The sequence below is a fragment of the Psychrobacter sp. genome (assembly GCF_030454045.1).
In the GTDB taxonomy this organism is placed as follows: Bacteria; Pseudomonadota; Gammaproteobacteria; order Pseudomonadales; family Moraxellaceae; genus Psychrobacter.
In genome coordinates, this window is sequence record NZ_JAKDJE010000001.1 from 57,672 (window position 1) to 99,284 (window position 41,613).

The window sequence follows — 41,613 nt, forward strand, 5'->3', positions numbered from 1 at the left end:
ATCAATCCGGTGCCTTGGTATTATCTGACAGCACATTGAATGCAGCTGCTTGCCAGTAGCTAGCCGCGCTGTCCTCGGCAATCAATGGCAACACCTCTTGGCGTAAACGTCCACGCAACCGCTCGGTCTTAAACCAGCTGTCCTCTGGCTGACCGTTTGAAATCACATGCAATCCTGCATGCAGTGGCGTAGGGGCATGACCGCGATTATTAACAATGACTGCTTGCCGAGTGTCACCGACGATCAGATTAAAGCCTGCATAATTGTGCAAATCAATCTGTCGTGCAAACGCCATCGGACTGAGCGTACTGGTCAAAAAATGCGTGATCAACTCACCGCGCGAACGTTCATTGGCACTTGCCTGCACACCGTCCCGAAAGTTCAATACTGCCGCCCAGCGACCATTTTGCTGATAAATAGTGTCATCCTCGCCTGCCGTATCTGTTAGCGATTGCTGATGAATACCCAGCCATGTACCGCCGCTTTGACGGTCACGCCCTGCATAAATCGGCTGATCAGACCATTGATGCAGCTTCTCTGTCGGACGCTGCAAAAACTCATCGCGATTGGACAGGAGCACTAACGGCAGCTCGTCAAACAACTGCCAAGCAATGGCGACAATACACATAATATTCCTTTGATAAACGTTTATGGGGCGCAAGATTTTTGGTAAAAATAAACATCATCGCTTAAAACTGATTTGCTCAGCAAATATCATTTATCGATCACCACTCAATATCTTATTGGCAGGGTAACTGATTTGCGAGGTTGAGCGTATCGCCTGTGACTGTTTACTCGGCACGTTGAACTCCCACGCTACCATGCCTTGATTGTCATTCCAATTACGCTCAGTGACAGGCGGCGTGTGGGTGACGGCGACTTTGAGACTGTCATCACGGCTGATAGGCTCGCTCCCCAACACTTGCAGGCGCACAGGGCGGTTATGCTGATTGGTAAATTCATAGGCTTGGGTGGTTGTTAGAGTTTGGGTGCGGTTGAGCACGCCTTTTTCCTCTTGCTTGTCTTCATTGATTAGCGCTTTGACCATCATGCTAGGATCACGACCAAAACCAATCCCCTGCTCTTTTAGCATTTGATAGTTATAGCGCGATTGTCCAACATAGTTGTCATCACGGTACAGCTGTAATGAGCCATCTACCCACTCTGGCGTCAAGAACGGTGCTGATGCGTACCAATAGGCAGCTGTCTCAACGCTCGGGGTACTACGAACCCATAGCTTGCTACTGCCAGACTGCTCGCCAATGACGGTACGCACTCGTCTACCACCACTGGGTATACTCACTCGCTGCGGCAAGCGATATTCAATAATACCGTTTTTATTTTGGCTACTGACCGTAAAGTTCGGCAGTGGTGCCATATTTGGTGCTCTAGAATCGTCGCTATAACCTTCTCTGGCAGATACTACGACAGGCGTGTTATCCGACATAGGTATTGCATACTCAACATTTTGGTTTTCTTCATAGAGTGATAGACGCGGCACATGAGGCAGTCGTCCTGTCGCGCGCTGGTTGGGATTGGCTGTACTGAGAGTGACAGGAACGTTGGTCCAATTCTCGCCGGTTTGTTGGGCGATAATCGCAGAAGCGGTGATATTTAGCTCCTCGCTATTGGTGTTGAGACGCGCCTGATACGTAGGCTCCCAGCCTGCGCCTTGCACTTGATAATGCAGTTTAATGCTACTTGGCGCGCGACTGGCAGTGCGTACACTCACCTGTGTCACATTACTCGCCGTTGACGTGACACTGCCTGCCATGAGCTGATTCAGTGCGTCTTGGGCGCGTGCTTGGCGCTGCTGAATATCCAAAATCTTTTGGTTAAGACTTACCGCTTGAGTCTCTATATCGCGTGTGTTGTTGGCGATAGTCCCTTCGGTATTGAGTTGCGTAACTGTGGTCAAATTTTGCAAATAGGCTTTTGCTAAGCGCGCCGCTTCTAATTCCGCATTAATACTAGCTAAAGTATTTTGCTGTGTTTGTACCTCGGCATCGCCTTGATATTGGCACTGGATTGCTTGCTCTCCTGTTAACTCTTCAATGCTGATTTCACCAATATTGACATTACCCACCGCCTGCACGCTGAGACTGTCTTTATCCATATAAGGTGATAGGCACGAAAATACCACGGTTTGCTCACCGCTACCAGTAATGGGCAATGAGCGTGTCACACTCGCCAGCCCTTGATAGACAGTCACTTGCTCGATACTACTCGTTGCCGCTTGGGCGACGGGTAAGCCTAATACCGTACTGCCACCAAGCACAAGTGGCAAAACCATAAGGCGCGATCGTTGCGAGCGCCGTGATGAGGTGCGAGCAGGAGCCGTTAGGCCAGACCACTGTGTTCGGTATGCGTTCATATATCTTTCCTTGGGGGTGTGATTAATCATGGCGTCAGCGTAATCTGTTCATGAGATACGTATGTGAAATAATGTCTATTCTATAGGCATTACCGTAGCCGTTTTGCCAGTCTTTGGCAATAAATGCTTTTGTTCGTTGTGCTATTTTGATAATAACGGCTCTTTTTTTGCTACCAGTCTGTCAATTGCACCAATTTTTTATCTCCTTCCCCGTTATGGTGCGCTCTATTAACAATCGTGCACTAAATTAACGAAAATAACAGACAATATTTATTTATTGCTCAAATATTATACGATTATTGGCATTTTTGACTTGGCACGGAACTTGAACGCTTAATAACTGTTCAGGAGCCATACTTTATCTTTTGTGTCTATTTAGGAGATGTCCATGTTTTCGTTACCCACTTTAGCCAATCCTCAGTTTGTTGACGCTCACCTACACGGCAAAATCAGATCACGCTTCTCGTTACTAGCAATTGCCGTCATTGGCAGCCTGAGTCTTACTGCTTGTCAAAAGCCTGCCGAAACTGCGACATCGACAGAGACAACGACTGAAACCACAACAGAGACAACGACCACTCCTGCCGCTGATGGCGACACGATCAAAGTAGGCATCTTGCACTCGCTATCTGGCACCATGGCCATCTCTGAAACCTCGCTAAAAGATACCGCACTCATGACCATTGACGAAATTAATGCCAATGGCGGCTTGCTTGGTAAGCAATTAGAGCCTGTGGTGGTGGACCCTGCCTCTGACTGGCCCTTGTTTGCCGAAAAAGCGCGTCAGCTGCTTACTCAAGACAAAGTCGATGTGATTTTTGGTGGTTGGACCTCGGTCTCGCGCAAATCTGTCTTGCCCGTGGTTGAAGAGCTGAACGGCTTGATGTTTTATCCCGTTCAGTATGAAGGACAAGAGCAATCAGAAAACATCTTTTATACTGGCGCGGCGCCCAACCAGCAGGCCATTCCAGCGGTAGAGTATTTGATGAGCGAAGAAGGCGGCGGTGCAGAGCGCTTTGTATTATTGGGTACCGATTACGTCTATCCACGAACCACCAACCAGATTCTAAAGGCATTTTTGAAATCAAAAGGCGTGGCTGATGAAGACATCATGGAAGAGTACACGCCATTTGGTTTTAGCAACTATCAAACCATCGTCTCGAATATTAAGAAATTCTCAACAGGCAAAAAGACGGCAGTGATCTCTACCATCAATGGCGACTCAAACGTGCCATTCTATCGTGAGCTTGCCAACCAAGGCATCAAAGCCTCGGATATTCCCGTCATGGCATTCTCAGTTGGCGAAGAAGAGCTGCGCGGTATCGATACCAGCTTGCTACAAGGGCACTTGGCAGCATGGAATTACTTTATGTCGATCAAAAACCCCGTCAATAGCGATTTTACCAAACGCTATAAGCAGTACGCCTTGGACAAAAACCTGCCGAATGCCGACAAGGTTGTGACCAACGATCCTATGGAAGCCACTTATGTGGGTATCAATATGTGGAAACAAGCAGTGGAAGATGCTGGCACCACCGATGTTGATAAAGTCCGTATTAGTATGGCGGGACAAACCTTTGATGCGCCTTCTGGCTACACCCTCAAGATGGATGAAGAAAACCATCACTTATGGAAGCCTGTCATGATTGGTCAAATTCGCGCCGATGGTCAGTTTGATACGATTTTTAAAACGCCAGAGGTCATCCGAGCGCAGCCATGGAGCGAGTATATTCCGAAATAAATGGCTCCCTCAATAAATAGGTGCTGAAAAGCGCATGGTGGTAGCAAGTATGAATAGTAGACAAATAGACTATATCAATGAACGAGCCACCGCCTACCCGCTATCTTGAAGTTCAGCACTTATTCTCAAAATTTTAAGTACCTCCAAACCTTATCACGGCTTCTATGACTTACTGCGTTAAGTAATAGAGGACAAGGATTTATTGTCTGTAAAAACAGGGAGCCGCACATGCAGCACCATACTTTACGCCCATTGTTGGGGCAGATATTATCCAAAAACAATAATGATCAGCAGACATTAGCAAAGACATACGCGTCTAGTATCTCAATGGTTGTGCCGCGACGGCTGCTGGTATTAATCACCTTACTGTTAGCGGCCTTCACCACCATCGTTCATGCAGATGACGATGCTCAATCGGCAAATATCGCCACTGTGACCTCAGAGTCGATGACCGATGGTAGTGACACGCTGCGCACCAATAATGAGCAGTCATTGACTACCCCGACACAGCCTACGAAGGTAGTATCAGGCGATGCTATTCAACAATTTGTGGCGGGCGATTTTAGTCAGCGCCAAGCCATGCTAAGTGCTTGGCCAGGATCGGTTGAGAGTTTGGACAATCTGGTCGAGTTGATTGCCAATGATGAGCTGTATCAAGGAAACCGTGGGCAAACGTATTTGCTCAATGCAGAGGATCAACTCTTCACATATCCCGACAAAACCGAAACGTCCGATTGGCCAAGCGATTTGTCCCAAGTCACCTTGACCAATACCTTACGCTCGGCGCTTATCTTTGGACAGGCCAAGGTAAAGCTCGAATCTGACAAGCCAGCACAGCGCTTGCAGGCTGTGGAGATTTTGGCAGATAACATTGACCAAGTCGATCCAGCCATTATCACAGCCGCTGCCGCAAATGAGGACAATGCCAACGTTCAAAAAGCACTAACGGCTCTACAGGCTCGTATTGATTTCAAAAATGGCGATTTACCCACTCAGATTGAGGCTGTGAACCTACTCGCTGATAGCGATAATCCGCAGGTATTGGTTGATCTTGAATCCGCCCTTGCATCTGACAACTTGGATCCGACGCTTGAGGCGGCGCTCAGTGATGCCAGAGATAGCGTGGCACGCCGTATTGAGATAAGCACATGGACAGGTCATATTTTCACTGGCATGAGTACCGCCAGCATTTTATTGCTCGCAGCACTTGGCCTTGCGATTACTTTTGGCTTGCTTGGCGTGATTAATATGGCGCATGGTGAGCTGATTATGATTGGCGCGTATACCACTTATGTGGTGCAAAACTTATTTCAAGCTTATCTGCCAGATATGGTTGGCTGGTATTTGCTTGCGGCGGTTCCCGCTGCATTTTTGGTCAGTGCTGTTATCGGTATGATTATTGAGCGCATTGTCATTCGTCCGCTATATGGTCGTGAGCTGGAGACGCTATTGGCAACCTTTGGCGTCAGTCTAATCTTAATGCAATTGGTACGGATGATTTTTGGCGCGCAAAACGTTGAAGTCAGCAATGTGGCGTGGCTCAGCGGTGCCTATCAAGTGTCATCAAGTTTGGTACTGCCTTATAACCGTATTGCCATCATCGTATTTACCGTCATTGTCGTGGCGCTACTGGTGTACTTGCTCAACAAAACCCGCTTTGGTTTGTTTATACGCGCCGTCACTCAAAACCGTCAAATGGCACGTGCCGTTGGTATCCCTTCTGCGCGCATCGATATGATGGCATTTGGTTTGGGCTCTGGACTGGCTGGTATGGCTGGTTGTGCGCTTGCTCAAGTGGGCAACGTGGGTCCTGATTTGGGTCAGACGTATATTATCGATACCTTTTTGGTCGTCGTCGTTGGCGGTGTCGGACAAGTATGGGGCGCGGTTTTGGCCGCCTTGGGACTGGGTGTCAGTGGCACGGTGCTTGAGATTGGCATTGGCGCGGTATTAGCCAAGATTGTGTTGTTGGTTCTTGTGATTCTGTTCATTCAGAAGCGGCCACAAGGTTTATTTGCCCTCAAAGGCCGCTTTGTCGAATAAGGAGACTCTTATGATACTGACCAAATTACTGTCTGATACAAGGCGTAGCGCCATTTTAATCGGTTTGTGCTTTGCCGTGCTATTGATACTCCCTTGGCTACACTTAATGCCAGAGACGTCACCTTTTCACCTGTCCGCCTACTGGATCACCCTAATTGGCAAAATCATGGCACTGGCAATGGTGGCCTTGGCACTAGATCTGGTCTGGGGCTACGCTGGTATTTTGAGCTTGGGGCATGGTTTATATTTTGCGCTGGGTGGTTATGCATTTGGCATGTACTTGACACGCGAAACTGCTGGCGATGGCTTGCCTGATTTTATGCGTTTTTTGAGCTGGACTGAGATGCCATGGTATTGGGCCGGCACGCAGCATTTTTGGTGGGCGATGGCATTGGTGGTTTTGGTGCCAGGTGTGATTGCCTTTATCTTTGGTTTTTTTGCTTTCCGCTCAAAGATCAAAGGTGTTTATTTTTCTATCATCACTCAGGCCATGGTCTATGCCGCCGCCCTGCTATTCTTCCGTAACGAAACAGGATTTGGTGGCAATAATGGCTTCACGGGCTTTACCACGCTTCTAGGCTACGACATTACTGCCGCCTCAACCCGTTCTATGCTGTGTTTTGTTACCGCCTTGGCATTACTCCTCTCTTACATGGGTCTGCGTTATTTAATGAACCAGCCTTATGGACGCGTATTGGGTGCGATTCGCGATAGCGAAAACCGCTTGCAGTATTTAGGCTATCGCACGCTGTGGTACAAGCTCTCCGCTTGGGTATTGTCCGCCGTCATTGCTGGTATCGCAGGTGCGCTCTATGTGCCGCAAGTCGGTATTATCAATCCAAGTGAGATGAACCCTGTGAACTCAATTGAGATGGCCGTTTGGGTAGCCACTGGTGGTCGAGGCAGCTTGGTGGGTGCGATTTTGGGAACAGGTGTGGTGAATGCAGTAAAAACCTATTTCACGGTTGCCTATCCTGAGTTTTGGCTATTGATATTGGGCGGGCTGTTCGTTGTAGTCACCTTATTTTTGCCCAATGGCATCATGGGCTTGTTCGATCGCTTCAAGAAGGAGAAACAGTAATGCTAACTGATAAATCAACACCATCTGAGCAGTCGATCCATGAGTATGGGCGTACTCATGGTGGTACGGGTCGCAGCCACCCAAAGCCAGCAGGCGTCGATTTTAGCCATGGCATTGCGCTATATCTAGAAGAGGTGAGCGTTTGGTTTGACTCGTTTCGCGCACTCAACAATCTGTCGCTCTATATTGAGGAAGGTGAGCTGCGCTGTATCATCGGCCCCAATGGCGCGGGTAAAACCACGCTGATGGATGTCATCACTGGTAAAACTCGACCTACCGAAGGCAGTGTGTTTTTTGGTCAAACGCATAATCTTGCCAGCCTATCTACCGAAGAAATCGCTGAAGCGGGTATCGGGCGTAAGTTTCAAAAACCCACCGTGTTCGAAAATTTTACGGTAATGGATAATTTGCTACTTGCTGCGCCAAAAGACAAGCGCGTGGTCAAAAGCTTGTTCAACAAACTCGATGCCAATACGCGCGATACACTCGATGCGACCCTTGAGCAAATCCGCTTGACGGACAAAATCAATAAGCCAGCAGGCTTACTCTCTCATGGTCAAAAACAATGGCTAGAGATTGGTATGCTGTTGATGCAAAGCCCCAAGCTCATTTTGCTCGATGAGCCTGTGGCAGGTATGACCGATGCCGAAACTGAGCATACTGCCGAGCTGTGCCTGCGCCTCAAACAGAACCATACCTTAGTGGTGGTCGAGCATGACATGACTTTTATCGATGCTATCAGTGAAAAAGTCACGGTATTGGCTCAAGGGGCGATATTGGCCGAAGGCACCTTGGCGGAAGTGCAAGCCAATGAAGCGGTGATTGAGTCCTATTTAGGTCGATAGTTGGACAATGATTCAATACATCATTAGCCCATAAACCGCGAAGCTATGCAAATGCCAAGCTATGCAAATGCGAAACCCTGAAAATATTAAAAATCATTGAAAGATTAGGAGACCGTCATGTTACAAGTCAATGGTATCAATCAATATTACGGCGGCAGTCATATTTTACGAGATGTCTCGTTTACAGCGCCTGTAGGCGCGTGCAGTGTGGTACTTGGACGTAATGGCGTGGGCAAAACCACGTTACTCAAATGCCTGATGGGGATATTACCGATCAAATCAGGACAAATTTTGCTCAATGACCAAGACATCAGCAAACTCTCACCTGAGCAGCGCGTGCGAGCAGGTTTGGCTTATGTGCCGCAAGGTCGCGATATCTTTTCAACACTGACGGTAGAAGAAAATATCTTGATCGGTATGGCAAAGTTTTCACGCAGTAAGGCCAAGCAAGTACCCAAGCATTTATATGATATTTTTCCAGTGCTTGACGAGATGAAACATCGTCGCGGTGGTGATCTGTCTGGCGGTCAGCAGCAGCAGCTTGCCATTGCTCGTGCGCTCGCCTCCGAGCCGTCAGTACTGATTTTGGATGAGCCGACCGAAGGTATTCAGCCATCTATTATCAAAGATATCGGCCGTGTGCTTCGCGACTTGGCTGACAAAGGGGACATGGCCATTGTACTGGTCGAGCAGTTCTATGAATTTGCTGAAGAGCTGGCTGACAACTACACCGTATTATCACGCGGTAAGGTCGTGTCTCAAGGTGCAGGCGATACGATGGTTGAAAACAAAGTACAGGATCTAGTCGCCATCTAGCTGCATTTACTTAACCGCATTTATTTATGAGCACTTGGTAGTGACCACTTAAAAACGATAGAGATCACATTTTTATCTTAAATTGTTAGCTACCAAGATTATATATCATCACGAAAATTCACCCTCATTCAAGTCAATTTTTTACCTTACTTTTTATCTTTTTTGACTCTCAGCCTAGACATTCTGCACTACCTCAAAAACTTAAATTGCCAATAACCTATGATTGGGTTGGAGCAATTATGTATGCTGGGCGCATGAAATTTGCTATTATAGTCAGCACTTTATTATCAATATTATGACACCCTTATGATGATTCACCCTCAGTACGATCCTGTCGCCTTGGCACTTGGGCCAGTCGAAGTCCATTGGTATGGGCTGATGTATTTACTGGCATTTGCTGCCGCTTACGGTCTGGCATGGTATCGCAGCACCAAGCGTGAGGGCTGGACGACAGACATGGTCTCTGATCTCGTGTTCTTTGGCGCACTGGGCGTCATCTTGGGTGGTCGTGTCGGTTACGTGTTGTTTTATCAATTTGGTGAGTTGCTACAAAATCCTGCCTACCTCTTCAAGGTTTGGGAAGGCGGCATGTCATTCCATGGTGGCCTGATTGGTGTCATGCTAGGGATGCTGTACTTTGCTCGCAAATATAAAAAGACCCCGTTTCAAGTACTCGATTTTATCGTGCCTTGCGTCCCGACAGGCTTGTTGTTTGGTCGCATTGGTAATTATATCAATGGCGAGCTATGGGGCCGTGTCTCTGATGGTGGCTACAATTGGCTCACCTATTTCCCCCAAGCGGCTGGCTTTGATATGCAGCAGCTACAAGCCAATCCTGCGCTACAAGAGGTGATGACTGAGGTCAATGGTCAGTATTTATTGCCTCGTCACCCATCACAACTGTATGAAGCCTTTGCCGAAGGTCTGCTGCTATTTTTATTCCTTTGGTGGTACTCATCAAAACCTCGTCCGCATATGGCAGTGACTGGTGTCTTTATGCTCGGCTATGGCTTGAGCCGCTTCATCATTGAGTTCTTCCGTCAGCCAGACGTTGACCAAGGGTTTATTTTGTTAGGCTGGGTGACCAAAGGGCAAATATTGAGCACGCCGATGATTATTATCGGTCTATTCTTGATCGGTTACGCCTATAAGCGTGGCATCTACGATTGGGGTAAGCATGCCGCTTACTAAGGTGTCAAGCAATGATTGAACCCATAGAACATTATGCTGTGTTAACACGATACATGCCTTTTATTAAGCTAATTTCTATGTTGGAAGAAGGCTTCTTTATTCCTAAAGCGAATCTTTTCAGCGACAAATGGGAAGGCGGTTTACACTTATTTAATGGTAAAGAAGATCCGTTTTTAACCAAAGAAGAACTTAAAACTGCCAAAGATTGGATTTACGTAAGTTGCTGGTATGCAGATGAACCAGAGACACACGCCATGTGGAACTCTTACGGAAACTCAGATAACGCTGTAGCAATACAGACAACACAATATGATTTCAAAGCCGCTTATCATGGCTCAAAAATAGATCCAATGTGTTCTTATGTTGGTAAAGTTAAATATCATATGCCAGCGAGCGCCCCAGAGCTTTATGATAATCAAAGTATTCGACCTTGGCTTGGAAACAATAATAATGATTCGAAAGATCCAAAAACTACGTATCCTCGTTTCTATTTATTTCACAAGCATCATGCTTTTTCTTTTGAAAAAGAAGCAAGATTTTTATTGATTGACAATGATGCTACAGTGGCAAAAAGCAATGACAAGCTTGGCATTCATCTTTCGGCTAAGCATAGTAGAGAAATGATTAAGAAAATTATATTACATCCTAACTGTTCGGACTGGTTCGAAAATACCATTCGTAAGCTTGTTAAAGACACATACAAACTAGATATTCCAATCTGTAAATCATCGTTAGTTGGTCATAAAAATTAATCTAGTTGAACGTTAAAACCTTTTAAATATTATTGAAGTTAAAAAATATGATGAATAGTAACAACGAGCAAGCGTATCTTGATTTGCTGCGCCACGTCTTAGACAACGGCACTGCAAAAGGTGATCGTACTGGTACAGGTACGCTGAGTCATTTTGGCGCGCAGCTGCGTTTTGACTTATCGGCAGGTTTTCCATTATTGACGACCAAAAAAGTCCACTTTAAGTCCATTGCTTATGAGCTACTATGGTTTTTGAGTGGCAGCACCCATGTTCAATATTTGCAGGACCATGGCGTGCGTATCTGGAATGAGTGGGCGACAGCGGAGCAAACCGCACGTTTCAATCGTCCTGAAGGTGAGCTGGGCCCTGTCTACGGTCATCAATGGCGTAACTATGGTGCAAGTAAAGACGCGGACGGCAGCTACAACGATGATGGTGTCGATCAAATCGCACAGGTCGTTGAGCAAATCAAAACCAACCCCAACTCGCGCCGCTTGATTGTTTCTGGCTGGAATCCAGGGGAGGCGGAGCAAGTGGCACTACCCCCGTGTCATACACTGTTTCAGTTTTTTGTGGCGGATGGTAAGCTCTCCTGCCAGCTGTATCAACGTTCGGCTGATCTTTTCCTAGGTGTGCCCTTTAACATTGCCAGTTATGCGTTATTGACGCATATGGTCGCGCAGGTTTGCGGCCTAGAAGTTGGTGAATTTGTTTGGACAGGTGGTGATTGCCACATTTACCAAAACCACCGCGAGCAGGCTGAGCTACAACTGACACGTTCGCTATATACACCGCCAACATTGACCCTGAACCCAGAGGTGAAAGATATTTTTGCCTTTGAATACGACGATATTAGTGTCAATAACTATGAGTCTCATCCGACCATCAAAGCCAAAGTTGCCGTTTAAAATACGTCTTGTGCACGATAATAAATAAGACGGTGATTTAAAAATATAGATGTTTAAAAATATAGATGTTTAAAAATATAATAGAAAGGACCCATTATGAGCTATGCCCACACTGAAGTTGCCCAAATCGCCGCCATAAGTAGCAATCGCTGTATCGGTAAAAACAACGAGCTGCCGTGGCATATCTCACAAGACCTGCAGCACTTTAAACAATTGACCACACGTGACCCGCAAAACAGCGCCTCGAGTAGCGATATGCAAGGCATCGTCATCATGGGTCGCAAGACATTTGAATCGATGGGTAGCAAGCCATTACCAAAACGTGTGAACTTCATTGTCTCCACTCAGATGGACTATGCAGAACAGCAAGGACTGGTCGGACATGAATACGCGCATGTGGTGCATAATTTAGATGATGCCCTCACTCATGCCGCAAGTTTGGCACATGGGCTACATCTGGAGACGATCTGGGTGATTGGCGGTGAGCGTATATTCAATGATGCCATGATGTATACCGACCGCATTGAGCTGACCCATGTAGACACCGACATTACCGATGGTGATGCTTTTTATTCTGAGCTACCAGATCGCTTCAAAGTAGCAGAAGAATCTGAGCAAATGCACGATGAAAAAAGTGATTTGAGCTTCAAATTTACGACCTATAAAGTAGAGAAGACTGACTAATAGTAACTGACTAATAGTATTTGATTGACTCAAAAAAGGGCTGCCGCAAATAAATTAAATTATCTGCGGCAGCCCTTTTTTTGGACATTACCAAGTTAATGGTAGAAACAATAGATCAAGCTACTCATGTAATACTTTATAAACCGTCTTCGCCAGTACGGGTCCAATGCCTTGAACGCCTGCCAGTTCCTGCTGTGACGCGCCAAGCAATTGCTGCATACCGCCAAAGTGATTGAGCAAATCACGGCGGCGCTTTTCACCCAGACCTGGAATCACCTCAAGTACCGATGAGGAGCGGCGCTTGTCGCGTTTTTTACGATGGGCGGTGATCGCAAAACGATGCGCCTCATCGCGAATATGCATCAGTAAATGTAATGCTTTGCTATCCATGGGCAAATCTAATGGCTCATGATCCAAAAAGTGCAAGACTTCGAGTCCCGCCTTACGCCCTTCTCCTTTGGCAACACCAATAAGCAAGGTATCACCAAGAATACCCAATTCAACCAGCACTTCTTTTGCCATACTCAGCTGACCTTTACCACCATCAATCAGTAGTAAATCAGGCAACGGCTGCTTTTTATACCGCCTTGTCAGTACTTGCTTCATGGCTGCATAGTCATCGCCGCCTTGGATATCATGAATCGCATATTGACGGTAGTCACGCCTGCGCGCACCGCCTTGATCAAATACGACGCAGCTACCAATGGTCGCCTCGCCCATGGTATGAGAGATATCGAAACATTCAATGCGATCGACCGTTCTGTCTGTCACATCTGATAATACATCTTTTAGTGCGCCAAAGCGTGCGTGCAGCTCTAAATAATCACTAAGCTTAGTCTTTAGGGCATTGCTGGTATTGAGTGTTGCTAAGTCCAGCCACTCTGAGCGATGCTCACGCACATTGGTTTTGATGACTACTTTGCTGCCAAAATGCGTTGCTAGTGCTTCGCTTACTGCTACCTGATCAGGAATCTCATGGCTTAATATAATCTCTGCTGGCAGATCGTCCGTCACCTGAAAATAAAACGAGGTAATAAAAGCTGATAGGTTATCTGCTAGCGGCTCGCTACTGTCCACATCAGGGAAATAGTTTTTACCGCCTAACACGCGACCACCGCGCACGGTCAGCACGTTGACGCAAGTCATGCCCGCCTGACTGGCAATGGCTATCACATCTGCCTCACCTTGCACCGTGTAGACAGCTTGCCTTGCCTGCACTTCACGTAGCATCGACAATTGATCACGGTACAATACCGCCTTTTCAAAATCCAACGCTTCGGCAGCGCCTTCCATTTTCTCGATCAGCGTACTATGAATATCACTAGAGTCGCCCTTCAAAAAGCGAATGGTATTATTCACATCTTCCGCATACTCTTCTGGCGATACCAATCCGACACAGGGCGCACGGCAACGCTTAATCTGATACTCCAGACAAGGGCGCTGGCGCTGTTTAAAAAAGGTGTTGGTACATTGGCGCATTTGAAACATTTTTTGCATCAACACCAGCGTTTCTTTTGCTGCATGGGCGGATGGAAAGGGGCCAAAGAAACGACCTTTTTGATGATTGCCTTTACCGCGTCCATACGCCAAACGTGGATAAGGCTTATCCGCTGAGATAAACACGTATAGATACGACTTATCATCACGTAGCAAGACGTTATAAGGCGGGCGATACTCTTTAATTAAGTTCTGCTCGAGCAACAACGCCTCGGTCTCACTACGCGTGATAATGGTCTCAATATTATGAATCCGTGCCACCAGCGCCCGCGTTTTTGGATGATCGATCGTCTTGGCAAAGTAACTATTCACACGGCTCTTTAGCGACTTAGCTTTACCAACGTATAAAATATCGCCGTTTTTGCCCAGCATCTTATATACCCCTGGCAAATTAGGCAAGTTCTTGATCAGATGCTTAAGACGGGCTTTTTTGTCATCGACAGGACTCGATTCTGAGACAGTAACCATAGAATGTATTGCTCTTAAAAATCTTAGTAATACTGCTAGTTATGGGGCAGGAATCGTGGTTTTGCAAGCTGATTATTGCTTCGATAGCACGCACAAAAAAGCCAGCTTTATGCTGACTTCGTTTGTTCGGTTATATGCTAATTATCAATGGTCTAATGACGAAAGTTTGCCATTAATGCTGGAATACCTGGCAACATACCGACGATAGCCATCACGCCAGTCAGTACCACGAACATAATACCTGGTATGATCCATCGGCTCATTTTAGTCAAACTAGCACTGCGCTCTTTTGAGCCAATCAAGCCCAAATTATCAAGCAATAGCGTGAGTGACCAACCAAAAGCTGGATTCACCAAGGCAGAAGCAAACACCACAATAGCAGCAGACTGCGTGGTTTTACCTTCGCGCGTCATCTCCATGCCCGCCTCTAAGAGTGGGATAAACACCCCAACGATCAATGCGACACACATCACTGGTTGCCAAATGGCCAAATCCATTGGATAGCCCCAGACACCTGCGATAATACAGAACAAGGCGGTCAATAAAGCACCAGCAGGAATCGGACGTTTCGCAATCGCCGCAGGAACAATATAAGTACCCCAAGAGGACGCAAAGTTGGCACCGCCTAGCACAGAGCCAACTACCTGACGAAATGAAGCGCTGGTCATCGTATCATCGATGTCCATAAGTACTTTTTCAGTACGCTTAGGGTAGCTGATTTTTTGGAATACCTGATGACCCAAGAAATCTGGTGACCACATTGCCACGGCCAAAATAGCAAACGGCAATACCACAATGAAGCTTTCAATCGTCGGTAGCCCTAACATCCAACCTGTGTTCTCACCCCACCAGTACATTGGATTCATATGCGGTAGACCTGGTGCTGTTTTGAACGCAAAAGGTGCGCCCAATGCAAAAGCAAGACCGCCGCCTAATACGCAACTGAGCGGAACCGCAAGCCAGCGTTTTTGCCAATGCTCAAGCAATGCATATAGCAGGATAGTCGCCAGAATAATAAAGAAAGCAATGTGCGACATACCAATCCCTTCTGCCCAAGCAAAAAGGTTCTTAACCTGTGAGGTGGTTCCGATAAACCCTAAGTAAATCAACAGGCCACCGCATACGCCTTTACTTGTTAAATTGGCCAGTAAGCTTCCTCCTTTACTAATAGCGAGCAGCAGACCAAAAGCCCCAATCAGTAAGCCAAAAGCCATCGGATGACCACCTGCCGCAACGACAATGGGAATCAATGGAATAAGTGGCCCATGAGTACCAGCGAGGTTGGCTGTCGGTAGCAAAAAGCCTGAAAATAAGATAATAAAGAACGATACGATCAACAGCTCATAACGAACGTTTTCTAAAACAAACGCATCACCGAGGCCCAGTGGTCCTGCAAAGGTTGCCGCAATCGCACCCACCATGACCACTTTACCAATCGTCGCTGCCATCGCAGGGATAGTATCTTCATACTCAAAACGATAATCACGAAATGGTAAATTGGGACGCCAGCGTTTTGGCTGCATGATTTGCAATTCGTGGTTAAGATAGGCATCTCGACTGTCGAAGCTTGAGCTTGGCTTATGCAAATCTATATAACTGCCTTGCAATTCGCTGTCTTGATTGGCTGGGTTTGGTCGCGGCGTATTAGGCCCTGAAGATGAGGCCTGAATGTTACTCATCACATTTCCTTGTGTTGATTAGGTTTTGATTGAATACTTTTTTGGTTTGGCGTTAGCTAAATGACCAATCGGTCATGATAAGCAGAAAACCATTGTATGTTAAGGCATAAGGAAATGCGAATTTAAGATGAATTAAAAAGACTACATGTATCGTTATAAAAAATAAATGAAAGTTTTCATTGGATACAATAATAAACTTAATAGGAAACTATTGGGAATAAACAGCGCTAATCTGGACACAAAATTAAATTGAAGGCCAATTTTCTTAAGAATAAGTGACATCTGAACATTTTTTATCATATAACTAAATACTAAAGATACTTATACTAAATATTGCTTTGCGATAACTATAAAGACTATCTTAATTACGCTTTAAAACTAGCGGGCGCAGTCATTTTTAACTATGATAAATGTCTTTGTCGTTTATCATCTAATAGCAAGCACTAAAAAACAGCGCTACCCATATCACTGAAAAATCAATAAAAGCAACAGGATAGATTTATGAGTGTACTACCCAGCAATTTTGAGACTTTGAAGCGTCGAGCCAAGCAAAGTATCATGCCGCTACTGACCCCGCATCTTTTAAAGCTGCGACTCAATACTTACGCGCCCTATATCGGTGCAGGCATCAAAATCGATCACATCAGCCTCGATCAGGGATTGTGTGTGGTCAGCATGGGACTGACCACTCTCAATAAAAATATCGTCGGTACACAATTTGGTGGTAGCTTATATTCCATGGTAGATCCCTTCTATATGCTCATGTTGATGCATCAGCTGGGTAGCAACTATGTGGTCTGGGACAAAAGCTCAAATATTGATTTTATCGCACCGGGTAATAGTAAAGTCACCGCACGAATGAAAATACCTAGCACTGAGGTGATTACCATTCAAGAGTTGGCAAAAGACGGTGAACCGGTGTTTCGGGAATACAAAGTCGATATCGTCGATGACCAGCAAAAGCTCATCGCCACTGTCACCAAAACGCTATATATCAGACTACGCAAATACAGTAAATCTAAAGAGCAAACCAGCCGAATTGAAATGCTTGATAGCTAATAACGGGCAAATATAGTTATGCCTATACATGGTCAAACTAGAGTATAAGTAGTGAGTATCCAGATATCAGAGAACATATTTTAGTCAAGCGCACTTAAATTGATAAGCGCGCACATACAAAAACCCCAATCCAGCATTCGCATAGATTGGGGTTTTGTCTTTTTTGGTATGGCCCGCTTATTTATAAATAAACCTATGAATAAGGGCTTGTATCTACTATCACCTTGTTTTGAGTCGATTCTAAAACAACACGATCAACTCAAAACGGCAAACTTGTGCTTAAATACCAGGTGCAGTATCAACGGCATCAGGCACACCAGCGTCAGTCTTTTTCTGAGCTGGACGTGGCGCAAGTTTTTCGCGGATACGTGCTGATTTACCAGAACGCTCACGTAAGTAGTACAGTTTCGCACGGCGAACAGCACCGCGGCGTTTCACTTCAATGCTATCGATCAGTGGTGAGTGCAGCTGGAATGCACGCTCAACACCAACGCCGCTTGAGATTTTACGTACGGTAAACGCTGAGTTTAGACCACGGTTACGCTTAGCAATTACAACGCCTTCAAAAGCCTGTAAACGCTCACGCTCACCTTCACGTACTTTTACTTGTACCACAACGGTATCGCCGGGGGCAAAGTTTGGGTGTTCACGCAATTGAGCGTTTTCGATGACCTGAACCAATGGGTGCTTGTTGCTCATGAGAGTTATCTCCTCACATTAGATAATAGAGGCTTGACGCATATCACCTGTTTGTAATAATTAATTGTATCTCTTTATAATAAGACACAACGTAAATGGGTTATAACCAACGGCCACAATATGATGACTCGTTTTATTATTGCTCAAAATTCTGTTTGTTAACTGTTTATCAGGCTTAATGACAATAAAGCTTGATTTTAACACTCTACTTTTTATCTGCTTTTGCTAGTGCTTTAAGCCACTTTGCCTGCTCTGCCGTTGGAATAAACGCTTGCCATAAGTCTGGACGACGCGCTTGCGTACGACTGACTTGCTGAGCAAAACGCCACTTGGCGATATTGGCATGGTGTCCTGACAGTAACACTTCAGGAACCGCCATACCCGCAAACTCATGCGGCTTGGTATAGTGTGGACAATCAAGCAAGCCATCGACAAACGAGTCTTGCTCTGCTGACTTGTCATCCCCCATGATATCGGGCAGACGACGTATCACACTATCCATCAGCACCATCGCTGGTAGCTCACCACCAGTCAACACATAATCGCCCAATGATACTTCCATATCGACGTACTGTGACAGCAGACGCTCATCAATACCTTCATAACGACCGCATAATAAAATCATGCCATCGTAATCCGTCATACCGACGACGCTACTCTCACTAAGCGTTTGCCCTTGCGGTGACATATAAATCACCGGACAGTGCTCACTATCGACACGGCAGCCATACTGACTGGCACGCAAGCGTGCATCCTCAATGGCTTTCGATAATGGCTCAGCCATCATCACCATCCCAGGACCGCCACCATAGGGGCGCTCGTCAATACGGCGATAGTTATCAGTGGTATAATCACGTGGATTAATGCATTCAATCGTTACTTGCTCTTGAGTCACTGCCCGTCCCGTGATTCCAAACTCACGAATCGTGGCAAACATCTCAGGAAAAATACTAATAACGGCAAAATACATCTGATGTCTACTTGCATTGAGACTAAAACAATCGGTGTGACTATTAATAAATTCTGACTAAAAAGCCAGAAGCGATATCACCAAAGGCAATATTAATAATCACTTGGCCATGCCACAAGTACGGTTTTTTCAGTCGTATCGACTTCTATCACCGTTTGCTTATGCCATGGAATTAAGCGCTCTTCATTGTCCAAACTGTCTGAATTTGCTGCCACGCGCATGATGTCGTGGGCACCAGTTTCAAACATTTCAGTGATATTGCCTAGATACTCGTTCTGCTCGTTTGTCACGCGCATACCGACCAAATCCGACCAATAATATTCGTCTTCAGCTGTTTCAGGCAAAACGTTTTGTTCAACCCAAACGGTCACACCGTTCATGGTTTCAGCAACATTGCGATCAGGAATTTGCTCAAATTGAGCCACAAGTCCTGTGCCTTGCTCACGCCACGCTTTTACAGTCAAAGGTTTCATACCAGTGGCAGTTTTCATCCACCACGGCTTCATATCAAATATTGCTGTACGATCATCCGTATCACTAAATACCCAAAGCCAACCTTTGATGCCATAAGGCTTCTTGAGTTGACCAATTTTCATGAGATCACTAGCGTTTGGAGTGGATGACATAGCAGCTAACCTAACAATGATTAAAACAGCAATTACAAAAGCAATTGTGTCAAAAGCGATAAACAGTTAATGGCGCACCCTGGTTAGACCAGTTACGCTATGTGTTCTAAAGTCTACTGAATCAGCTTGTAATAAGACTACGAGCGGCTCAATAACAACGGAAACTTAAGCAGTTGCTTCAGTTTGTGCTGCAGACTTGTTGTAAGCTTTTGCTAATGAAGCAACGCGATCTGAAGGTTGTGCACCTTTTGCGATCCACGCATTGTACGCTTCCATGTTTAGGCGTACTGCTTCTTCAGACTCTTTAGCGAGTGGGTTAAAAAAGCCGATGTTTTCAATATAGCGACCGTCACGCGCGCGGCGTTGATCAGCAACAACTACTTGATAAAATGGGCGTTTCTTGGCACCGCCCCGTGCTAAACGAATAACAACCATGTGAATTCTCTCTTTCGCAGGTATACCAAAAAGGGCATAATTATATCACAGTCTTTATTTGTTGAAAACATAAACTGTGCTTATTTAATTATTTATTAACAATAGCTTAAATACCCGTCTATGTAAAACATAATCTAGTATAACCTTGCGTTTTATACAATTATTAAGGACGATCTATTTTAATCAGTTAGTAAAATATACCGCGCTTTAGATTTGTTATTATTAAAATATTGGAGAGGCACATAACAAACTGCTTAAATGAATAGCGTCACAGTAAGATTCATCGATTATGCTATTCTATGGTGTGTTGAAGTAGACTGGCACACCCTACTCTCAGCCGCCATGTTTAGAAATACCCCGCTCTTTCTCCAAAATACAATTGCGGCTTAACTCAAAACCAAATTTAATCAGACATTTTCTTAATCTGCTGGATTTATATGATTACTCCAAACCCAAAGCCCCGTCGCAAAGGTTGGCTGCCACGTTCTTATTCCAATACTTGGCTGACAACCTTGATGGTTGCCTTTATCGTTCTGATCAGCGTCAGTTTGTCGATTTTGTTTTTTTGGCGCAGTCTGTATCTGCCAGAACTCAAAAACCATGCGCGTTATTTGACAAGTGAGCTGCGATTAATCAATAGTGTAAATAAAGACTGGCAATATCGTCCTGATATCCGCCAATGGGTGTATCAACATTCTCATGTCGTGGTGGTGAACAACCCCAGTGACTTTCCAGAGGTGGCTGACAAAGCATTTGTGAGCTTCTTTACTGATGTACTTCAGTATGAGATTGGTGCACAGCTGGGTCGACCTGTCGAAGTTTATTTCAAGTTCAAACCAACACCGCAGCTTTGGGTACAAGACAGCCGCGATGACAGTTTCTGGATTCGTGAGCCAGTAGTTTATTACTCGCAGTACAGCCCAACATTGCTCATATTGTTTTTGATTGGATTGCCTATCTTATCGCTGCTAACGATTATTTTGTTAGCTAGGCAATTGAACCGCCCTTTACGTTATCTACAACGTGCAGCGACTAACTATATTCGTCTGGGTCATGCGACCACACTGCCAACGCAAAAAGGCCCTACCGAGATACGTCAAGTAAATATGGCTTTCAACCGTCTATTTACAACATTAAATCAAGCCCAAAAAGAGCGAACCATCATGCTCGCTGGTATCTCACATGACCTGAGGACACCATTAACTCGTATGCGTTTGACTGCTGAGATGCTACCAGATGATTTTTTTCGTGAAGGGCTAATTTACGACATTGAGGATATGGATGCGATTTTGGAGCAGTTCATCTCATTTATGAAAGACGGCTCCGATGAGCCAGTTAGCTTGACCAATTTGGACACGATATTTAATGAGATCATGGTGCAGTTCGCACCCATGAAGTTCGTTTATCAATCAGAGTGTCACAAGGTCATTCCTGTACGCCCCTTATCCATCAAGCGTCTCATCATCAACCTGATCAATAACGCCAATCGTTATGGCAAACCGCCGATTTATCTATCAGCCACGGTGATACCAACATTTATAGAAACGGTTGAAGAAGAAGATAGCGATGTCGTCAGTGAGAACGTTGTCAATAAAGAAGCACAAGAGCAACTGATGATTTGTGTGCGTGACTGCGGTGACGGTGTGGCAGAGGATCAATTGGAGCGTATCATGCAGCCGTTTGAGCGTGGCGAGACTGCCCGTACTACCCAAGGTAGTGGCCTAGGACTGGCAATCGTAGACCGCATTGCACGACTACATCATGGTACCGTTGAAGCCATCAATCACCCCGATGGTGGGCTGCAAGTATGTGTCCGCCTCCCCCTACTCTCCAAGGTGGCTGGAGACCACATTGTAGCAGCCGATACAGGTGACAACGCTGCAGTCGAAAAGGTTACACAAGATAAAGAAGAGCCATAGATCTATGGCTCAAACAAACGTCGCGGCAATCAATCTTTGCTACCGATAATCGGGGGAATATATTCAGCACTGTTTGTGAATGCCAATGGCTGAGTGATTTCTTCTTTAGCAGCCTTCAATGTCTCGGTCGTTGATGGTTGCTTTAGAAATAAGTAATAGCCCAGTGTAACTGCATTTAATAGCACTAAGCCACCAAATAAATACGGCATTCCCCTTTCTCCTATATTATTAAACCCACTCAGAGCCAGCCACTATAGATACATCACCTGAATAGCGTAGCTACCATCAAGTGACATTAACTATTACGCTTTGAGTATCATAACTCGTCATGGCTAGTTAGCATCAAAATCACGCTCACTTTTTTCTTGCGTCAATTCATCGGCAGCCAAAATCTGTGTCAGCGGCTTGATAGGCCATGTCATCACAAACCTAGCGCCTCCTAGTGAATGACTCTCATCTACTTTCATACTTCCATTGAACCAAAAGGCAATACGCGAAACAATCGACAACCCTAGACCATAGCCACCTGAGGCTCGTGTTCGGCTATCATCTAAGCGTGAGAACGGTATAAACACTTTTTCACGATCCGCCTCAGGGATACCATGCCCGTCATCCTCCACGCTCACAAATGCATTCTTTTTCTTAACGCCCGCACTAATGATAATCGTGGTTTCAGCATAACGTAGGGCATTGCCTGCCAAGTTCTGAATCACGCGGTGCAAATAGCGACGATCGGCAATTGCGGTCACCTTTGCATTTGGCAAGTTGGTGACTATCTTAATCGGCTTACCTAACGCATTGGTTTCACGTTCGATTTGCTCAAGCAGCTCTCTGAGATTCACAGGCTCCAAGTCGAGCTTCGGTGAGCCTTCTTCTAGCTTGGCATAGGTCAAAATCTCATCAATCAACCCATTTAGCGACTCAATATCTTCATCAATATAGTCACGCTGCATAAAACGTGAGTCTTCATCATCAGTATCAGCCAACATGTCTACGGCAAATCGAATACGTGCCACTGGTGTACGAAGCTCATGAGATACAGCGCGCGTAAGCTCTCGCTGCGACTCAATCAAACGCTTGATATGTGAGGTCATGGCATTAAAAGTCGCTGACAAACGGGCAATTTCGTCTTGTCCAATGACCTGTACTTGGATATCAAGGTTGCCTTTACTCACCTCATTAACACCCACCTGAATCAGCTGTAGCTTACGCTCAAGCGGGAAAATAAGCGCATAAACGCCCAAACTGATTAAGAACATACTAATAAGGATCATGCTAATAATCAAATTCAGCGGAAACCAGTTGAACAGCGGCACAGGCCCTATCAAAATGGCCATATCATTAATCTCAGAAGGCACTACCACTCTGATAGAGGAGTTACTCGTACTGCTATTGGTATCCTGCAAAGAGATGACGACTTCATCACGGCGTAAACGTGACATCTGATCTGTATCTAAATCAAGCGTATTGACTGGTACAAACGCCAACGGAAAAGAAAACTTCTCCTCAAGTTCAGCCAAGCGTGCTCGTTTATCAGACAAGGTGACTTCATAAGACAAGTCATCCAGCAAGAAGACAGCAATTGCTCTGACTTGCTGCTCCGTGACTTCCGATATTCGCGCTGTTAAGACATTTTCATTGTCTGGTAGTCGGTAATAGACATCTGCATACACAGGCTGTTCGACATAACGCACAACGGTATTGTCATTTTCAAAACGTCTCAGCTCGCTTGCGGTAAAATCTATGTCATCGATGGGTATGATTTTAAAATTTGCCCCGAACAAACTACTTGCATCAGACAGCCAATATTCACGCTCTTCTTCACTATCTTGGTGAGAGATACCCTCACTCACTAGATGAAAAGCGCCCATTGCCATGTTTTCACGATAGGACTGTACACGCTCCTTATTGATAGTACCCATCAATAACTGCGCAAACAGTGCCACACACAAACAAACGATGAGTAGTCCAGCATAGATACGAACGAAAATACTGTGTTTTAAAGAAGAAACTAATGACATACGTGCCGTGACCAACTTAATGAATAGAAGCTGCTGATATCTTATAGCCTATGAGCACTGCTATATTACTAATATCAAGCTCTGTAGAATAGAATGATTAAACGCCAAATAATATACTCAAGTTCATATACCACTATATGCCAAAAAAACGTACACATAGTTTATGTATTTAATCAGCGTCTATAATAATTGCTTAATTAAACCACATAACACCGCATTTAAGTTTAAAAATTAAAATTTAGCCACAAAAAAACCAGCATAATGGCTGGTTTTTTTTGTGAAGTGATTCTCAATATTTCGTGATTATATGAATCAGTTCGACCTAGTTACCCTCTTTCACAAACAGGTAGCCTTTACTACGTACTGTTTTGATACGTTTTGGGTTCTCTGGATCATCACCGATTTTCGGACGAATACGTGAGATACGCACATCAATTGAGCGATCTTGTCCATCATATTCAATACCGCGTAGACGCTCAAAAATATCTTCACGAGACAAAATACGACCAGCGTTAGACGCAAGCAACCACAATAAATCGTACTCAGCACTGGTGAAGTCAACCAATTCATCGCCTAGATGGACTGAACGACCGCCATTATCAATAACCAGTTCGCCAAACTCTAGACGCTGTGGCACATCTTCTGATGGTGCATTTTCTGAACGGCGTAATAGTGCACGAATACGAGCAAGTAATACACGAGGCTGAGCGGGCTTAGTGACATAGTCATCTGCACCCATCTCAAGACCCAGTACTTGATCCATATCTTCAGTACGCGCGGTCAACATTAAAATTGGGTTTTGATAGTGTGGACGCACTTCACGGCAAACCGTTAATCCATCGCTACCAGGAAGCATGACATCAAGTACGACCATATCTGGCTGCTCATTGACGATGCGGCGAATAGCACGGTTACCATCAGTTTCAATTGCCACTTCTAAACCATTCTTTACCAAGTAATCTTGAGTCAGCATGGCCAGGCGCTCATCATCTTCAACAATCAAGATTCGGGGGGTGTTGTCTTCTTCAGTCGTTGTCATTGTTATATCCTCTAATACATCTAGTTTAAAAGCAGTAAAAGTAAGAGCGGTAAAATTAATAGCACCATAAAGTGGCACAATTGATGTTCGTATAGCTGTTACCAACTTAGCAGCACAGTATACTATTAAACCTATCGCTTCCCATACTATAGCTGATGGCCGTTAACAAAACCTATAAACTATACCTAATAAAACTTTAGTTTACGTCCAAGAATAAAGCGATTTAGCCTCTACTGGCTAACCGTTTTATTCTGATTTTCCAATCACTGCCTAAATACATATAAATTGTCAAAATGAGTGATACATTACGCTTACATGCGCTCAATCATCACTCCCTATTTACAATGTTTCATTGTCTAATATAACGACATATTACAATGGTCGCCAGTCACTTTTGGACAAATTCTCATATTATTTTATGTGACAATGGATGAGTGGTTATATTTTAAAGAAGACATGAATGAATGATGGATTCATCTATTTAAATTTAGTGAATTTAGCTTAAAAAAGACTGACAATAAAAAACCCATAAGCACAAAAAAACAGTCCATAAAGGACTGTCTTATTGTTGCTTGAGGATCCAAGCTAAAAATATCTAACCACAACTCTGCTTTACGCGCGGTTTTTGTACTTGCGAATAGTTTGTAATTGTCCAACCGACTCTGCAAGCGACGCTAAAGCTGCATTGGTTTGTAGTGTATCAGACTGATTGACCAGCATTTGCTCTGCTTTTTTGCGTGCTTCAACGATTTTACTTTCGTCAAGATTGTGCGCACGCATAGCGGTATCAGCCAATACAGTTACCATTTTTGGTTGTACTTCTAGTACACCACCTGAAACATAAATGACTTCTTCTTCACCGTTTGCTTTTTGCACTCGCATTGCACCCGGTTTTAGCAAAGTAATCAGCGGTGTGTGACCTGGCAATACACCAATCTCGCCTTCGGTACCAGTAGCTATTAACATGCTAATTTCGCCTGAATACAACTCTTCACGAGCACTTACGACGCGACATTGTAACGTTGCCATACTTAACTCCTTACCATCAAAGCGCAATCAAAAAACAGTAAACACTGCGATGCGTTACTAAAGAGTAGATATAAAATTTATATTATACCTACTCATTAACTCATGCTCATACAACTTACGCTGCAGAAGACTTCATTTTTTCAGCTTTGGCAACAACTTCATCGATGCTACCAGCCATATAGAATGCTTGTTCTGGCAGGTCATCATACTCACCTGCGATGATTGCTTTAAAGCTAGCAATGGTATCGCGTAGTGGTACGTATTTACCAGGTGCACCCGTAAAGACTTCAGCGACGTGGAATGGCTGAGACAAGAAGCGCTGAATCTTACGAGCGCGATAAACAACCAATTTATCTTCTTCTGATAGCTCATCCATACCCAAGATAGCAATGATGTCTTTAAGCTCTTTATAACGCTGCAATACTTCCTGAACACCACGAGCAACGTTGTAATGCTCTTCACCGATCACTTGTGGGTCTAGCTGACGCGACGTCGAATCGAGTGGATCAACCGCAGGGTAGATACCCTGTGATGCGATATCACGGCTTAGTACGACCGTTGCATCCAAGTGAGCAAACGTTGTAGCAGGTGATGGATCGGTCAAATCATCCGCAGGTACGTATACCGCCTGAACTGAAGTAATCGAACCTGACTGTGTTGACGTAATACGTTCTTGTAGTAAGCCCATCTCTTCAGCGAGTGTTGGCTGATAACCAACCGCTGACGGCATACGGCCAAGTAGTGCTGATACTTCTGTACCCGCTAGTGTATAGCGGTAGATGTTATCAACAAACAACAGTACATCACGACCTTTACCAGTAACAGGATCTTTGGTATCACGGAAGTACTCAGCCATGGTCAAACCAGACAGTGCAACGCGTAAACGGTTACCTGGTGGCTCATTCATCTGGCCATATACCATTGCTACTTTAGACTTACTAAAGTCTTCAGTGTTTACAACGCCAGCTTCCTGCATTTCATGATAGAAATCGTTACCCTCACGAGTACGCTCACCAACACCAGCAAATACTGATAAACCTTCATGTTTTAGAGCGATGTTGTTGATCAACTCCATCATGTTAACGGTTTTACCAACACCAGCACCACCGAACAGACCAACTTTACCACCTTTAGCAAACGGGCAAAGTAGATCAATAACTTTGATACCCGTCTCTAGTAGCTCAGTGCTGTTTGATTGTTCAGCATAACTTGGTGCTTCACGGTGGATAGACCATTTATCGTCAGCAGTAACAGGACCTTCTTCATCGATAGGACGACCAAGAACATCCATGATGCGACCTAGCGTACCAGTACCAACAGGCACAGAAATCGGTGCACCAGTATTAGTAACAGGTAGGTTACGCTTTAAACCTTCGGTTGAACCCATTGCAATAGTACGTACGATACCATCACCTAGTTGTTGCTGTACTTCTAGGGTGGTTTCGGTACCATCTACTTGTAAGGCATCAAAAATTTGAGGAACTTCATTACGGTTGAACTCAACGTCAAGAACCGCGCCAATAATCTGTACAATACGACCGCTACTCATTGCGTTCTCCTTGAACTTCTATATATAGGTGTAGTCAATTATGAAACAGCAGCAGCACCGCCAACGATTTCCGAGATTTCTCGGGTAATCGCCGCTTGACGCAGCTTGTTATAAACCAACTGTAAATCGTTAATAAGGTCACCAGCATTATCTGTTGCCGCTTTCATCGCGACCATACGTGAAGACTGCTCAGAGGCAATGTTTTCCATTACCGCTTGATAAACAATCGACTCGATATAGCGACCAAGCAATTCATCAATCAACGTCTTGATGTCAGGCTCGTAGATATAATCCCAGCTAAGTTCTGTCTGTAGACCACTGTCTTCATCATCAAATGACTGCTCTGGTAGAGGCACCAACTGATTAACCGTTGGCTTCTGAGTCATCGCATTGACGAATCGGTTGTAGGCGACATAAATACGGTCAAGTTTACCGTTACTGTAGTCCTCAAGCATGGCTTGAACCGGTGCATTTAATTGCTCAAACGTTGGTTTGTCACCATAATCGGTCACAGCCGATGTAACATTACCACCAAAGTTTTTGAAGAAGCTGACACCTTTGGCACCGATGACTGCAAACTCAGCTTGTACTGACTGATCTTGATAATCTTGGATACTTTTAGTTAAAGCTTTGAATAAGTTAATATTCAAACCACCCGCTAGGCCACGGTCAGAGGTGATGACAATATAGCCAACCTTATTGACTGGACGCGATACCATATACGGATGTTTGTAGTCTGATGAGGCATGCACCAAATGTGAAATAACCCGGCGCATACTATCAGCATACGGGCGACCCACTTCCATGCGCTCTTGAGCACGGCGCATCTTACTCGCTGCTACCATTTGCATGGCACGAGTAATTTTTTGGGTGCTTTTAATACTGGTGACTTTGGCACGTATCTCTTTTAAGCTTGCCATAATGATTCCAATATAAGAGGGTTAAAAAGCATTGGCGCATGCAACAATCATTTGATATACAACATCACTTTTATAGAATAATATTTTATATCTTGTGGCATTACGCGATCTAATACCGATCATGGTTAAGACAGTGGCGCCAATATCTAGTCAGACAACGCACCACTTTTCAAACGACAGTCATAACCACTTCGGCTTAACCCATTAAATTAATAACTGTGATTTTGTTTAAAGGTCTCTAACGCTGACTTTAAACGACCTGCGATATCATCATTGTAGTTCGCAGTGTCATCAATCTCACGCATCAATTCACTTTGTTCATCATGCATATAACGCAAGTAGGCTTCTTCAAAAGAACCAATCTTTTCGACTGGTACGTCAGCTAAAAAGCCTTCGTTTGATGCATAGATAACCGCTGCTTGCTCAGAGATTGACATTGGCTGATACTGCTTTTGCTTCATCAATTCAGTCACACGCTCACCATGATCAAGCTGTTCGCGAGTTGCGTCATCAAGATCTGAGGCAAACTGAGCAAATGCTGCTAGTTCACGATACTGAGCTAGAGCAGTACGAATACCACCAGATAGCTTTTTGATGATCTTAGTCTGAGCAGAACCACCGACGCGAGATACCGAGATACCAGCGTTGACTGCTGGACGGATACCTGAAGCGAATAAGCTAGACTCTAGGAATATCTGACCATCAGTGATCGAAATGACGTTGGTTGGTACGAATGCAGATACGTCACCTGCTTGTGTTTCGATGATTGGTAGTGCGGTCAAAGAACCGGTTTTACCTTTCACTTCACCGTTAGTGAACTTTTCTACGTAATCCGCGTTTACGCGTGATGCACGCTCAAGTAAACGTGAGTGTAAATAGAATACATCACCAGGATAGGCTTCACGACCTGGCGGACGACGTAGCAATAGTGAAATCTGACGATAAGCAACGGCTTGCTTTGATAAATCATCAAATACAATCAGTGCATCTTCACCGCGGTCACGGAAGTACTCACCCATCGTACAGCCTGAGTATGGTGCAAGGTACTGTAGTGCTGCTGGCTCTGATGCCGAAGCGACTACAACGGTGGTATATTCTAGCGCACCGGTTTGCTCAAGCTTACGTACGACGTTGGCAATAGTAGAGCGTTTCTGACCGACTGCGACGTACACACACTTAATACCAGATGATTTCTGAGCGATGATCGCATCGATAGCCATTGCTGTTTTACCAGTCTGACGGTCACCAATGATAAGCTCACGCTGACCACGACCGATTGGGATCATAGTATCAACGGCTTTATAACCAGTCATGACTGGTTGATCTACTGACTGACGATCGATAACACCAGGGGCGATCTTTTCAACTTTGTCAGTCATCTTGGCATCGATAGGACCTTTGCCATCAATAGGATTACCCAAAGCGTCAACAACACGGCCTAGCAGCTCAGGACCTACGGGTACTTCAAGAATGCGACCAGTACAATAGGCTTTTTGACCTTCTTGTAATTTTAGGAAGTCACCTAGTACTACTGCACCAACAGAATCACGCTCTAAGTTAAGCGCCATTCCGTAGACTTCACCTTCAAACTCAATCATTTCGCCGTACATGGCATCTTCAAGACCATGAATCTGCACGATACCGTCAGATACTTTGACAATCGTGCCTTCATTCTTTGCAGTTGCACCCGCATCAAGGTCTTGAATACGCTGCTTAATCAGGTTACTGATTTCCGCTGGATTCAATTGTTGCATTGCCTTGTTTCCTTTAATTTATGATAACCCGCCCACTGACTCAAATGCTCTTACTGTCACGCAGACACTATATGACTGCGTCGATAAATGGCATTAGGCAGTTAGCTGTGTTTTTAACTGTTGTAACTTGCCGCGCATCGAATCATCAATGATTTTGTCACCGACTTTGATTGTAGCGCCTGCCAATAAACTTGGATCCACTGATTCATGAATGACTATGCTTGCATTTAGTGATGTAGCAAGACGCGTTTGCAGCATTTGACGCTGTTCATCAGTCAATGGGTAGGCAGAAGTCACATATGCGTCAAGCTGCTTTAAGCTTATTGCCTTGTGACGGCGATAATGCTCATAAACTTCAGGAAGCAGCGCCAGACGCTCTTGTTGCGCCAACTGCTTAACAAAATTATTGAGCTGGGGTGATACTTTAGGGTAGCTAATACTGTTGCCGTAGCGAGAATCTTTGCTCTCGCCCAGTAGCTGTTTAAAAGCAGAGTCGCTATCACCGGCTACTTGTGAGTCATAAAGATCGACCAAAGCAGCTGACTTATGCTCAGCAGAAACAGCTGGATTGTCCAGCCAAGTACTGAACGACTTGTCATTGACAACAGTGCTAGCGACAAGTAAGAAATCTTCCCACTCGTGTACAGCGCCGTTTTCGTTGGCATAGTCAAACGCGGCTTTAGCGTACGGTCGTGCTAAGGTTGATAAGTCAGCCATTATATCCTCACAATTACAGCTTCGCCGCCAGTTGGTCTAACATACTGGCATGTTTTTGCACATCGACTTTGTCTTGCAAAATCTTCTCTGCACCAAGTACAGCCAGTTCAGCAACTTGGGCACGTAATGATTCACGCGCTTGATTGATTTCTTGGTCGATAGACGCTTGCGCTTGTTGACGAATGCGCTCACCTTCCGCTTGGGCTTGTGATTTTGCATCTTCGACGAGCTGATTGGCACTCTTGTTTGCTTGCTCGATTAGGGCAGCGGCCTTGGTCTTTGCAAGATCAAGTTCCTGCTGGACATTTTGCTCCGCGGTTGCCAAATCTGCTTTTGCTTTTTCTGCGGCATTCAAACCTTCAGCGATTTTGCGCTGACGCTCATTGATGGCACCGATAAGTGGTGGCCACACGAATTTCATGCAAAAAACCACAAATATTGCAAAAGCAATGGCTTGACCGACGAGGGTAAAATTGATATTCACGTGATCACCTCTTTGTTAATGAAAAATCAGTTTCATTGATCATGTTTGGCAGTCAAATCCTGACTATATTTGATAGAAAATCCTCGAGCACCAAACATGTACAACTGAGCTTTCGGATTAACCTGCTAGAGGGTTAGCGAACAACAATAGCATAGCAATACCAACACCGATCATCGGAATAGCATCCAAAAGACCTGCTACGATGAACATACGAGTTTGCAACTGTGAGCCAAGCTCTGGTTGACGAGCAACGCCTTCTAAGAATTTACCACCTAGAATAGCAAAACCAATACCTGTGCCAAGTGCGCCAAGACCGATAAGTAGTGCTACTGCGATAACTGTGTAACCACCTAATACTGGATCCATTGATGTATCCTCATTTACCTATTGAATGTCTAATTAATGTTCAGTTGATGATGCAAGCGACATATAAACTATCGTCAGCATCATGAATACGAACGCTTGAAGTGTAATAACTAAGATGTGGAAGATAGCCCACGGTACCGATAACGCCCATTGAATCCAAAACGGCATTAGAGCAATCAGTATGAAAATCAATTCCCCAGCATACATGTTACCGAACAGACGCAAACCAAGTGATACAGGTTTGGCTATCAGAGTAACTGCTTCTAGGATGAAGTTGATGGGGATCAAAATCGCTTGTACGATTGGGTTTTTGGCACTAAATGGGTGTAGTGTTAACTCACCAATAAAGCCGCCCAACCCTTTTTCTTTAATGCTATAAAAAATAATCAACGCAAAGACAGAGAATGACATGCCAAGCGTGATATTAGGATCAGTTGTTGGAACAATCTTGAAGAAAACATGATGGGGATCATGACCCATAGCAGCGCCAACTTGGCCAGCTAAACCTGGAATAAAATCAACAGGGATCAAATCCATCAAGTTCATCAAGAAGATCCAAACAAAAATAGTCAACGCCAATGGCGCGATCAATTTTGAGGTACCACTATAAGAATCACGAACGTTGTTATCAACAAACTCAACGATCATCTCAACCGCAGCTTGCGTCTTGCTTGGCACGTCTGAGGTGACTTTTTTGGCAACCATCCAAAAGATGGTACAAAATAAAATACCCAGACCCACTGACCATAGCATAGAATCAAGATGGATAGCGTTAAAGCCCATTTGCGCTGCTTCTTCAGCAGTATGAGCGACTTTCCAGCCCTCGCCCGGCAGATAACCGTACGTCCAATTCGTTAAGTGGTGAGAGATATATTCTGATGATGTTTGCTCGGATGCCATAATGTAAGCTTCTTATTAATCAACGATTTAATCAACTACCAAAAATATGGTTGTCATCTGATGGGGCCTAATATCTCTATTTGTCCTGCAATTCAGCAAACAAATAAGTCATACTAAAGCGCCCATGTAACCAACAACATCCAACCCATAGTTCTATTACTCATGCCGTATTTGACAGCGTTACATAAATTTTAGCTATCAAAAAAGGGCTTATGATAACTCAGTAATAGCCCTTGCATGTATACGCAAAATTATTATATATGTGCTTGTTTATTAGCCGTTTCTTCACGACTAACGCTTAGTGTAGCGCTTATAAACAAAATATTTAGCTGCCTATATTAATGCAGCGTAGTATTCGTGTAAAGTCAATTATGATTTTATTATCCAATGTATGAATAAGTTAGCTGACAATAACGGCCACTAATATAGTTAGTCGTCCATAACTAAACTTTAAAAATTTAATCATCAATGATATTAGTAGCTAAATTGACTCTACCCTATCATTGTGTCGTTGCATACTGCGCCTCATATAAAGGCTCATACTTCGATTTTTATAATCAATGGTGCTGTCATGAGACAGTTCTGTACTTTGAATTTCTGAACTAGTCATAAAGAAGTTGGACGGCAGGGTGACTTGCCAGTACTATGAATAAATTATCTATATAGCGATTATTTATTAGTACTAGCGTATATGCCACAACATCCAACTGTGACTAATTTGCATTACCATAAAACCGATAAACAGCGCAGGCGCAGATAGGGGTTGTACGGTAATAAAAATTAGTGCGAAGCCAAACACGGTTAATAGCCATTTGGCCATCTGACCTCGATATAGCTGGGTAACGATATGTTGGCGCGCGCGATATCCAGTGTGCCAAAAGATAAAAAAAGCAAAGACAACTTGAGTCGTGAAACTGAGCAGCGCACCAATAGCGGCACTCTTTGCTACAGTAAGCTGACTACCTAACCACATTGTGTCTATAACCCAAGCAGCAATAATAAGGACAAATAGTATCCATGCTTGCCGTTTGATATAGATGCCAATCTTATCTTTTTGCGTGCGTTTGGCAGGCTTGGTCATCGATATTCCTATAGCCTTTCAGCATTGGGATAATATAGCATACTTGCGACACTTTTATCCGTGAATGACTTACTCTACAGGCATTACCTTTAAACCAAAATAAAACGCCACTTATTATAAGGAGACATCTACTATTAAGCAAGTAAAATATGACTTTTATCAGTCACCTAACGCATTTTTTCATACCAGCAAGATATCTGGTGCTCTATAAGCCCCTAAAAATTTAATCGTCTTGCTCTTTGTAAGCTTTCTCTCCAAAGAGCAAGACAGTACGTTGAGCGATTTATGAGATACACTGATAAATCTGTTGAGCCATACTTTTCCAACCGCTGATAAAATCATCACTACTGCTCATGTCTTCAGCTTGCACGGTGGTTTTGATTGGCTGCAATTTAGCCAATAGACCTTTGGCTGGCTGACTTGGACTGACTAAACACATCTGTTTGTTCGGACGTTGCTCATTAAGCCAGCGTAATTGACTCGCCTTTGGCGCCAGATGATGATCAGGACTCAGACTACCGATGAGGGTTAAATTCAAGCTGTCTTCAATATATTGGTAGGCATCGTGGTATGCCCAATAAGGCTTCATGTGATTGGTTTGGACAGATTTTTGCTGAAACGCTGCGACTTCGTTGTCCAGTTTTTGAGCGAATTTTTTTGCATTAGCCTGGTAGAGGTCTTTATATTGTGGATTGGCATGACTATGAATCACAGCAAGCGCACGCGTAATGGCTTTGGCGTTTTCAGGATCGGACCATATATGCGGATCCAATGTCCCTTCAATATCTTTGCCTTTTACATCACGTAATGGATGACGATTAAATGCGTCAAAGTCAAATAAAGCAATGGCATTTGGGGCGTCTTTTAGATTGGAGGCTAAGTTGTTTTCTAGTTTATCCCCAAACCACACCACAAATTTACTGTCCTGAATGGCCTTGATATCGCTAGGACTGACGCTGCCATGGTGACCCACTTCTCCAGCTTGCAGCAATCTGTTGGCTGAAGGCGCGCCTTCGGTCACAGCTTCACTTAACAAAAACAGCGGATAGTTGCTGACACTGACCGTGGCGGCCTGTGCACTGATTGAGTATGAGCCCAAAAAGACCAGTCCTGTAATCAGTAGGCGCTGTAAAATACTGAATGAGCGTTGGGAGTAAGAAAAAATAGCATTCATGGCAAGCTCTTTAATTAATGGTGAATTCATCGTGTGATAAGGGGCAAAAATAGGATCTATGGTCTCTTAACTCATGTTTCTTGGTTCATGTCTCTTCTCTTAGAGGTTGATCAGAGAATATCTATACAAAACGGCGAGCATGTAGCTCGCTTGAGACAATTGATTTGATTCCATATTTATGATTTTAGCTTTATTATGTTATACTATAACAATAAAAAACGCTATCATAAAAAATGTCATGCGATTACCATGTTATTTTTGGGAGCTTGTACCATGTCTATTACTTCATCAAACTGCGACCATTTGCATGATGTGCAAGATCTGACTCCGCATGACGTTATCGAGCGTTTAGCCGCAGCAAAAGAACATTGTCGTCTTAGCGGGGCACGCTTTACCCCCTTGCGCCAGCAGATATATCAACTGGTTTTAGAGTCTGATCAGCCAGTCGGCGCTTATGACCTAATCACGCAATTACAGCAAATGCGTCTATCTGATATAGGGGATAGCGAGTCGCTAAAAGCCTTTGATGTGCCAGACAAACCATCAACCAAAAAACGAGCGCCAAAAAATGTTGCGCCGCCAACGGTTTATCGCAGCTTAGAGTTTTTATTGAGTGAAGGATTAATTCATCAACTGACCTCTATCAATGCGTATGTTCCCTGCTGTCATCCTAGGGCGCAGCATACAGCAGCATTTTTGATCTGTGATCAGTGCCAGCGAGTGCAAGAATGTAGCAGCTTACCGGTGCAAGAGATGATGAGTTTCGCTGAGCAAGATGTCGGTTTTACGGTTGAGCGCAGCGTTATTGAGCTTAGTGGTCGCTGCCAAGTGTGCCAGTGAGCCTTATTTATCTTATGACTGTTTGAAAAATACATCGCTGTCATTGATTGTTTATTCTTATCATTTATCCACCTATTCGTTGTCATCCTATGAGCCTCTCCCCCGCATCCCGCAGTCAGTCACCTACTGACAAACTTTTGAGCTTAAATGATGTCAGCTACCATATCGGACATCAGCGCCTGCTCTCTCATATCGATATCGATATTGATATTAATGAGACTGTCAGTCTTATCGGTCCCAATGGTGCTGGCAAATCAACGTTGGTCAAGCTTATATTGGGCTTGATTGAGGCAACTGAAGGCCGCATCACCGCACACCAGCCCTTGCAGCTTGGCTATGTGCCGCAGCGCTTTGCGGTTCCACCTATCTTACCGCTGCGAGTTTGCGACTTGTTGGGGCAAGCAAATAAGAAACGTCTTACCACTGATCAGCGACAGTTTATTTTTGACAATTTGTCTTTAACGCATCTATTATCGCGCCAAATGCTGCATTTATCGGGGGGCGAGACGCAGCGAGTGTTATTGGCAAGAGCTTTATTAGATAAGCCAAATTTACTTATTTTAGATGAGCCTATGCAAGGACTTGATCCTGATACTGAGGTTTGGCTGTATCAGTTTATTGATGAATTGCCGGATTTTTTGCGCTGTGCCATGCTAGTGGTATCACATGATCTACATTGGGTAATGAAAGGCAGTCGACGGGTTATTTGCTTAAACAAACACATTTGCTGTGAAGGGCAACCCAGTGAGCTTGCTATCAGTACTGAGTTTCAAAAGCTGTTTGGTCATCACTATGAACAACCGTATGTTCATCAGCCGCATGCCTGCGAGCATCATGCACCAAGCGAGCTATAAGCACCATCATCAAACAATCAAGTTGAAACGCATCAGCGCTCGCATTATCAACCAATAAACAGAGCGTTAGCTTCTCCTACAAAAATTTATGGACACTTCTTATGATAGGTTGGTTAGCCATCATTGCACCTGCTTGGATAGCTGGCAGTATTTTAGCGCTATTGTCAGCCCCTTTGGGTTGCTTAGTCTTATGGCGTCGCATGGCCTTTTTTGCTGATGCTTTGGCGCACGGCACCCTACTGGGTGTCGCTTTGGCTGTATGGTGGCAACTGCCCATGGGTATTGGCGTTGCGTTGGTCAGTGCCATGGTTGTATTGGGACTGGTGGTCATAGATGATGAGCGCTTACCAGTTGATGCGGTATTGGCGGTCGTTTCGGTGTCTCTGCTGTGTTTGGGTTTACTGGCGTTGACCCAATTAACCGATCAGCAAGCCAACGTGCTCGGGTTTTTATTTGGTAACTTGCTTGATCTCGATTGGGCAGATTTGCCATTACTTGCTGGTAGCGTAATGGCAGGACTGGGTCTGCTTTTGTATATTTGGCCTGCTCAAATAAAGCTTGCCACTCATGAAGCATTGGCACGTATTCAAGGTATTAACCCAACCCGCCAACGATTGTTTTTTATGGGTGTGCTGGCAGGGTTTTGTGCCATCGCCCTACAAGCTGTTGGTAGTTTACTGATCAGTGGACTACTGGTATTACCTGCATTGACAGCGCGGCTGTGGTCATCTTCTCCAAAACAAATGGTGATTATTGCATTTGTTATTGCTCAGCTTGGGGTAACGCTTGGTGTATGGGGCAGCATTTGGCTGGACATCCAAACGGGTCTCTCTATTGTATTGATTTTGGCCATATTATTTTTTACAGCCTTGGTATTATCCAAGTTATCCAAGACAAAATCTCGTTCCACAGACCAGTAGCAGCGTGCTGAGGGTGAAGTCGTGAACCTACTTGGGCTGCACTTTTTTCAACTTTATTTCACCCATATTACTAGGGCGTGTCTTCAATTCATCTTACAATGAACGATAGTACACGCCAGATAGAGCATTGACTTAAAATTACGAGCTAACTTCTCATAGCGAGTAGCGATACTACGAAAGTGCTTAAGCCTTGCAAACATATTTTCAACAAGATGACGCAGCTTGTACAAATAGCTATCAAACTCTGGATTAGGCGCTTTAGCATTGCTTCTTTTAGGGATTATAGGGATCATGTCATGCATGTAAGCTTTATCCCTAATCGCTTGGGAATCATAGCCCTTATCAGCGATAAAGTAATCAGCTTGTCCAATCATGTCAATCAATTCACCTGCAACTTGACTGTCGTGGACGTCACCCCCAGTGATTTTAAAATTGAGCGGATATCCATCGGCATCACAGGATAGGTGTATCTTTGTAGTTGCGCCGCCACGGCTTCGTCCAATTGCTCTATCTTCACCACGCCGAGCTCCACTTGCATGCTGGTGACAGCGAACATAGCTTCCGTCTGTGAATACCCATTCCGTATCAATTTCTTTGCGTAAGCTAAAAAAAAATCCGCCCATAAGCCAGTTTTCGACCAGCGGTTGAAACGACTATAGGCTGTTTTCCAAGAACACAACTCTTTAGGTATGTCACGCCAAGGCGCACCTGTGCGTAGTTTCCACAGTATGGCTTCCATGACCTCTCGACTGTTTTGAGTGTGATAGCAGCCATGCTGTGTCATTGTTGATTGCAATTGATCCCAAAGCGTATCTGTTAGTGCTGTTCTTGCCATAACTTGTATTTCTCGCATCGTCTCAATAGATGCGGTATTGTAACTATTATTTATGCCTTATCCAATTGAAGACATGCCCTAGAGCTTTTATTCGCTTTATGTTATAAACTTTCTTTACTGTTGTTCATACAAGTTCACTACATAAATTGTCATGAATAGATGTTCATGACAGTGATAATAGACCAATACATCACTCAACATCGTAGATCATTTATCCATACTCGTTCTCACAATGACCATTGTTTTGATTCGATAAGGGACTGAGCCAATGCCGAACTATCCTGTCAGCAAGATCAGCACGCCCGATGAACAGATAAATATTTTGCAGATCACTGATTTGCATTTATCCACGCCTATCGATACTGACAGCAATAACACCTGTGACGCTGGCGATTGTCAGCGCAGTTTTGAGACCGTCCTACAGCAAGCGCTGAATGAAAATATTCGCTGCGACTTGATTATTGTCACAGGAGACCTCGTCAGTAAAGTCAAACCGGCCACTTATGATCATATTTTTGCTGTATTACAGGCCACGCAAACTCCTTTTGCTTGTATCGCTGGCAACCATGACGTGACAGATGAGGATGGCAAAGATTTACCATTTTTTCAGCGAGAGCTGATCGCTCGTCCTGCCGACTCCCGCTTGCTCAGCCGGCATGTTATTGAGAGTGATCACTGGCAACTACTTTTACTGGATTCTTCCATTATGGGGGCGGTGGCAGGTGAGATTACCACCGCAGATATTGAATGGTTATGTAAGAGATTGGCTGCTTGTGACAAACCTGCGCTCATTGCTCTACATCATCATATCATTCCAGTAGATTCTGACTGGATTGACATCCATATGGCGCAGAACGCTGACATTTTTTGGGATCGTATGGTGCCCTTTGAACATCTGCAGGTGATTATTAGCGGTCATATCCACCAAGAGCAAGTTCGTTATCGTCAAGGGGTCACTGTATATAGCACGCCATCTACTTGCTATCAGTTCAAGCCTTACTCGCACGATTTTGCCTATGATGAAGAGGCTTTACCTGGTTACCGCTGGTTGCAATTAGCCAACAATGGAAAGGTTGCAAGCTGGGTTGAAAGACTGGATACTTAATGCCCGCATTTATTGATGTGGGCAGTCGTGATAGCCCATGTGTTCTGTGACTTGAGCGCTTATTGGTTGAAGCAAAACTGAGTAATATATAGACAAAGCATGAGGGCAAAATAAAAAATAACTTCATTATTATGAAAAACAATGATACAACTTATAAAATAAAATAAAGGCAGTCGAATATCTAACATTAGGCAGGAAAACAACAGCTAGGATGGCTGATGAATGACACCTTAAGCGTTCATTGTCTATCATTTGCCAGATGATTTGAGCATGACTGTTGAATTAAAGATTTGTACAACAGCCCACCTAAAGTGGGCCGATGCTGACATGCCAAAACAACGATATTATTTGATCAGCTGTGTTACTTGTGTTACCAAGTGGTAAAACGTTTGATAAAGGGACAAATTATAGCGTTTGCAAAATGAATAACGTCTTGTCTTTTGATACGTCGTTTTATTGAATCAATTTGAAAAAGTAGGATACCCATATGAGCACCGTGACCACGAATCCAAGTGAAGTCAAGTTCACTCCTTATGTGCCAGCCAAAGATGAAGAGTACATGTCTGATGCGCAGTTAGAGCATTTTAAGTCAATTTTATTGGAATGGAAAAACCAACTGATTGGTGAAGCAGATCGTACTAAAAACTACATCCAAGATGAGTCAAGCGCCATGCCTGACATCAATGATCGTGCCACTCAAGAAGAAGAGTTTGCCCTTGCTTTACGCACACGTGACCGTGAACGTAAACTTATCCGCAAAATCGACAAATCCATATTGGAAATCGAAAATGATGACTATGGATTCTGTGAAACTTGTGGCGTAGAAATCGGTTTGCGCCGTCTAGAAGCACGTCCAACCGCAACACAATGTATCGACTGTAAGACCTTGTCTGAAATTAAAGAGCGCCAAAACCAAGGCGCTTAAATCAGAGATAGCCAAAACAAACATCAATAAAAGCGACCATAAAATTGGTCGCTTTTTGCATTTTAGATCATCGCATGTTTGTCTCGCTACTACCCTGCTCCGCTATCAAGCCGGTCATTGGCAACGTGTGGGCATCGCTAACAAAACAATCCCATTTAATAAATATCTTTTAAAGCACATTTTTATTATGCTATCTCTATCCTTGTTATCAATAGCTTTTTATTTTGAAAAATACTCATACACACCAGCCAAATAAAAACCCATCGTCGCAGCCAATAGGCCGGTTTGCACCATCACCAACGGGCGAGTTGCACCTTGGTTCTTTTACCACGGCACTGGCAAGTTTCTGCCATATCAAATCACTCGATGGTCAGTGGTTGCTACGTATTGAAGATACGGACACAGAGCGCTGTGATACACAGTTCACTGAGCAGATTTTGATGGATCTAGAGGTGCTTGGGTTGCACTGGGATGGGGACGTCATTTATCAGTCTGAGCGTACCGATATTTATAACGAGTACTTGTCTTCATCGTTACGCCCATTGACCTACGGCTGCCAGTGCTCCCGCAAAGATTTGGAGCAATATTGGGCGCAAAAGGCCCTAAGCAATCCTCACGATGATGTAAGCCCAGCTCCGCAAGCAGACCAAACGCAGCCAAACAGGCAACGCTATCCGCGACGCTGTGTTGCCTCTGAACTTGATAAACAGCAGTACAAACTACGTATACAGCTCCCAGATTATCGGATTGGCTTTTATGACGGCATTCAAGGGCTGCAATGGGATAATCCACAACAGAGCTTGGGAGATATGGTGGCTCGTCGTCAAGACGGCATGATCAACTATATACTAGCCGCCTGCATTGATGATGGCCTACAAAGAGTCACCCACGTCATGCGCGGTTTGGATATTTTGCCAATGACCACTGCTCAAATTGGTATTATGCAGGCTGCCAATCTACCAACGATCGACCAATGGTATCATTTACCATTAATCAATAATGCTGACGGTCAAAAGCTCTCTAAGCAAAATCTAGCGCAGCCAATTGACACCTCTGACCCAAGCCGTCTCATCGCTCATGGATTAGAGCTACTCCAGCAACCAAAGGTCGATATCGACACACCAGCCAATATGCTCAAGCAAGCCATTGCACAATGGGACAATACGCCGCTACAAGGTAAGCAGCAGTTGAACACCTTTGAATAGGGCGTGTTGAACATTCGACCATGGCACTAACAGCGACTATTTTTTAGGCGATTCGATGTTAAAAATAATAAGTTTAGTCATTCTAAGCGCTTATTTTTAACGATGAAG

39 protein-coding genes are annotated in these 41,613 nt (G+C 44.4%); 17 read left to right on the forward strand and 22 right to left on the reverse strand.

What is annotated here, in order from left to right; all coding sequences use genetic code 11:
* Position 1: 1 nt before the first annotated feature.
* Both L0G63_RS00265 and L0G63_RS00270 read right to left on the reverse strand, forming a co-directional pair.
* Positions 2-628 carry an NRDE family protein gene (locus L0G63_RS00265; protein ID WP_301448849.1) on the reverse strand — a complete coding sequence of 209 codons (627 nt, stop codon included), beginning with the start codon at positions 626-628 and terminating at the stop codon, positions 2-4.
* Positions 629-718: 90 nt separating this feature from the next.
* Positions 719-2,374: a DUF4139 domain-containing protein gene (locus tag L0G63_RS00270; RefSeq protein WP_301448850.1), complete on the reverse strand. Its 1,656-nt coding sequence runs from the start codon at positions 2,372-2,374 to the stop codon at positions 719-721.
* 388 nt (positions 2,375-2,762) lie between these two features.
* Here L0G63_RS00270 and urtA point away from each other — a divergent pair, with 388 nt between their 5' ends.
* The 9 genes from urtA to L0G63_RS00315 all read left to right on the forward strand — a co-directional run bounded on the left by urtA (position 2,763) and on the right by L0G63_RS00315 (position 12,435).
* Positions 2,763-4,115 carry an urea ABC transporter substrate-binding protein gene (urtA, locus tag L0G63_RS00275; RefSeq protein WP_301448851.1) on the forward strand — a complete coding sequence of 451 codons (1,353 nt, stop codon included), beginning with the start codon at positions 2,763-2,765 and terminating at the stop codon, positions 4,113-4,115.
* Positions 4,116-4,343: 228 nt separating this feature from the next.
* A complete protein-coding gene (urtB, locus tag L0G63_RS00280; RefSeq protein WP_301448852.1) occupies positions 4,344-6,158 on the forward strand; it encodes an urea ABC transporter permease subunit UrtB in 1,815 nt (604 codons plus the stop codon).
* A gap of 10 nt (positions 6,159-6,168) precedes the next feature.
* Positions 6,169-7,239 (forward strand): urea ABC transporter permease subunit UrtC, encoded by a 1,071-nt coding sequence (gene urtC, locus L0G63_RS00285; protein WP_071002819.1) that lies wholly within the window; start codon positions 6,169-6,171, stop codon positions 7,237-7,239.
* A complete protein-coding gene (gene urtD, locus L0G63_RS00290) occupies positions 7,239-8,084 on the forward strand; it encodes an urea ABC transporter ATP-binding protein UrtD (protein WP_301448853.1) in 846 nt (281 codons plus the stop codon). The genes urtC and urtD overlap by 1 nt, the downstream gene beginning before the upstream one ends.
* Positions 8,085-8,201: 117 nt before the next feature.
* Positions 8,202-8,900 carry an urea ABC transporter ATP-binding subunit UrtE gene (gene urtE / locus L0G63_RS00295; protein ID WP_301448854.1) on the forward strand — a complete coding sequence of 233 codons (699 nt, stop codon included), beginning with the start codon at positions 8,202-8,204 and terminating at the stop codon, positions 8,898-8,900.
* 306 nt (positions 8,901-9,206) lie between these two features.
* Positions 9,207-10,091 carry a prolipoprotein diacylglyceryl transferase gene (gene lgt, locus L0G63_RS00300; RefSeq protein ID WP_301448855.1) on the forward strand — a complete coding sequence of 295 codons (885 nt, stop codon included), beginning with the start codon at positions 9,207-9,209 and terminating at the stop codon, positions 10,089-10,091.
* A gap of 11 nt (positions 10,092-10,102) precedes the next feature.
* On the forward strand, positions 10,103-10,843 hold the full coding sequence (locus tag L0G63_RS00305) for a DUF2971 domain-containing protein (RefSeq protein ID WP_301448856.1): 741 nt from the start codon (positions 10,103-10,105) through the stop codon (positions 10,841-10,843).
* Positions 10,844-10,890: 47 nt separating this feature from the next.
* Positions 10,891-11,751 carry a thymidylate synthase gene (locus L0G63_RS00310; protein ID WP_301448857.1) on the forward strand — a complete coding sequence of 287 codons (861 nt, stop codon included), beginning with the start codon at positions 10,891-10,893 and terminating at the stop codon, positions 11,749-11,751.
* Between the two features lie 96 nt (positions 11,752-11,847).
* Complete coding sequence (locus L0G63_RS00315) at positions 11,848-12,435, forward strand: dihydrofolate reductase (protein ID WP_301448858.1); 588 nt, start codon at positions 11,848-11,850, stop codon at positions 12,433-12,435.
* Between the two features lie 120 nt (positions 12,436-12,555).
* Here the strand turns inward: L0G63_RS00315 and uvrC are convergent, their stop codons facing one another.
* Both uvrC and L0G63_RS00325 read right to left on the reverse strand, forming a co-directional pair.
* Positions 12,556-14,400, reverse strand: coding sequence for an excinuclease ABC subunit UvrC (gene uvrC, locus L0G63_RS00320; protein ID WP_058023518.1), 1,845 nt, complete (start codon positions 14,398-14,400; stop codon positions 12,556-12,558).
* A 152-nt stretch (positions 14,401-14,552) separates the two neighbouring features.
* A complete protein-coding gene (locus L0G63_RS00325) occupies positions 14,553-16,079 on the reverse strand; it encodes a DUF3360 family protein (protein ID WP_301448859.1) in 1,527 nt (508 codons plus the stop codon).
* Positions 16,080-16,580: 501 nt separating this feature from the next.
* Here L0G63_RS00325 and L0G63_RS00330 point away from each other — a divergent pair.
* A complete protein-coding gene (locus tag L0G63_RS00330) occupies positions 16,581-17,138 on the forward strand; it encodes a DUF4442 domain-containing protein (RefSeq protein ID WP_301448860.1) in 558 nt (185 codons plus the stop codon).
* A gap of 279 nt (positions 17,139-17,417) precedes the next feature.
* On the opposite strand, the gene rplS is transcribed toward L0G63_RS00330, so the two are convergent.
* The 4 genes from rplS to rpsP all read right to left on the reverse strand — a co-directional run bounded on the left by rplS (position 17,418) and on the right by rpsP (position 19,868).
* Positions 17,418-17,837 carry a 50S ribosomal protein L19 gene (gene rplS, locus L0G63_RS00335; protein WP_058023515.1) on the reverse strand — a complete coding sequence of 140 codons (420 nt, stop codon included), beginning with the start codon at positions 17,835-17,837 and terminating at the stop codon, positions 17,418-17,420.
* Between the two features lie 205 nt (positions 17,838-18,042).
* Positions 18,043-18,807 carry a tRNA (guanosine(37)-N1)-methyltransferase TrmD gene (trmD, locus tag L0G63_RS00340; protein ID WP_058023514.1) on the reverse strand — a complete coding sequence of 255 codons (765 nt, stop codon included), beginning with the start codon at positions 18,805-18,807 and terminating at the stop codon, positions 18,043-18,045.
* Positions 18,808-18,899: 92 nt separating this feature from the next.
* The gene (rimM, locus tag L0G63_RS00345) at positions 18,900-19,433 is read right to left on the reverse strand and encodes a ribosome maturation factor RimM (RefSeq protein WP_301448861.1); all 534 of its coding nucleotides are present in this window, start codon (positions 19,431-19,433) and stop codon (positions 18,900-18,902) included.
* 165 nt (positions 19,434-19,598) lie between these two features.
* Entirely contained in the window at positions 19,599-19,868 is a 270-nt protein-coding gene (gene rpsP / locus L0G63_RS00350; RefSeq protein ID WP_021812802.1) for a 30S ribosomal protein S16, read from the reverse strand.
* A 437-nt stretch (positions 19,869-20,305) separates the two neighbouring features.
* Between rpsP and L0G63_RS00355 the strand changes: the two genes are divergently transcribed.
* Positions 20,306-21,787: an ATP-binding protein gene (locus L0G63_RS00355; protein WP_301448862.1), complete on the forward strand. Its 1,482-nt coding sequence runs from the start codon at positions 20,306-20,308 to the stop codon at positions 21,785-21,787.
* 29 nt (positions 21,788-21,816) lie between these two features.
* On the opposite strand, the gene L0G63_RS00360 is transcribed toward L0G63_RS00355, so the two are convergent.
* The 13 genes from L0G63_RS00360 to L0G63_RS00420 form a co-directional block, all read right to left on the reverse strand.
* Positions 21,817-21,996 (reverse strand): hypothetical protein, encoded by a 180-nt coding sequence (locus tag L0G63_RS00360; RefSeq protein WP_301448863.1) that lies wholly within the window; start codon positions 21,994-21,996, stop codon positions 21,817-21,819.
* Positions 21,997-22,119: 123 nt separating this feature from the next.
* Positions 22,120-23,808: an ATP-binding protein gene (locus tag L0G63_RS00365; protein ID WP_301448864.1), complete on the reverse strand. Its 1,689-nt coding sequence runs from the start codon at positions 23,806-23,808 to the stop codon at positions 22,120-22,122.
* Between the two features lie 322 nt (positions 23,809-24,130).
* Positions 24,131-24,847, reverse strand: a complete 717-nt coding sequence (locus L0G63_RS00370; RefSeq protein WP_301448865.1) for a response regulator — start codon at positions 24,845-24,847, stop codon at positions 24,131-24,133.
* 612 nt (positions 24,848-25,459) lie between these two features.
* Complete coding sequence (locus L0G63_RS00375) at positions 25,460-25,876, reverse strand: F0F1 ATP synthase subunit epsilon (protein ID WP_058023508.1); 417 nt, start codon at positions 25,874-25,876, stop codon at positions 25,460-25,462.
* Between the two features lie 115 nt (positions 25,877-25,991).
* Positions 25,992-27,425 (reverse strand): F0F1 ATP synthase subunit beta, encoded by a 1,434-nt coding sequence (gene atpD / locus L0G63_RS00380; protein ID WP_058023507.1) that lies wholly within the window; start codon positions 27,423-27,425, stop codon positions 25,992-25,994.
* Positions 27,426-27,463: 38 nt separating this feature from the next.
* A complete protein-coding gene (atpG, locus tag L0G63_RS00385; RefSeq protein ID WP_301448866.1) occupies positions 27,464-28,345 on the reverse strand; it encodes a F0F1 ATP synthase subunit gamma in 882 nt (293 codons plus the stop codon).
* Between the two features lie 209 nt (positions 28,346-28,554).
* The gene (atpA, locus tag L0G63_RS00390; RefSeq protein WP_301448867.1) at positions 28,555-30,099 is read right to left on the reverse strand and encodes a F0F1 ATP synthase subunit alpha; all 1,545 of its coding nucleotides are present in this window, start codon (positions 30,097-30,099) and stop codon (positions 28,555-28,557) included.
* Positions 30,100-30,192: 93 nt separating this feature from the next.
* A complete protein-coding gene (locus tag L0G63_RS00395; RefSeq protein WP_301448868.1) occupies positions 30,193-30,816 on the reverse strand; it encodes a F0F1 ATP synthase subunit delta in 624 nt (207 codons plus the stop codon).
* A 13-nt stretch (positions 30,817-30,829) separates the two neighbouring features.
* Complete coding sequence (locus L0G63_RS00400; RefSeq protein WP_301448869.1) at positions 30,830-31,300, reverse strand: F0F1 ATP synthase subunit B; 471 nt, start codon at positions 31,298-31,300, stop codon at positions 30,830-30,832.
* Between the two features lie 117 nt (positions 31,301-31,417).
* Positions 31,418-31,666: a F0F1 ATP synthase subunit C gene (gene atpE / locus L0G63_RS00405; protein WP_010197960.1), complete on the reverse strand. Its 249-nt coding sequence runs from the start codon at positions 31,664-31,666 to the stop codon at positions 31,418-31,420.
* Positions 31,667-31,699: 33 nt separating this feature from the next.
* Complete coding sequence (gene atpB, locus L0G63_RS00410) at positions 31,700-32,566, reverse strand: F0F1 ATP synthase subunit A (protein WP_301448870.1); 867 nt, start codon at positions 32,564-32,566, stop codon at positions 31,700-31,702.
* Positions 32,567-33,248: 682 nt separating this feature from the next.
* Positions 33,249-33,647 (reverse strand): ATP synthase subunit I, encoded by a 399-nt coding sequence (locus L0G63_RS00415; protein ID WP_301448871.1) that lies wholly within the window; start codon positions 33,645-33,647, stop codon positions 33,249-33,251.
* Between the two features lie 283 nt (positions 33,648-33,930).
* The gene (locus L0G63_RS00420; protein WP_301448872.1) at positions 33,931-34,821 is read right to left on the reverse strand and encodes a zinc ABC transporter substrate-binding protein; all 891 of its coding nucleotides are present in this window, start codon (positions 34,819-34,821) and stop codon (positions 33,931-33,933) included.
* A gap of 273 nt (positions 34,822-35,094) precedes the next feature.
* Between L0G63_RS00420 and L0G63_RS00425 the strand changes: the two genes are divergently transcribed.
* The 3 genes from L0G63_RS00425 to L0G63_RS00435 all read left to right on the forward strand — a co-directional run bounded on the left by L0G63_RS00425 (position 35,095) and on the right by L0G63_RS00435 (position 37,435).
* On the forward strand, positions 35,095-35,661 hold the full coding sequence (locus L0G63_RS00425; protein ID WP_301448873.1) for a Fur family transcriptional regulator: 567 nt from the start codon (positions 35,095-35,097) through the stop codon (positions 35,659-35,661).
* Between the two features lie 89 nt (positions 35,662-35,750).
* Entirely contained in the window at positions 35,751-36,515 is a 765-nt protein-coding gene (locus L0G63_RS00430) for a metal ABC transporter ATP-binding protein (RefSeq protein WP_301448874.1), read from the forward strand.
* Between the two features lie 101 nt (positions 36,516-36,616).
* A complete protein-coding gene (locus L0G63_RS00435) occupies positions 36,617-37,435 on the forward strand; it encodes a metal ABC transporter permease (protein WP_301448875.1) in 819 nt (272 codons plus the stop codon).
* A gap of 83 nt (positions 37,436-37,518) precedes the next feature.
* Here L0G63_RS00435 and L0G63_RS00440 read toward each other — a convergent pair.
* Positions 37,519-38,270, reverse strand: a protein-coding gene (locus L0G63_RS00440; protein ID WP_301448876.1) for an IS5 family transposase whose coding sequence is annotated in 2 segments (ribosomal slippage) — positions 37,519-38,063 and positions 38,063-38,270 — 753 coding nt in all. Because the reading frame shifts where the segments join, the coding sequence is not laid out codon by codon here.
* A gap of 268 nt (positions 38,271-38,538) precedes the next feature.
* Between L0G63_RS00440 and L0G63_RS00445 the strand changes: the two genes are divergently transcribed.
* From L0G63_RS00445 to gluQRS, 3 genes are all read left to right on the forward strand, one after another.
* The gene (locus L0G63_RS00445) at positions 38,539-39,375 is read left to right on the forward strand and encodes a metallophosphoesterase (protein WP_301448877.1); all 837 of its coding nucleotides are present in this window, start codon (positions 38,539-38,541) and stop codon (positions 39,373-39,375) included.
* 487 nt (positions 39,376-39,862) lie between these two features.
* Complete coding sequence (dksA, locus tag L0G63_RS00450; protein WP_301448878.1) at positions 39,863-40,300, forward strand: RNA polymerase-binding protein DksA; 438 nt, start codon at positions 39,863-39,865, stop codon at positions 40,298-40,300.
* Between the two features lie 224 nt (positions 40,301-40,524).
* Positions 40,525-41,505, forward strand: coding sequence for a tRNA glutamyl-Q(34) synthetase GluQRS (gluQRS, locus tag L0G63_RS00455; RefSeq protein ID WP_301448879.1), 981 nt, complete (start codon positions 40,525-40,527; stop codon positions 41,503-41,505).
* Positions 41,506-41,613: the final 108 nt, after the last annotated feature.

Excerpts from the sequence above, each read along its gene's own strand:
- L0G63_RS00265 (WP_301448849.1), bottom strand. The coding sequence starts at position 628 with ATGTGTATTGTCGCCATTGCTTGGCAGTTGTTTGACGAGCTGCCGTTA.
- L0G63_RS00270 (WP_301448850.1), bottom strand. The coding sequence starts at position 2,374 with ATGAACGCATACCGAACACAGTGGTCTGGCCTAACGGCTCCTGCTCGC.
- urtA (WP_301448851.1), top strand. The coding sequence starts at position 2,763 with ATGTTTTCGTTACCCACTTTAGCCAATCCTCAGTTTGTTGACGCTCAC.
- urtB (WP_301448852.1), top strand. The coding sequence starts at position 4,344 with ATGCAGCACCATACTTTACGCCCATTGTTGGGGCAGATATTATCCAAA.
- urtC (WP_071002819.1), top strand. The coding sequence starts at position 6,169 with ATGATACTGACCAAATTACTGTCTGATACAAGGCGTAGCGCCATTTTA.
- urtD (WP_301448853.1), top strand. The coding sequence starts at position 7,239 with ATGCTAACTGATAAATCAACACCATCTGAGCAGTCGATCCATGAGTAT.
- urtE (WP_301448854.1), top strand. The coding sequence starts at position 8,202 with ATGTTACAAGTCAATGGTATCAATCAATATTACGGCGGCAGTCATATT.
- lgt (WP_301448855.1), top strand. The coding sequence starts at position 9,207 with ATGATGATTCACCCTCAGTACGATCCTGTCGCCTTGGCACTTGGGCCA.
- L0G63_RS00305 (WP_301448856.1), top strand. The coding sequence starts at position 10,103 with ATGATTGAACCCATAGAACATTATGCTGTGTTAACACGATACATGCCT.
- L0G63_RS00310 (WP_301448857.1), top strand. The coding sequence starts at position 10,891 with ATGATGAATAGTAACAACGAGCAAGCGTATCTTGATTTGCTGCGCCAC.
- L0G63_RS00315 (WP_301448858.1), top strand. The coding sequence starts at position 11,848 with ATGAGCTATGCCCACACTGAAGTTGCCCAAATCGCCGCCATAAGTAGC.
- uvrC (WP_058023518.1), bottom strand. The coding sequence starts at position 14,400 with ATGGTTACTGTCTCAGAATCGAGTCCTGTCGATGACAAAAAAGCCCGT.
- L0G63_RS00325 (WP_301448859.1), bottom strand. The coding sequence starts at position 16,079 with ATGAGTAACATTCAGGCCTCATCTTCAGGGCCTAATACGCCGCGACCA.
- L0G63_RS00330 (WP_301448860.1), top strand. The coding sequence starts at position 16,581 with ATGAGTGTACTACCCAGCAATTTTGAGACTTTGAAGCGTCGAGCCAAG.
- rplS (WP_058023515.1), bottom strand. The coding sequence starts at position 17,837 with ATGAGCAACAAGCACCCATTGGTTCAGGTCATCGAAAACGCTCAATTG.
- trmD (WP_058023514.1), bottom strand. The coding sequence starts at position 18,807 with ATGTATTTTGCCGTTATTAGTATTTTTCCTGAGATGTTTGCCACGATT.
- rimM (WP_301448861.1), bottom strand. The coding sequence starts at position 19,433 with ATGTCATCCACTCCAAACGCTAGTGATCTCATGAAAATTGGTCAACTC.
- rpsP (WP_021812802.1), bottom strand. The coding sequence starts at position 19,868 with ATGGTTGTTATTCGTTTAGCACGGGGCGGTGCCAAGAAACGCCCATTT.
- L0G63_RS00355 (WP_301448862.1), top strand. The coding sequence starts at position 20,306 with ATGATTACTCCAAACCCAAAGCCCCGTCGCAAAGGTTGGCTGCCACGT.
- L0G63_RS00360 (WP_301448863.1), bottom strand. The coding sequence starts at position 21,996 with ATGCCGTATTTATTTGGTGGCTTAGTGCTATTAAATGCAGTTACACTG.
- L0G63_RS00365 (WP_301448864.1), bottom strand. The coding sequence starts at position 23,808 with ATGTCATTAGTTTCTTCTTTAAAACACAGTATTTTCGTTCGTATCTAT.
- L0G63_RS00370 (WP_301448865.1), bottom strand. The coding sequence starts at position 24,847 with ATGACAACGACTGAAGAAGACAACACCCCCCGAATCTTGATTGTTGAA.
- L0G63_RS00375 (WP_058023508.1), bottom strand. The coding sequence starts at position 25,876 with ATGGCAACGTTACAATGTCGCGTCGTAAGTGCTCGTGAAGAGTTGTAT.
- atpD (WP_058023507.1), bottom strand. The coding sequence starts at position 27,425 with ATGAGTAGCGGTCGTATTGTACAGATTATTGGCGCGGTTCTTGACGTT.
- atpG (WP_301448866.1), bottom strand. The coding sequence starts at position 28,345 with ATGGCAAGCTTAAAAGAGATACGTGCCAAAGTCACCAGTATTAAAAGC.
- atpA (WP_301448867.1), bottom strand. The coding sequence starts at position 30,099 with ATGCAACAATTGAATCCAGCGGAAATCAGTAACCTGATTAAGCAGCGT.
- L0G63_RS00395 (WP_301448868.1), bottom strand. The coding sequence starts at position 30,816 with ATGGCTGACTTATCAACCTTAGCACGACCGTACGCTAAAGCCGCGTTT.
- atpE (WP_010197960.1), bottom strand. The coding sequence starts at position 31,666 with ATGGATCCAGTATTAGGTGGTTACACAGTTATCGCAGTAGCACTACTT.
- atpB (WP_301448870.1), bottom strand. The coding sequence starts at position 32,566 with ATGGCATCCGAGCAAACATCATCAGAATATATCTCTCACCACTTAACG.
- L0G63_RS00415 (WP_301448871.1), bottom strand. The coding sequence starts at position 33,647 with ATGACCAAGCCTGCCAAACGCACGCAAAAAGATAAGATTGGCATCTAT.
- L0G63_RS00420 (WP_301448872.1), bottom strand. The coding sequence starts at position 34,821 with ATGAATGCTATTTTTTCTTACTCCCAACGCTCATTCAGTATTTTACAG.
- L0G63_RS00425 (WP_301448873.1), top strand. The coding sequence starts at position 35,095 with ATGTCTATTACTTCATCAAACTGCGACCATTTGCATGATGTGCAAGAT.
- L0G63_RS00430 (WP_301448874.1), top strand. The coding sequence starts at position 35,751 with ATGAGCCTCTCCCCCGCATCCCGCAGTCAGTCACCTACTGACAAACTT.
- L0G63_RS00435 (WP_301448875.1), top strand. The coding sequence starts at position 36,617 with ATGATAGGTTGGTTAGCCATCATTGCACCTGCTTGGATAGCTGGCAGT.
- L0G63_RS00445 (WP_301448877.1), top strand. The coding sequence starts at position 38,539 with ATGCCGAACTATCCTGTCAGCAAGATCAGCACGCCCGATGAACAGATA.
- dksA (WP_301448878.1), top strand. The coding sequence starts at position 39,863 with ATGAGCACCGTGACCACGAATCCAAGTGAAGTCAAGTTCACTCCTTAT.